This window comes from Rhodanobacter sp. FW106-PBR-R2A-2-24, from assembly GCF_058789615.1.
In genome coordinates this window covers 2,443,034-2,497,007 of the sequence record NZ_JBYTBV010000002.1, presented here as the reverse complement: position 1 = coordinate 2,497,007, position 53,974 = coordinate 2,443,034, and the positions used below count along the sequence as shown (strand labels likewise).

At 67.0% G+C, this 53,974-nt stretch carries 61 protein-coding genes and 1 pseudogene (2 of these 62 cut by a window edge); 17 read left to right on the top strand and 45 right to left on the bottom strand.

Translation table 11 applies throughout. The annotated features are described in order from the left end of the window. The 6 genes from AC3WQA_RS12515 to secB all read right to left on the bottom strand — a co-directional run. Positions 1–1,050, bottom strand: the 5' portion of a protein-coding gene (locus tag AC3WQA_RS12515; RefSeq protein WP_492675369.1) for an efflux RND transporter periplasmic adaptor subunit. 156 nt of this gene lie to the left of the window's left edge; the window shows 1,050 of its 1,206 coding nt (coding positions 1–1,050); it begins with the start codon at positions 1,048–1,050; the stop codon falls past the left edge of the window. Further along, the gene (locus AC3WQA_RS12510) at positions 1,047–2,957 is read right to left on the bottom strand and encodes an HlyD family secretion protein (protein WP_492675368.1); all 1,911 of its coding nucleotides are present in this window, start codon (positions 2,955–2,957) and stop codon (positions 1,047–1,049) included. The genes AC3WQA_RS12515 and AC3WQA_RS12510 overlap by 4 nt, the downstream gene beginning before the upstream one ends. Continuing rightward, on the bottom strand, positions 2,941–3,627 hold the full coding sequence (locus AC3WQA_RS12505) for an ABC transporter ATP-binding protein (RefSeq protein ID WP_492675367.1): 687 nt from the start codon (positions 3,625–3,627) through the stop codon (positions 2,941–2,943). Before AC3WQA_RS12505 ends, AC3WQA_RS12510 begins: the two co-directional genes overlap by 17 nt. Positions 3,628–4,309: 682 nt before the next feature. Next, positions 4,310–7,327 carry a DEAD/DEAH box helicase gene (locus AC3WQA_RS12500; protein WP_492676359.1) on the bottom strand — a complete coding sequence of 1,006 codons (3,018 nt, stop codon included), beginning with the start codon at positions 7,325–7,327 and terminating at the stop codon, positions 4,310–4,312. Positions 7,328–7,507: 180 nt separating this feature from the next. After that, positions 7,508–8,533 carry an NAD(P)H-dependent glycerol-3-phosphate dehydrogenase gene (locus AC3WQA_RS12495; RefSeq protein ID WP_492675366.1) on the bottom strand — a complete coding sequence of 342 codons (1,026 nt, stop codon included), beginning with the start codon at positions 8,531–8,533 and terminating at the stop codon, positions 7,508–7,510. 7 nt (positions 8,534–8,540) lie between these two features. Further along, positions 8,541–9,050, bottom strand: coding sequence for a protein-export chaperone SecB (gene secB, locus AC3WQA_RS12490; RefSeq protein ID WP_492675365.1), 510 nt, complete (start codon positions 9,048–9,050; stop codon positions 8,541–8,543). Between the two features lie 277 nt (positions 9,051–9,327). On the opposite strand from secB, the gene rpmB reads away from it, so the two are divergent. Beyond that, positions 9,328–9,564: a 50S ribosomal protein L28 gene (gene rpmB / locus AC3WQA_RS12485; RefSeq protein WP_492675364.1), complete on the top strand. Its 237-nt coding sequence runs from the start codon at positions 9,328–9,330 to the stop codon at positions 9,562–9,564. Positions 9,565–9,577: 13 nt separating this feature from the next. Further along, positions 9,578–9,745: a 50S ribosomal protein L33 gene (gene rpmG / locus AC3WQA_RS12480; protein ID WP_492675363.1), complete on the top strand. Its 168-nt coding sequence runs from the start codon at positions 9,578–9,580 to the stop codon at positions 9,743–9,745. 42 nt (positions 9,746–9,787) lie between these two features. Here the strand turns inward: rpmG and AC3WQA_RS12475 are convergent, their stop codons facing one another. Further along, a complete protein-coding gene (locus AC3WQA_RS12475) occupies positions 9,788–12,415 on the bottom strand; it encodes an EAL domain-containing protein (RefSeq protein ID WP_492675362.1) in 2,628 nt (875 codons plus the stop codon). Positions 12,416–12,711: 296 nt separating this feature from the next. Here AC3WQA_RS12475 and AC3WQA_RS12470 point away from each other — a divergent pair, with 296 nt between their 5' ends. Genes AC3WQA_RS12470 through AC3WQA_RS12460 form a run of 3 tightly spaced genes read left to right on the top strand, consistent with a single transcriptional unit; the run spans position 12,712 to position 14,247 of the window. Then, positions 12,712–13,236, top strand: coding sequence for a DUF3016 domain-containing protein (locus AC3WQA_RS12470; RefSeq protein ID WP_492675361.1), 525 nt, complete (start codon positions 12,712–12,714; stop codon positions 13,234–13,236). 59 nt (positions 13,237–13,295) lie between these two features. Next, positions 13,296–13,844, top strand: a complete 549-nt coding sequence (locus AC3WQA_RS12465) for a DUF4166 domain-containing protein (RefSeq protein ID WP_492675360.1) — start codon at positions 13,296–13,298, stop codon at positions 13,842–13,844. Beyond that, positions 13,834–14,247 carry a thiol-disulfide oxidoreductase DCC family protein gene (locus AC3WQA_RS12460; RefSeq protein WP_492675359.1) on the top strand — a complete coding sequence of 138 codons (414 nt, stop codon included), beginning with the start codon at positions 13,834–13,836 and terminating at the stop codon, positions 14,245–14,247. Before AC3WQA_RS12465 ends, AC3WQA_RS12460 begins: the two co-directional genes overlap by 11 nt. On the opposite strand, the gene AC3WQA_RS12455 is transcribed toward AC3WQA_RS12460, so the two are convergent. Both AC3WQA_RS12455 and AC3WQA_RS12450 read right to left on the bottom strand, forming a co-directional pair. Next, a complete protein-coding gene (locus tag AC3WQA_RS12455; RefSeq protein WP_492675358.1) occupies positions 14,237–15,355 on the bottom strand; it encodes a saccharopine dehydrogenase family protein in 1,119 nt (372 codons plus the stop codon). The two genes, AC3WQA_RS12460 and AC3WQA_RS12455, sit on opposite strands and share 11 nt — an antisense overlap. A gap of 136 nt (positions 15,356–15,491) precedes the next feature. Further along, positions 15,492–16,682, bottom strand: a complete 1,191-nt coding sequence (locus AC3WQA_RS12450) for a DesA family fatty acid desaturase (protein ID WP_492675357.1) — start codon at positions 16,680–16,682, stop codon at positions 15,492–15,494. Between the two features lie 154 nt (positions 16,683–16,836). Between AC3WQA_RS12450 and AC3WQA_RS12445 the strand changes: the two genes are divergently transcribed. The 6 genes from AC3WQA_RS12445 to AC3WQA_RS12420 all read left to right on the top strand — a co-directional run bounded on the left by AC3WQA_RS12445 (position 16,837) and on the right by AC3WQA_RS12420 (position 21,758). Continuing rightward, entirely contained in the window at positions 16,837–17,589 is a 753-nt protein-coding gene (locus tag AC3WQA_RS12445; protein ID WP_492675356.1) for an ABC transporter ATP-binding protein, read from the top strand. Beyond that, positions 17,586–18,341: an ABC transporter permease gene (locus AC3WQA_RS12440; protein ID WP_492675355.1), complete on the top strand. Its 756-nt coding sequence runs from the start codon at positions 17,586–17,588 to the stop codon at positions 18,339–18,341. The genes AC3WQA_RS12445 and AC3WQA_RS12440 overlap by 4 nt, the downstream gene beginning before the upstream one ends. Continuing rightward, positions 18,338–19,693, top strand: coding sequence for a GldG family protein (locus tag AC3WQA_RS12435; RefSeq protein WP_492676358.1), 1,356 nt, complete (start codon positions 18,338–18,340; stop codon positions 19,691–19,693). The genes AC3WQA_RS12440 and AC3WQA_RS12435 overlap by 4 nt, the downstream gene beginning before the upstream one ends. After that, the gene (locus AC3WQA_RS12430; RefSeq protein WP_492675354.1) at positions 19,690–20,175 is read left to right on the top strand and encodes a hypothetical protein; all 486 of its coding nucleotides are present in this window, start codon (positions 19,690–19,692) and stop codon (positions 20,173–20,175) included. The genes AC3WQA_RS12435 and AC3WQA_RS12430 overlap by 4 nt, the downstream gene beginning before the upstream one ends. After that, on the top strand, positions 20,175–21,002 hold the full coding sequence (mutM, locus tag AC3WQA_RS12425; protein WP_492675353.1) for a bifunctional DNA-formamidopyrimidine glycosylase/DNA-(apurinic or apyrimidinic site) lyase: 828 nt from the start codon (positions 20,175–20,177) through the stop codon (positions 21,000–21,002). Before AC3WQA_RS12430 ends, mutM begins: the two co-directional genes overlap by 1 nt. A 156-nt stretch (positions 21,003–21,158) precedes the next feature. Continuing rightward, complete coding sequence (locus AC3WQA_RS12420; RefSeq protein WP_492675352.1) at positions 21,159–21,758, top strand: nitroreductase family protein; 600 nt, start codon at positions 21,159–21,161, stop codon at positions 21,756–21,758. 103 nt (positions 21,759–21,861) lie between these two features. On the opposite strand, the gene AC3WQA_RS12415 is transcribed toward AC3WQA_RS12420, so the two are convergent. The 3 genes from AC3WQA_RS12415 to AC3WQA_RS12405 all read right to left on the bottom strand — a co-directional run bounded on the left by AC3WQA_RS12415 (position 21,862) and on the right by AC3WQA_RS12405 (position 23,591). Continuing rightward, on the bottom strand, positions 21,862–22,164 hold the full coding sequence (locus AC3WQA_RS12415; protein WP_492675351.1) for a hypothetical protein: 303 nt from the start codon (positions 22,162–22,164) through the stop codon (positions 21,862–21,864). Positions 22,165–22,277: 113 nt separating this feature from the next. Further along, complete coding sequence (locus AC3WQA_RS12410; protein WP_492675350.1) at positions 22,278–22,610, bottom strand: hypothetical protein; 333 nt, start codon at positions 22,608–22,610, stop codon at positions 22,278–22,280. A 237-nt stretch (positions 22,611–22,847) separates the two neighbouring features. Further along, complete coding sequence (locus tag AC3WQA_RS12405; protein WP_492675349.1) at positions 22,848–23,591, bottom strand: TSCPD domain-containing protein; 744 nt, start codon at positions 23,589–23,591, stop codon at positions 22,848–22,850. Between the two features lie 156 nt (positions 23,592–23,747). On the opposite strand from AC3WQA_RS12405, the pseudogene AC3WQA_RS12400 reads away from it, so the two are divergent. Further along, positions 23,748–24,221: pseudogene (locus tag AC3WQA_RS12400) on the top strand (hypothetical protein); the annotation flags it as partial. Positions 24,222–24,441: 220 nt separating this feature from the next. Here the strand turns inward: AC3WQA_RS12400 and AC3WQA_RS12395 are convergent. Beyond that, positions 24,442–26,604 carry an adenosylcobalamin-dependent ribonucleoside-diphosphate reductase gene (locus AC3WQA_RS12395; protein ID WP_492675348.1) on the bottom strand — a complete coding sequence of 721 codons (2,163 nt, stop codon included), beginning with the start codon at positions 26,602–26,604 and terminating at the stop codon, positions 24,442–24,444. A gap of 425 nt (positions 26,605–27,029) precedes the next feature. On the opposite strand from AC3WQA_RS12395, the gene AC3WQA_RS12390 reads away from it, so the two are divergent. The 4 genes from AC3WQA_RS12390 to AC3WQA_RS12375 all read left to right on the top strand — a co-directional run bounded on the left by AC3WQA_RS12390 (position 27,030) and on the right by AC3WQA_RS12375 (position 31,858). Beyond that, on the top strand, positions 27,030–28,334 hold the full coding sequence (locus tag AC3WQA_RS12390) for a Do family serine endopeptidase (protein WP_492676357.1): 1,305 nt from the start codon (positions 27,030–27,032) through the stop codon (positions 28,332–28,334). Positions 28,335–28,516: 182 nt separating this feature from the next. Then, positions 28,517–29,710: a LysM peptidoglycan-binding domain-containing protein gene (locus tag AC3WQA_RS12385; protein ID WP_492675347.1), complete on the top strand. Its 1,194-nt coding sequence runs from the start codon at positions 28,517–28,519 to the stop codon at positions 29,708–29,710. Positions 29,711–29,715: 5 nt separating this feature from the next. Further along, positions 29,716–30,414: an HAD family hydrolase gene (locus tag AC3WQA_RS12380; RefSeq protein ID WP_492675346.1), complete on the top strand. Its 699-nt coding sequence runs from the start codon at positions 29,716–29,718 to the stop codon at positions 30,412–30,414. A gap of 64 nt (positions 30,415–30,478) precedes the next feature. Further along, positions 30,479–31,858: a leucyl aminopeptidase family protein gene (locus tag AC3WQA_RS12375; protein WP_492675345.1), complete on the top strand. Its 1,380-nt coding sequence runs from the start codon at positions 30,479–30,481 to the stop codon at positions 31,856–31,858. A gap of 51 nt (positions 31,859–31,909) precedes the next feature. Here AC3WQA_RS12375 and AC3WQA_RS12370 read toward each other — a convergent pair whose 3' ends face one another. Continuing rightward, positions 31,910–32,587: a c-type cytochrome gene (locus AC3WQA_RS12370; protein WP_492675344.1), complete on the bottom strand. Its 678-nt coding sequence runs from the start codon at positions 32,585–32,587 to the stop codon at positions 31,910–31,912. 179 nt (positions 32,588–32,766) lie between these two features. Between AC3WQA_RS12370 and AC3WQA_RS12365 the strand changes: the two genes are divergently transcribed. Further along, positions 32,767–34,368 (top strand): amidase, encoded by a 1,602-nt coding sequence (locus AC3WQA_RS12365; RefSeq protein WP_492675343.1) that lies wholly within the window; start codon positions 32,767–32,769, stop codon positions 34,366–34,368. A gap of 137 nt (positions 34,369–34,505) precedes the next feature. Here the strand turns inward: AC3WQA_RS12365 and AC3WQA_RS12360 are convergent, their stop codons facing one another. The 31 genes from AC3WQA_RS12360 to fusA all read right to left on the bottom strand — a co-directional run. Further along, complete coding sequence (locus AC3WQA_RS12360) at positions 34,506–35,903, bottom strand: class II 3-deoxy-7-phosphoheptulonate synthase (RefSeq protein ID WP_492675342.1); 1,398 nt, start codon at positions 35,901–35,903, stop codon at positions 34,506–34,508. Then, a complete protein-coding gene (locus AC3WQA_RS12355; RefSeq protein ID WP_492675341.1) occupies positions 35,900–36,418 on the bottom strand; it encodes a disulfide bond formation protein B in 519 nt (172 codons plus the stop codon). Before AC3WQA_RS12355 ends, AC3WQA_RS12360 begins: the two co-directional genes overlap by 4 nt. A gap of 135 nt (positions 36,419–36,553) precedes the next feature. Further along, positions 36,554–36,940, bottom strand: a complete 387-nt coding sequence (gene rplQ, locus AC3WQA_RS12350; protein WP_492675340.1) for a 50S ribosomal protein L17 — start codon at positions 36,938–36,940, stop codon at positions 36,554–36,556. A 189-nt stretch (positions 36,941–37,129) separates the two neighbouring features. After that, a complete protein-coding gene (locus tag AC3WQA_RS12345; RefSeq protein ID WP_492675339.1) occupies positions 37,130–38,128 on the bottom strand; it encodes a DNA-directed RNA polymerase subunit alpha in 999 nt (332 codons plus the stop codon). Positions 38,129–38,143: 15 nt separating this feature from the next. Continuing rightward, positions 38,144–38,770, bottom strand: coding sequence for a 30S ribosomal protein S4 (gene rpsD, locus AC3WQA_RS12340; protein WP_492675338.1), 627 nt, complete (start codon positions 38,768–38,770; stop codon positions 38,144–38,146). Between the two features lie 12 nt (positions 38,771–38,782). After that, on the bottom strand, positions 38,783–39,169 hold the full coding sequence (gene rpsK / locus AC3WQA_RS12335) for a 30S ribosomal protein S11 (RefSeq protein WP_007513384.1): 387 nt from the start codon (positions 39,167–39,169) through the stop codon (positions 38,783–38,785). 11 nt (positions 39,170–39,180) lie between these two features. Continuing rightward, on the bottom strand, positions 39,181–39,537 hold the full coding sequence (gene rpsM / locus AC3WQA_RS12330; RefSeq protein WP_492675337.1) for a 30S ribosomal protein S13: 357 nt from the start codon (positions 39,535–39,537) through the stop codon (positions 39,181–39,183). Positions 39,538–39,672: 135 nt separating this feature from the next. Then, complete coding sequence (gene secY, locus AC3WQA_RS12325; protein ID WP_492675336.1) at positions 39,673–40,995, bottom strand: preprotein translocase subunit SecY; 1,323 nt, start codon at positions 40,993–40,995, stop codon at positions 39,673–39,675. A 5-nt stretch (positions 40,996–41,000) separates the two neighbouring features. After that, entirely contained in the window at positions 41,001–41,438 is a 438-nt protein-coding gene (rplO, locus tag AC3WQA_RS12320; RefSeq protein ID WP_492676356.1) for a 50S ribosomal protein L15, read from the bottom strand. Then, complete coding sequence (gene rpmD / locus AC3WQA_RS12315; RefSeq protein ID WP_492675335.1) at positions 41,435–41,632, bottom strand: 50S ribosomal protein L30; 198 nt, start codon at positions 41,630–41,632, stop codon at positions 41,435–41,437. The genes rplO and rpmD overlap by 4 nt, the downstream gene beginning before the upstream one ends. Beyond that, positions 41,625–42,134: a 30S ribosomal protein S5 gene (gene rpsE / locus AC3WQA_RS12310; protein ID WP_492675334.1), complete on the bottom strand. Its 510-nt coding sequence runs from the start codon at positions 42,132–42,134 to the stop codon at positions 41,625–41,627. Before rpsE ends, rpmD begins: the two co-directional genes overlap by 8 nt. Positions 42,135–42,285: 151 nt before the next feature. Beyond that, positions 42,286–42,639: a 50S ribosomal protein L18 gene (rplR, locus tag AC3WQA_RS12305; RefSeq protein ID WP_492675333.1), complete on the bottom strand. Its 354-nt coding sequence runs from the start codon at positions 42,637–42,639 to the stop codon at positions 42,286–42,288. Positions 42,640–42,741: 102 nt separating this feature from the next. Next, entirely contained in the window at positions 42,742–43,269 is a 528-nt protein-coding gene (gene rplF / locus AC3WQA_RS12300; RefSeq protein WP_492675332.1) for a 50S ribosomal protein L6, read from the bottom strand. Positions 43,270–43,279: 10 nt separating this feature from the next. Next, positions 43,280–43,675 (bottom strand): 30S ribosomal protein S8, encoded by a 396-nt coding sequence (gene rpsH / locus AC3WQA_RS12295; protein ID WP_492675331.1) that lies wholly within the window; start codon positions 43,673–43,675, stop codon positions 43,280–43,282. 196 nt (positions 43,676–43,871) lie between these two features. After that, positions 43,872–44,177: a 30S ribosomal protein S14 gene (gene rpsN, locus AC3WQA_RS12290; protein WP_492675330.1), complete on the bottom strand. Its 306-nt coding sequence runs from the start codon at positions 44,175–44,177 to the stop codon at positions 43,872–43,874. A 10-nt stretch (positions 44,178–44,187) separates the two neighbouring features. Beyond that, on the bottom strand, positions 44,188–44,727 hold the full coding sequence (gene rplE / locus AC3WQA_RS12285) for a 50S ribosomal protein L5 (RefSeq protein WP_492675329.1): 540 nt from the start codon (positions 44,725–44,727) through the stop codon (positions 44,188–44,190). 11 nt (positions 44,728–44,738) lie between these two features. Further along, positions 44,739–45,053 carry a 50S ribosomal protein L24 gene (gene rplX, locus AC3WQA_RS12280; RefSeq protein WP_492675328.1) on the bottom strand — a complete coding sequence of 105 codons (315 nt, stop codon included), beginning with the start codon at positions 45,051–45,053 and terminating at the stop codon, positions 44,739–44,741. Positions 45,054–45,067: 14 nt separating this feature from the next. Continuing rightward, entirely contained in the window at positions 45,068–45,436 is a 369-nt protein-coding gene (gene rplN / locus AC3WQA_RS12275) for a 50S ribosomal protein L14 (protein WP_492675327.1), read from the bottom strand. 15 nt (positions 45,437–45,451) lie between these two features. Continuing rightward, positions 45,452–45,712 carry a 30S ribosomal protein S17 gene (gene rpsQ / locus AC3WQA_RS12270; RefSeq protein WP_492675326.1) on the bottom strand — a complete coding sequence of 87 codons (261 nt, stop codon included), beginning with the start codon at positions 45,710–45,712 and terminating at the stop codon, positions 45,452–45,454. Positions 45,713–45,724: 12 nt separating this feature from the next. Then, positions 45,725–45,910, bottom strand: a complete 186-nt coding sequence (gene rpmC / locus AC3WQA_RS12265; protein WP_492675325.1) for a 50S ribosomal protein L29 — start codon at positions 45,908–45,910, stop codon at positions 45,725–45,727. A 1-nt stretch (position 45,911) separates the two neighbouring features. Then, entirely contained in the window at positions 45,912–46,325 is a 414-nt protein-coding gene (rplP, locus tag AC3WQA_RS12260) for a 50S ribosomal protein L16 (RefSeq protein ID WP_492675324.1), read from the bottom strand. 11 nt (positions 46,326–46,336) lie between these two features. After that, entirely contained in the window at positions 46,337–47,101 is a 765-nt protein-coding gene (gene rpsC / locus AC3WQA_RS12255; RefSeq protein ID WP_492675323.1) for a 30S ribosomal protein S3, read from the bottom strand. A gap of 15 nt (positions 47,102–47,116) precedes the next feature. Beyond that, on the bottom strand, positions 47,117–47,452 hold the full coding sequence (gene rplV / locus AC3WQA_RS12250) for a 50S ribosomal protein L22 (protein WP_492675322.1): 336 nt from the start codon (positions 47,450–47,452) through the stop codon (positions 47,117–47,119). After that, positions 47,452–47,724, bottom strand: a complete 273-nt coding sequence (gene rpsS, locus AC3WQA_RS12245) for a 30S ribosomal protein S19 (protein ID WP_077481308.1) — start codon at positions 47,722–47,724, stop codon at positions 47,452–47,454. Before rpsS ends, rplV begins: the two co-directional genes overlap by 1 nt. 12 nt (positions 47,725–47,736) lie before the next feature. Continuing rightward, entirely contained in the window at positions 47,737–48,558 is an 822-nt protein-coding gene (gene rplB / locus AC3WQA_RS12240; RefSeq protein ID WP_492675321.1) for a 50S ribosomal protein L2, read from the bottom strand. A gap of 17 nt (positions 48,559–48,575) precedes the next feature. Then, positions 48,576–48,869, bottom strand: a complete 294-nt coding sequence (gene rplW / locus AC3WQA_RS12235; RefSeq protein WP_492675320.1) for a 50S ribosomal protein L23 — start codon at positions 48,867–48,869, stop codon at positions 48,576–48,578. After that, positions 48,866–49,468: a 50S ribosomal protein L4 gene (gene rplD / locus AC3WQA_RS12230; RefSeq protein WP_492675319.1), complete on the bottom strand. Its 603-nt coding sequence runs from the start codon at positions 49,466–49,468 to the stop codon at positions 48,866–48,868. The genes rplW and rplD overlap by 4 nt, the downstream gene beginning before the upstream one ends. Before the next feature lie 11 nt (positions 49,469–49,479). Next, a complete protein-coding gene (rplC, locus tag AC3WQA_RS12225; protein WP_492675318.1) occupies positions 49,480–50,121 on the bottom strand; it encodes a 50S ribosomal protein L3 in 642 nt (213 codons plus the stop codon). A gap of 20 nt (positions 50,122–50,141) precedes the next feature. Beyond that, complete coding sequence (gene rpsJ, locus AC3WQA_RS12220) at positions 50,142–50,453, bottom strand: 30S ribosomal protein S10 (protein ID WP_017461875.1); 312 nt, start codon at positions 50,451–50,453, stop codon at positions 50,142–50,144. 410 nt (positions 50,454–50,863) lie between these two features. Further along, positions 50,864–52,054: an elongation factor Tu gene (gene tuf / locus AC3WQA_RS12215; RefSeq protein ID WP_492675317.1), complete on the bottom strand. Its 1,191-nt coding sequence runs from the start codon at positions 52,052–52,054 to the stop codon at positions 50,864–50,866. A gap of 152 nt (positions 52,055–52,206) precedes the next feature. Further along, a protein-coding gene (fusA, locus tag AC3WQA_RS12210; protein ID WP_492675316.1) for an elongation factor G crosses the window boundary here: on the bottom strand, positions 52,207–53,974 show its 3' portion. It continues 362 nt past the right edge of the window; the window shows 1,768 of its 2,130 coding nt (coding positions 363–2,130); its start codon lies off the right edge, out of view — the gene reads right to left on this strand; the stop codon is at positions 52,207–52,209.

Sequence of the window (53,974 nt, the reverse complement as noted above, 5' to 3'; positions counted from 1 at the left end):
GCCATCCTGCTCCAAGGCGAGGTTGGGCACGCTGTAGCCACGGGCGTCGAGCAGCACGATGTCGGCATCGAAACGCTGACCCGGCACCCAGCCGTACTGGCGCGCCGTCGCCGCCGGCACGACGGCCTTGACCGCGAGGTATTTCACCGGGTTGCCCTGGCTGCGCGGCTGCGCAGCGGCGGCCACCCAGGAAACCTTGCTGGCGACTTGCTGCGCGGGCATGCCCCAGCGATGCAGTTCCACCGCGTCGCCGACACGGACGCCTTGCGCCTCGATCTGCGGCACGTACAACTCCACTTCCAGCGCATCCAGGTCGGGCAAGCTGGCGAAATCGTTGCCGGCGTACAGGCTGCTGCCGACCTGCGGCAGCTGCTGATCCCAGTTGCGCGCCAGCGTCAGCACGCCATCGTGCGGCGCGCGCAACTCCAGCGCGTCGAGATCGGCCTGCTTCTCCTTTTCCAACGTGAGGTAGTTGTTGCGCTGGGCATCGAGCACGGCCAGTTCCGCCTTGCCGCGCGCACTCGATTGCCGCGCGCGCCAGGCGAGGATGCGCTGGCGCACCGCGAGATAGCGCGCGTCCTGCACGGCATCGAGGATGTCGTTGCGCGCCATCGCCTCGAGTGGCGCGTTGGCGTAGCGCTCGGCGATGCCATGCTGGGTTTCCACCTGGGTGAGGTCGACGCCCAGTTGGCCACGCTTGTCGTCCAGTTCGGCCTGTTTACCGGCGTGGGCCAGCCCGTTGCGCGCGATGTCGACCTGCGTCTCGGCCAGATCCTGCTTGCTTTGCTCGGCCGAGAAACGCGCCACCTGTTCGCCCTTGCGTACCCGGCTGCCGTCGGGAAGCATCCAGCTCAGCTGGCGCGAGATCCACCCCGTACCGGGCACCACCAACGTCGTGGGGTGGGTGGATTTCAGTTCGCCCTCGCCGTGCACGATGAAGCGCAGCGGCCCCGATTGCGCCTGCTCCAGCACGATGGCGTCGGGCGCGGCATGCTGGCAGCCCGCCAGCAAGGGCAGGAGGCCAAGCAGGCAAGCACGCCAGCGTTTCATCGCACGCCTCCCTTGGCCGCCGGGATGGTGACCTGCACCGCCTGCCCCGGCTTGAGTGCCTTGGCGCCGCCATCCAGCGTCACCACCAGGTCGACCACCGGCACGGCTTCGGCGCGCGAGCGGCTATGCACGGTGTTGCCGATCTCGGCGATGTGCCCATCCAGCGAGCGCTCGCCGCCGCCGGACACGACCACGCGCACGCCCTGGCCGACCCGCACCCGGCCGAGGTCGCGCTCGGGCAGCGTGGCGCGCACGGCCAGCGTCGACAGGTCGGGCATCTGCGCCACCGACTGTCCCATCCAGATTTGCGCGCCCACGTCCACCTTGCCGCCGCCGAAACTGCTCTGGTGCAGCACGATGCCGTCGAGCGGCGCGGGCACGGTGAGCGAGGCCAGCGCGACCTGCAGCTTGGCCACTTCATCGCCAAGCTGCGCCACCATGGCATCGGTCATGTGCTGCTCGGCGGCGCGTTCGGTGGCGGCTACGCGGGCGCGCTGCTGCATGAGCGCGTAGCGGCGCTCGGCCTTGGTGCGCGCGATCACCAGCTTGCGGTAGTCCACCCGCGCGATGTACTCCTTGGGCTGGTTGGCCTTGCGTGCCGCCTTGTCCAGCTCGGCCTTGGCCTGCGCCGTGGCCAGTTCCGCCTCGCGCGCGCGGTCGGCCAGATCCAGCCGCAGCTGCTCTTGCGTGCGCCGCTGTTCGTCGAGTTGGCCCTGCTTGGCGGTGAGATTCTTCACCACCGCAGTGGTGTCGAAGCTCACCACCGGCTCGCCCTTCTTGACCATGGCGCCGTCGCCGGCCATCTGGGTGATGGCGAGCTGCCACAGGCCATCCACGGCCGGCGGCGAAATGGCCAGGCTACGGCGGGCGTAGACCTCGCCATCCACCTGCAACGGCTGGCGATCCGTGGCCGGTATCGCCGCGGTACGGTCGCCCGGGTCGGCAAGGTCGCTGTCCAGGCGCACGCTCATGCCCTGCAGCAATGGCAGTTTGAGGCCGGCCGGCAGGCTCACGCCGATCTCCGTATACAGGCCATCGCCCCAGGCGCTCTTGCTGGACGGCGCCGCCGCGATGGAACGGATCTGACCGACGACAGCATGCCCCGGCAGCGCATCAAAGTGCAGGCGCAGCGGCAGGCCCACGCGCAGGCCCTCGGCATCGGGCGCCAGCACCCAGGCCTCGACGCCAAAGCCGTGGCTGGCGCCCACCAGCTCGCCCACCTGGGAGCCCGGAAAACTGGACGAGCCCTCCTCGTAGCGGCCGCCGGCGCCGAACATTTCGTCGAAGCCATGCACCACGGTGCCATCCCGCTCGGCGCGCACCACTGCCTGGGTGACCTGCCGCTGGTAGAAGCCCAGCGACAACTGCTGTTTGCGCAACGCCAGCGCGGCATCCTCGCGGCGACGAACCACGGCAGCGGCGGCACGCCCGGCTTCCGCCTGCTTCAGCGCCAGCGCCTGTTCGGCGCGGTGCATCTCGCCCTGGTAACGGTCGTAATTGAGTGCGGGCAGCAGCGCCTTGGGAATGGCCGCATCCACCGCCGCGCCATCGCGTTCGGCCTGCGCATCGGCCTGGGCGATCTCGGCGTCGACCTGCTTGAGCTGCAGCTCGGCGACATCCTTGGCGTCCTTCTCCCTGGCTTGTTCGATCTGCGCCTGCAAGTTGCGCAGTTGGCTTGCGGCAGCGCCGGCATCGATGCGCAGCAGCACGTCGCCCTGCCGCACCCGCGTGCCATCGGCCGTGTAGTAGCGCAGCACCACCGGCGAACTCATCGACGGCGGGGTGAGGATGGCCTGCGATCCCAGCACCTGCACTTCGCCGCTGAACACCACGGCGCCGGCACCGGACGGCACCAGCGCGAGCAGCAGCGCCAGCAGCGGCGCGCGGGACTCAGGCCGCCGAGTCATGCTCGATCCTGCCGTCGCGCAAGGCGATCTGGCGCTGCGCGCACGCCGCGATGCCGTGGTCGTGGGTCACCATCACGATGGTCTGGCCCTGCGCATGCACTTCGCCGAGCAGCTCCAGCACGCCAGCGGCGCTCTTGGAGTCCAGGTTGCCGGTGGGCTCGTCGGCAAGCAGCAGCGCCGGCTGCATCAGCAGCGCGCGGGCAATCGCCACGCGTTGCATCTGGCCGCCGGAAAGCTGGCCCGGCCGATGCGCGAGGTGCCGCTCCAGCCCCATGCGGGCGAGCAGCGCACGTGCCCGATCCTCCAGACCCGTGTCCGGCCCGCGCAGGAAGCGGCGCGGCAGCAAGGTGTTTTCCAGCACGCTGAGCCGCGGCAGCAGGTGGAAGGCCTGGAACACGAAGCCGATGCGGCGGTTGCGGAAATCGCTGGCGCGCTCGTCGTCGAAGGTGGAGACGTCGACGCCGTCGAGCAGGTAGCGCCCGTGATCGGGACGATCAAGACAGCCCAGCAGGTTGAGCAGGGTGGACTTGCCCGAGCCGGACGGCCCGACGACGGCGGCGAACTGGCCGGCGGGAATCCCGAAACCCACGCCATCGAGTGCCGCGATGAGCTGCCCGCCCACCCGGTAATGCCGGCTTACCGCCTCCATGCGCACCATCGTCAACGCCATTCCCCGTCACCTTAATTCGTTCAAGTTTGGCGTCAAACCACGCGCAAGGACAAGCCCGGGACACCTGTCACCTCGTGTATTGACAAGCTCCGCGCCACGCATTCAGGATCAACGGCGCAGGGGGAACTGCTCACGTTAGGGAATCAAATGAAAACACTGCTATCCGTAGCGGTCGCGATTGGCGTCGGCCTCGCGTCCATGTCGCCCGCGCCAGCCAGTGCTTCCACACCCACTCCAGCTGGCTATGCGTATGCTTTTTCTAATTGTCCATTGCCGCAGATTGTCCGTTCGAATAAGGGCGTTCCGGTGGCCATGTACTCCACGTACTGCCCGCCGATCAACCCGCCCGGCGGCGGTGGCGGCGGTGGTGGTGGTGGTGGTACCTCCGGTACCGGTGGTACCAGTGGCGGTGGCGGCACCGGTGGTGGCGGCAATCCCACGCCTCCGTCCTGCCATCCCTGGCTGACCCCGCACTGCCCAGCCAATCCCTGATCTTCGCGGCTCACGGGGGTGAAAGCCGTCGCATGATCAACAAACGCCAGTGGCTCAACCGCCACTGGCGTTTCTGCCTCTGGCGACGATCCCAACATTGGCGGCGATGTCTGGTGCCTGCGCGACTGCCGTCGGTCTGGATTTGCGGCGGGTCTGCACTAGTCGACAGAATTCGCCTTGAGGCTCGCCCTCAGCCCGGCGCCAGCAATGCGTCCAGATCGCTCTGGTCGAAACTGAGTTTCTCGCGACTGCCGCCGCCTTCGAGCACGGCCTCGGCCAGCTCCGCCTTGCGCGCCTTCATCTCCTCGATGCGCTCTTCCACCGTGCCGGCGGTGATGAGGCGGAACACGAACACCGGCTTGTCCTGGCCAATGCGGTGGGCGCGATCGGAAGCCTGCGCCTCGGCGGCGGGGTTCCACCACGGGTCGTAGTGGATCACGGTGTCGGCAGCGGTGAGGTTGAGCCCCACGCCGCCAGCCTTCAGCGAGAGCAGGAACAGGGGCACCTCGCCCTGCTGGAACTCGTTGACCGGAGTGGCGCGGTCACGCGTTTCGCCGGTGAGTGTGACGTAACGGATGTGGCGGCGATCCAGCTCGTCGGCGATCAGTTTCAGCATGCCGGTGAACTGCGAGAACAGCAGCACTTTGCGACCCTCGTCGAGCAGCGGCGGCAGCATGTCCATCAGCAGCTCGAACTTGGCCGAGCCTTGCACGCCGCGCGCGGCTTCCAGCTTCACCAGCCGCGGATCGCAGCAGACCTGGCGCAGCTTGAGCAGCGCGTCGAGCACCACGATGCCGGAGTGCGCAATGCCGCGCTGGGCGATCACCTCGCGCAATTCCTCCATCAGCGACAGGCGCAGGCCGTCGTACAACTCGCGCTGGCGGCCTTCGAGCACCACGCGGCGGGTGATCTCGGTCTTGGGCGGCAGCTCCGACGCCACCTGCATCTTGGTTCGGCGCAGGATGAAGGGCGCCAGCCGGCGATTGAGCCGCGCCAGGCATTCCTCGTCGCGCTGCTTTTCGATCGGGATGCGGTAGTAGCGACGGAAGGCGTTTTCGTCGCCCAGCAGGCCAGGCACGGCCAGATCCACCTGCGACCACAACTCACCCAGGTGGTTTTCCAGCGGCGTGCCAGTCAGGCACACGTACCGGCGCGTGCGCAGGCTGAGCAGGGCACGGCGCGCCAGGGTACGCGGATTCTTCACCTGCTGCGCTTCGTCCAGCACGATGAGCGCGAAGGGCTGCTTGCGCAGCAACGCCGCGTCGCGCGGCAAGAGCGCGTAGCTGGTGAGTACGATGTCCTGCTGACCCAGTTGGGCGAAGGCATCGGCACGCTGCGAACCGTGCAGGGTGAGCACCCTGAGCGCGGGTGCGAAACGCGCCACCTCGGCCTGCCAGTTGGGGATCAGGCTGGTGGGCACCACCACCAGCGCGGGCTGGGTGAGCGCGCCAGCCTCCTTCAGCGCCAGCAGGTGGGTGACGAGTTGCAGGGTCTTGCCCAATCCCATGTCATCGGCGAGCACGCCGCCCACGCCGGCCTCGGCCAGGGCGTTCAACCAGCGCAGGCCTTCCCGCTGGTAGGGCCGCAACGCCACCGTGAGCCCGCCGGGGACGGCATCGCTGGCACGCTCGGCAGCGTCGCGCAGCCGCGCGGTGAAGCCGCGCAGCGCCTCGGGCGCCTCGAGTTGATCGCCGCCCGGCAGGGCTTCGGCCAATTCTTCCAGCCGCCCGGCCTGCACGCGCGGCAGGTGGAGTTTCTTGCGCGGCTTCTCCAGGTACTCGGCCAAGGGCGCGAGCAGGCCGCGCAGCACCTTCAGCCGCACCGGCACGCGGCGGCGCTCGTCCACCGGCGCGTACCACACGGCGTCCTCGGGCTCGTTGGGCGCGGGACTCAGGTTCAACTGATGCTCGGCCAGCGCTTGCGCCACGGCAGGCAGCAGGTTGTGACGCTTGCCTTCCAGCTCGATGCCCACTTCCAGGTCGAAGGCGTGGTCGTCGACGTCGTCCAGCGCCTGCCCGTACCAGCGCACCGGGCCATCGAGCACCTCGAACGGAAAGCTCGGCGCGTACTCCAGCGTGAAGCCGTCGGCCTCGAGCTTGGGCCGCAGCGCCAGCCAGCGCGCCGGCGTGTTCACCTCCAACGCGCCGGCGTGGCCGGTGCCGGGAAACAGCCAGGCATCCTCGGGCAGGGTTTCGGTCATGTCCCAGGGCAGGCCTTCGGTATCCACCGCCGAGGTGAGCCCCAGGCGCTCGAGCTGCTCCATGGTGGCCAGTTCTTCAGCGCGGCGGCGGACGATCTCCACCAGCCGTCCATCGCGCACACGGCGCACCAGCGGCTCGCCGCCCCGGCCGGGCAGGCGCTCGCCGGCGTAGTCGAAGGCCAGCCGCGCCCACGCCAGCGGCGGCGTGCCGGCGGCGAGGCGCGCGTGGCGGCTGAGCGCATGCAAGGTGAGCACCGGCCGGGGCGCCAGCTCCGCCCGCTGCAGCTCGGCAAACACCTTAGGCAGCGGGATGCGCACGGCCAGCCGGCTGGTCGGCAGCGCCGCGGCGAAACGCTGGCCGTACTCGTACTTGAGCGGCGGCAGGTCGAGCCAACCGGCTTCTTCGGCGGCGGCTTCGAGGTGGCCCAGCGTGGCGTGTTCGGCATCGAGGTACCACAAGCCGTCGATGCGCAGCAGGCGCTGACTGTGCGGCAGGCTGGGCAGCAGACGCTGGCTGCCATCGGCTTCGAGTTGCCAGTGCCAGTTGAGCGGATGCGCCCTGCCGCGCGACAGCCGCAGGCCGACCAGGCCACCGAGGAAACACGGCGCGGTATCCAGCAGCTCGATCAGCAGGCTGTCGCCCACGTGCCCACCCAGGCGGGCGTAGCTGCGGCCCTTGCGCTGGCTCTGCGGCAGGCCCAGCACGGCGGCGGCCAGACGCTGTTCGGGCGGCGACAGCGGCGAGTGCAGCAGGAGTTGGCTGTCCAGCGGCACGGGCCGCGCGTAGCGCCCGTGCTCGGCCACGGCCAGCAGCACCGGCGCGACCTCCAGGTGCGCCCAGGCGGCGCCCTCTTCCGGCATCACTTCCAGGAAAAAGCCCAGCACCGGGGCCGCGTCGTCCACCGGCGGCCGCGGCGGCGCCATCAATTGCAGCCACGTCGCCGGCAGGGTCGACGCCGCACGGCCGGCAACCGGCACGGCCTGCGATTTCCCCTCCGGTTGCTGCATGCGCATGCGCCCCGTGGCAACGATCAAAAGTTCGAGCTTAGCAGGCATTGCCTGATTCCCGAAAAAACGCCGTCGTGGCGTTTTTTCGGGTCGCCGAGCCCGGTACATGCCCGAACCCGGCCCCACGAATCAGGCCTTTGTGCCCGATCGCGGGCAGCCTATCCGGTACGCCGCAGGCGCTCAGGCGTTGCCGAACAGGCCGTGCGGGTACTCGGGTTTCTGCGCGCGCGCCATCAGCGCCTTCAGCCCCTCGTCGGGCGTGACCTCGCCGTGCAGCACGGCGCGCACGCTGGCACTGATGGGCAGATCCAGCGCGTGCTTGGCGGCCAGCCGTGCCACCTCGTCGGCAGCCAGCACGCTCTCCACCACCTGGCCGATCTGGCGCACGGCCGCGTCGATGGCGATGCCCTGGCCCAGCGCGAGCCCCAGCCGACGGTTGCGCGAGAGGTCGCCGGTGCAGGTGAGCACCAGGTCGCCCAGGCCGGACAGACCGATCAGGGTTTCCGGCCGCGCGCCCAGCGCCACGCCCAGGCGCAGCATCTCGTTCATGCCGCGGGTGATGAGCCCGGCACGGGCATTCAGGCCCAGGTTCATGCCGTCAGCGATGCCAGTGGCCACCGCCAACACGTTCTTCATCGCGCCGCCCAGCTCCGCGCCCAAGAGGTCGGCGCCGGTGTAGGCGCGCAGGTTGGGGGCATGCAGCAGATTGGCCACGCGCTGCGCGCAGGCGGGATCCTCCGAGTGCACGGTCACCGCACTGGGCAGGCCGGCCGCCACTTCCCTGGCAAAGGACGGCCCGGTGATGACCGCCGCCGGATGCCCCGGCAGACGCTGCGCCACCAGTTCGTGCAGGAAGCGGCCGGTGCCCGGCTCGAAGCCCTTGGTCGCCCAGGCCACCGTGGCATCGGCCTCCAGCAGCGGCTCGATCTGCTCCAGCAGCGCGGCGAAAGCATGGCTGGGCACCACCAGCAGCAGCACGCTGGCGCCACGCACGGCAGCGGCGAGATCGGGCTCGAAACCCAGCGTCGCCGGCAACTCGATGCCGGGCAGATAGCGCTGGTTGCAGCGCGCCGCGGCCATCGCCGCGAGCGCCACCGGGTCGCGACCCCACAGGCGTGTGGGCACGCCGTTGCGCGCCGTCAGCGCGGCCAGCGCCGTGCCCCAGGAACCGGCACCGAGTACCGCCAGGGTGGGAGCCTGCGTCATGCGCGGATCAGCTGTTCAGCGTGGCCGGCGCATCGCCGCCCAGCGCCTGCCGGCGCATCTGTTCGGCGTAGAGCGCATCGAAATTGATCGGCTGCAGCAGGAACGGCGGGAAGCCGCCCTCCAGCACCATCGAGGAGATGATCTGGCGGGCATACGGGAACAACAGGTTCGGGCAATAGCTGCCGATCACGCCGGCGCGATCCTCGTCGCTGAAACCGGCGATGCCGAAGATGCCGGCCTGCTCCACCTCGGCGAGGTAGGCGGTGCGCTCGCCCAGCGTGCAGGTGAGCGTGACGCTGAGCACCACTTCGTACAGGTCGTTGCCCAGATCCATGGCCTGGTGGCCGATGTTCAGCTGCACCTGCGGCGCGGTGTGCTCGACCTCGCCGAATTCCTGGAAGATCTGCGGCGCGCCCGGCACCTCGAAGGAAACGTCCTTCACGTAGATCTTCTGCAACACCAGTTGCGGCTGGCCGCCCTGCGCGCTGGACTGGCCGTTGGTGGCGACTTCTGCCATGGGAATTGCCTCGGGTTGAAGGTCAAAAGAGGGCGATTGTTTCATACCCGCCGCGACGGCGCATCCGGGTCGCCCGACAAGATTGCGCCGGGGGCCGTTTTTGCAGGATAATGCGCGGCTTGCCACTGTCGACCTGGCCCAGCCAGGGAGTCCGCCACGCGATGCGGGCCTTGCGCGACGGCAATCGTTCCAGCTCCAGCCTCGCGTAGTGCGCCGCACTGCTGGGCCGCCGCCGCCCTGGCCAACGGGCGGTCAATGTCCAACCACGGAGTCCATCATGGCCCGCATTTGCCAACTTACCGGTAAGGGCGTGCAGACTGGCAACAACGTCTCGCATGCCAACAACAAGACCCGCCGCCGCTGGCTGCCGAACCTGCACGAACGCCGGTTCTGGGTGCCGAGCGAGAAGCGTTGGGTGAAGCTGCGTGTTTCCAACCACGCGCTGCGCACCATCGACAAGAAGGGCATCGAGGCCGTGGTGGCCGAGCTGCGTGCCCGCGGCGAGAAGATCTGATTAGGAGACCGTCATGGCCAAGACCGCAAACGACAAGATCCGCCTGATTTCCTCTGCTGGCACGGGTCATTTCTACACCACGCAGAAGAACAAGAAGAACACCCCGGAAAAGTTCGAGTTCAAGAAGTACGATCCGGTCGTGCGCAAGCACGTGATCTACAAGGAAGGCAAGATCAAGTAAGGCAACGCGCAGCCGTCAAGCGCGGATGCGCCAACGCCGCACTCAGAACCCGCCCTCGTGGCGGGTTTTTGCTGCCTGCCGCGGCCCCACCTCGCTGCGCGCCTGCCATGCCTGCACCCAACCCACCAGCTCGCTGGGCGGCAGGGGACGCGCGTACAGGTAGCCCTGCGCCAGCGCGCAGCCGCCCGCGCGCAGGAAGTCCGCCTCCTGCACGCGCTCCACGCCCTCGGCCAGCGTTTCCAACCCGAGGTTGCGCGCCAGCTCGATCACGCTGCGACAGATCTGCTGGTTGCCGGGGTTGCCGTCGATCTCGCTGACGAAGGCGCGGTCGATCTTCAGCCGCGACATCGGCAGCCGCTGCAGGTAGGCCAGGCTGGAATAGCCGGTGCCGAAATCGTCGATGGCCAGCCGCACGCCCTGCGCGCGCAGCGCACGCAGTACCACGATGGCCTGCTCGGGCTCCTTCATCAGCATGGACTCGGTGATTTCCAGCTCCAGCCGGTGCGCGGCCAGGCCGGTGGCGGCCAACACGTCGGCCACTTGCGCCGGCAGCTTGTCGATGTCGAGTTGCCGCACCGAGCAGTTCACTCCCATCACCGGCACCACCAGGCCGACATCGTCCCAGGCCCGCAGTTGGCGGCAGGCCTCCACCAGCGCCCAGTGCCCGAGTTGTTCGATCAGGCCGGTTTCCTCGGCCAGTGCGATGAACTGCCCCGGCGGCACCAGGCCCCAGGTCGGGTGCTGCCAGCGCAGCAGCGCTTCCACGCCCACCAGCGTGCCGTCGCGCAGATCCAGCTGCGGCTGATAATGCAGGCGCAACTCGTGCTGGGCGACGGCCAGGCGCAGGCCGCTTTCCAGCGCCATGCGCTGGTTGGCATCGGTGGCGAGCTCGCTCATGTAGCGCTGCCAGCGCCCGGCGCCGAGTCGTTTGGCTTCGTACAACGCCAGCTCGGCATGGCGCAGCAGGACATCGGTGTCGTTACCGTCCTGCGGATGCAGCGCGATGCCAAGGCTGGCCGTGACCACCACCGGCTGCGCGGCCATCAGCAAAGGCTGTGAGAAGCTGGCCTGCACGTCGCCCGCATAGGCCTCCATGGCGGCGCCGGTGTCGCCCGGCAACACCACCGCGAACTCGTCACCGCCCGGGCGGGCGAGGAAGCCACGTGGCGGCAAGCGTTCCTGCAGACGCCGCGCCGCAACCCGCAGGGCCTGGTCGCCGATGGCATGTCCCAAGGTATCGTTGATGCCACGCAGGCGATCCATATCCACCCACGCCACGGCCAGCGCCTCGCCAGTCTTGATCGCGTCGTCGAGAAACCGGCGCAGCAACTGGCGATTGGGCAGGCCGGTCAGCGTGTCGTAATGCTCCACGTGCACCAGCTCGGCGGCGTGCGCCTTGGCTTCGGACAAATCGTTCCAGGTGACCAGCAGGCGCGGCGCGGCGGCGGGATCGCCGTCGAGCGCGCGCACGGTTTCATGGAGATGCCGCAACATGCCGAAGCCGTCGTGCAGGCGGTATTCGCGGGTCCGCACCTCGCCCTGGCGCAAAGGCTCCCGCGCTGCATCCAGCAGGGGCAAGTCGTCGGGATGCACGTGCGCACGCCACCCGTCGGGCTCACGCAGCTGTTCCAGCGGGTAGCCATACAGGCGCACCACGTTGGAGCTGGCCCAGTCCGTCACCCGTTTGCCGTTCGCCTCATGGGCGAGGAACAGCACCACCGGACTGGCTTCCAGCACCAGCTCCATTTGCGCGCGCAGACCGTCCGCCGCGCGCCTGGCCAGCCGCACGCGCCAGCGCAACAGCACGCTGAAGGCCAGCAACAGCAGGATCAGCCCGGCCGCGAGCACCAGCACCGGCAACAGCCAGCGCGGCAACACGCGCGCCACCGGCGCCGGCACCTGCGCCCGGCGCAAGGCACGGAAATAGAGCGACCTCGGCTCGCGCTGCCAGCGGCCCAACCAGTCGTCGATGCGCGCCAACTCCCGTGCATGACGCCGCTTGGTGGCGGCGAAGTACAGCGTCGCCGGGTCGAACAGCACCGGCGTCTCCTCCAGCCCGTAGTCGCGCATCGCACGCGTGCCAAAGAAGCTGTTGACCACCGCGACATCCGCCGCCCCGCGCCGCACCGCTGCAAAGGCCGCGGCATAACTGTCCACCGGCACCGGCGTCCAGTCCACGTGCAGCCCGTCGAGAATCCGGCCAAGGTTGGCCTGTTGGACGCTCTCGCGCAGCAAGGCCACGCGCAAGTGGGCCAGGTCGGCCAGGGTGCGCACATGGCGGCCATGCCGCCCGTACACCTGCGACCAGGCATAGGCCACCGGCACGTCGGCAAAATCGAAATGCTGCTCGCGCTGCGGCGTGTAGGCCACGTCCGGCATCAGGTCCAGCTGGCCGGCCTCGAGCCGGCGCAGGCAGTCGTCCCACACGCAGGCCTCGTAGCGCACTCGCCAACCCTCGCGCGCAGCGATGGCATTGAGCAGTTCGACGAACAATCCGGCCGGATGCCCGTCGGCGTCGGTGTAGATCTTGGGCGGGTTCTCGTACAGGCCCACGCGCAGCACTTCCCCGTGCGCGGCGGCCGGCCGTCGCGACCACGCGAGCGCCAGCCAGACGGCGGACACCGCCAGCAGGCTGGTCGCCAACGCTATCCAGTAGACGCGTCGCCGCATGGTTCGGCCCCGAATGGATCTGATTGGCGCCGGGCTGCAGTGGGGCCACCGTTCCGTTCGCCCTGCGCGCAGGCGCGTCGCGCCAGCACGATGGAGTCCCTCGGGCTTCGACGACGCCTGCCAACACCAGCGACGCTCAGCACGAACGGAAACTGGCCACTGCGGATCGACCCTAACCAGTCGAGTGGAAGTTCGTCCAGCATAACCCGGTCACCGCGTGGCGTGGCCATGGCGGTGCACCCATTCAGCCGCCAGGCGTTATCTTGAACCGCCCCTTCCGCTGGAGGAAAGCCGCCATGCATCCGCGCCGCATCCTGCAACTGATCTTCGCCGCCATCGTCCTCGTCGGCATGCCGGCATGGGCTGCCGTGCCGCCAGCGACGGGCCAGGTCACCGTCAGTTACGACCACCCCGACCAGTTCACCGAGGCGAAGAAGCTGCGCACCTTCGCGCCCAGCCGCCTGGACGACGGCTACCTCAAGACGCTCAAGGCCTATCTTGAGGATCGCGCCGGCAAGCGACTGGCGCCGGGCGAACATCTGCAGATCGTGGTGACCGACATCGACCGCGCCGGCAATTTCGAGCCCTGGCACGGCGTGCGCATGCAGGACGTGCGCATCATCAAGGACATCTACCCGCCGCGCATCGACCTGAACTTCAAGCTGACCGGCGCCGACGGCAAGGTGCTGCGCGAAGGCGCGCGCAAGCTGCGCGACCCGGCCTTCCTCACCGACAGCGGCTACGCCAACAACACCGACAACCTGCGCTACGAAAAGGCCCTGCTCGACCGTTGGCTGCGCAAGGGGCCCGACCAGCTCTGAAACGGCGCCCGCGGCGGCCAAGCTTGCCGCCGCAGGCCTGGCCCCGGACAATGGCACGCATGCCCCCGCCTGCCGCCTTGTTCCGCGTCTTGCTGCCACCGGATGACTGGCCGCGCATGGCGTCCGCCGTGCAACGCATGCACGCCGAAGGCCGCGCCATCCAGGCCAGCGGCCAGGCCGATGTCGCCGGCGAGACCCACCTGCCCGCCCGCCTGCTGCGCCGCCTGCTCACGCTGCCCGAACCCGGCGCCGGGCAAGCCATCACGGTCGCCATCGAACGGTACGCCACGCACGAACACTGGACTCGCCAGTTCCGCCGCGGCCGCATGGGCTCGACACTGCGCGCGGGCAAGGATGGCCTGCTGCACGAACGGCTCGGCCCCGTCACCTTGCGCTTCGCCCTGCGCCGCGACGGCGACGCCATCGACTGGCAACTGCAAGGCATGCGCCTGCTCGGCCTGCCGCTGCCGCGCGCCCTCTGCGGCACGGTGCGCTCGCGCAGCGGTATCCGCGACGAGCGCTACACCTTCGATGTCGACGTGCGCCTGCCGCTGCTCGGCCGACTCGTCGGCTACCGCGGCTGGCTGGAGATCGACCATGTCGCCTGACGACGGCCATTCCGTCATTGTCTTCGACGGCGTCTGCGTGCTGTGCAGCCGCTGGGTGGATTTCATCCTGCGCCACGACGGCGCCGGGCGCTTCCGGCTGGCGACAATGCAAGGGCAACACGGACGCGCCCTGCTGCTCGCGCACGGTCTTTCGCCGGACGACCCGGTGTCCTTCCTGCTGGTCGACGCCGGACAGGGCTACGTCGACACGACCGCCATCGCCCGTGTGCTGGGCCAGTTGGGTGGGCGCTGGCGCGCGGCAAGCGTGATGCTGCGCGCGACCCCGCGCGGCTTGCGCGACCCGGCCTACCGCTGGATCGCCCGCCACCGTTACCGCCTGTTCGGGCGCCGCGCACAATGCCGCCTGCCGGAACCGGCGCAGGCGTGGCGCTTCATCGACTGACGGGTATCGCCTCGACGCCGGTACGCAACGCGAACCCCTCGAAGCCCGCGACGATCTGTTCCAGCGTGAGCAGGCCCATGCACGGCATGGCGCCCTTCGCCACCACCAGCCCATCGGCCAGCCGCCGCGCCAGCACGACCGCGGGCGTCACCGGCACCTGCGGGCCATCGCCCGCGGCGGCGTCCAGCCACCAGCACAGGTGCAGCGGCTGACCTTGCCTGTCGCTGCCGCGCAGCTCCACCACCATGCCGCCGACGTCCGAGCCGTAGCGCAGGAACCATTCGCTCATGCGCCGCAGCGTGGGCGCGTGGCGCGCGAGGTCGCGAATCAGGCCCAGCCGCACCAGCACGGCCATGCCCCAGGTGGCCCATTGCAGCAGCGGCAGTTCGAGGCCGGCGCGGAACACCACCGAGCGCAGTTGTCGATAACGCGCGGGAAACAGATCCAGATCCGGCACCTCGCACACGCCCACGCGACGATGGCCGAACGGAAACCACTGCCGCCGGCTATCCATCCAGCCATGCGTCGCGCCCCAGCGACCATCGCGCCAGAGCCGGATCGGCCGCCCGCAGTAGCCGAGGATGGCGGCCACCGTGGCGTCGCCGCGCGGCGTGCGATTGCCAGGACTGATTGCGTGCTCGATGGCAGCTAGCGCACCGAAGCGCGGCAACAGCGCATCCACCACCGCCGAACTCAAGGCCGGCACGCTGGACGCGCCACTGACCAGCAGCCGGCCCGACTGCCGCGCTCGCTCGTCCAGCCGGGAGAAGCCGCCGACGAAATCGCGGCCATCGGCGAGGTCGATGTAATCGCTGCCAGCCTCCATGCACGCCTCGGCCACGCGATAGTCCTGCCGCTGGAACGGGCCGGCGGCATGGATCACCAGTTGCGGCGCAAGCGCGGCCAAGGCGGCGGGAAAATCCGCGCTCGTGGTGTCCAGCGCATGGCAGCACGCGCGCGCATCGCCGATGGTTTCGCGCAAGGCCTGCAGCGGCGCCATGCGACGCCCCGCCAGCAGCAGCTCGAAGCGCGCGTCGTGCGCCAGCCGCGCCGCGATGCGCGAACCGAACACACCGGCCGCGCCCAGCACCATCACCCGCAACGCCATCGCCGCCTTCCCTGCCGAAATTCAGCTCTCGATCTTGCCATGCGTGGCGCCGTCGCGTAAGCCACACCGACACGCCACAAACGCCAAGGCCCGCCATCGCGGCGGGCCTTGGCGTGCATGACGCTGGCAGGGGCGATCAGGCGCTGACGGCGTAACCCTTCAGCCGCGCCGCGAATTCCTGCAGGGCGCGGATGCCGCTCTGCTCGGCATCCATGATCCACTGTTGCAGGCCTTTGAGTGCCTGCTCGGCGCCGCGCTGTTCCATCAGGACGGCCAGGCGGGCGCGGAATTCGCACACGGTCTTGAGCGTGGGGCGACGCGCCAGCATGGCCTGCAACTTGCCGCTGGCGTCGGAGTCCAGCCAGCGGCCGCCGTCGGCCAGCGCGCGGCGCAAGCGACGCGGCACGGCCTTGAGGCTTTCGCCTGCATGCGCCGCTTCCTCGCGCAGGGTGGGCACGATGACATTGCGGTAAAAGTCGGTCATCGCCTGGAACCGTAGCGTGAGCAGCGCCTTCAGCGTGTCGGCGTCGGGCAGCGCCACGTTGGGGCGCACGTCCAGCGTGGGCGCCACGCGCAGCACCTTGGCCAGGCCCAACGCGCGCAGCGCGCGGATGGTCGTCCAGCCGATGTCGAACTCCCACTTGCGCAGCGCGAACTTGGCCGAGCTGGGGAAGGCGTGGTGGTTGTTGTGCAGCTCTTCGCCGCCGATCCAGAAGCCCCACGGCAAGAGGTTGCGCGAGGTGTCCGCACTTTCGAAATTGCGGTAGCCGGCCCAGTGGCCGACGCCGTTGACGAAGCCAGCGGCCCAGAACGGGATCCAGATCATCTGCACCGCCCAGATCGCGCCGCCGATCACGCCGAACAGGGCGAGATTGACGAGCAGCATCACCGCCGGCCCCCAGTAGGGATGCGCGCCGTAGAGCTTGTGCTCGATCCAGTCGTCGGGCGTGCCACGGCCGTACTGCTGCATGTCTTCCTTGGCGGCGCAGGCGTCGCGGTACAGCGACACGCCGTCCCAGAACACCTTGTGGATGCCGTAGATCACCGGGCTGTGCGGGTCTTCCGTGGTCTCCACCTTGGCGTGGTGCTTGCGGTGCACCGCCACCCACTCGCGGGTGACCATGCCGGTGGTGAGCCAGCTCCAGAAGCGGAAAAAGTGCGCCAGCACCGGGTGGAAATCCACGCCGCGGTGGGTCTGGCTGCGATGCAGGTACAGCGTCACCGTGAGGATGGTGAGCTGGGTGGCCACCAGCAGGTAGACCAGCATGCTCCGCCAGCCGGCATGGGCAAGACCGTTGGCGAGGAAGTTCAGCACAGTGTCGGACATCGGGGAGGCACTCGGTGGCGCGTGGGGACGTCGAAGTCGGAATCGACGCGGCTGCGCTCCATGATACGTCGCAACCGCTTGCGCTTTCGTTAAAGCCTGCCGATGTTCAAGCCTGCGGGTTGTATCGGGCCCATGCCCCATCGACAATCAGCCGATGACCGCCACCACGCCACCGCTGCTGCAACTCGCCGACATCGCCCGCCGCCGCGCCGGACGCGTCGCCGTGCAGGCCTTGAATCTCACGCTCGCACGCGGCCAGGTGCTGGGCCTGCTGGGCATGAACGGCGCGGGCAAATCCACCACGCTGGCGATAGTGGCCGGCGCGCTGCGCCCCGATGCCGGCAGCATCCGGCTCGATGGCGAGGATTTTCTCGAACATCCCGAGCTGGCGCGCCGCCTGATCGGCTGGCTGCCCGAGCGCGCGCCGGTGTGGGCGGAGCTGACCGTGGCCGAACACCTGGACGCCCACGGCCGCCTGCGCGGCATCCAGGGCACCGCACTGCGCGAGGCGCGCGACGCCGTGCTGGCGCAGCTGGAACTCATGCCCCTGGCGAAGCGGCTGGCCGGCGTGCTCTCGCAAGGCCAGCGCCAGCGCCTGGGCCTGGCCTGCGCCCTGCTGCATCGCCCGGCCCTCCTGGTGCTGGACGAACCCACCAACGGGCTCGATCCGGTGCAGGTGGCCGCCTTCCGCCGCCTGATCCGCGAGCTCTCCGGCGCCGGCACCGCGGTGATCCTCTCCACCCACCTCCTGGCCGAAGTCACCGCCGTGTGCGACCGCGTGGCGATCCTGCACGAAGGCCAACTGCGCCACGATGCGCCGCTGCACGGCGACGACCACGCCGCGCTGGAGCGCACCTTCTTCGAGATCGCCATGCACGGCAAGTCGACGGCGGCGCGCGCCGCATGAGCCTCATCGCGATGATCCGACTTGAAGTGCGCCGCCTCGCGGTACGCCCGCTGGCCTGGGTGCTGCTGGCGCTGAGCCTCGCCTGGCTGGGCTGGAATTTCACCCTGCTGCTGGGCCAGTTCCTCGCCAGCCAGGTGCAGCGCGCGGCGCTGGCCGACAGCCCCGGCTTCGTCGACCTGGTGGCCGTGCCGCTCCTGGGCCAGCTCGCGCAGTTGGCCTTCCTCGTCGTGCCGCTGCTGGCCATGTCCACGCTCTCCGGCGAGCGCCGCAACGGCACCTTGCCGCTGCTGTTTGCCGCCGGCGTGCCCGCCGCGCACATCGTGCTGGGCAAGTACATCGCCGTGCTGCTGTGGCTCGCCGTGTGGCTCGCGCTGACGCTGGCCATGCCGCTGGCGCTCGCGCACGCCACCTCGCCGGACTGGGGCAAGCTCGCCGCCGCCACGCTGGGCATCGCGCTGATGCTGGCGGCGCTCGCCGCACTGGCGGTGGCAGCCTCCGCGTTCTCACCACATCCGGCCATCGCCGCCGTGCTCGCCCTGCTGCTGGGGCTGGCCCTGTGGACACTGAACCTCGGCGCGCAGATGGCCGGCATCAACGACGGCATCATCAATTGGCTGGCGATGAGCACGCACACGCAAGACCTGCTGCGCGGCCTCGTTTCCAGCGCCGATCTGGAGTGGTTCGTGCTGCTGATTGCGCTGTGCCTGACGCTGGCCACGCGCCGGCTCAGCGCCGACAAGGAGCGTGGCTGATGCGCCTGACCCGCTATCTGGACGGCTGGCTGTTCGCCCTGCTTCTCTTCGTCGGCGCGGGCGCGCTCGGCTACCTCGGCACGCGCTACGCGGCAACCGCCGACTGGACGGCCAATCGCCGCCTCGGCCTCACCTCGCAAAGCCGCGCCATCCTCGCCCAATTGCATGGCCCGGTGAGCGTCACCAGCTACGCCAGCCCGCGCGGCGACCTGCGCGCGCAGGTGGCGGGCTTCCTCGCCCGCTACCAGCAGGCCAAGCCCGACCTCACGCTGCGCTTCGTCGACCCGCAGCAAGACCCGGCGCGCATGCGCGAGCTGGGCATCGGCGTGGACGGCGAGCTGATCGTGCGCTACCAAGGCCACGAGCAGCGGCTCACGGAACTGTCCGAGCGCAGCGTCAGCAACGCACTGGAACACCTGATCCGCGGCGACGACCGCATCGTGGCCTTCGTCACCGGCGACGGCGAGCGCCTGCCCTCGGGCAAGGGCGATGCGGACATGGGCATGCTGATGGGCCAGCTCGCCGGCAGCGGCCTGCGCGCCGTGCCGCTGAACTTCGCGCAGGTGCACGGCGTACCGCAAGGCACCGACCTCGTGGTGCTGGCCAGCCCCACCGTGGCGCTGCCCGCAGGCGCGGCGCAGGCGCTGGTCGCCTACGTGCAGGACGGCGGCAACCTGCTGTGGCTGCGCGACCCGGCCAACGACGACCTCGGCCTCAAACCACTCGCCGACGTGCTGGGCCTGCAGGTGCTGCCCGGCGTGCTGGTGGACGGCGCCGGCAGCACGCTGGGACTGCACGATCCGCGCCTGATCGCCGTGGCGCAGTACCCGGCCAACCCGGTCACGCTGGGCTTCCAGCTCGCCACGCGCTTCCCGCAGGTGGCCGCGCTGGCGCGCACCGGAACGGACGGCTGGACGGCCACGCCACTGCTGCGGTCGAGCGACCAGAGCTGGACCCAATTCCATCCCATCGACAATGCGCACCCTTCCGCCATCCGCTTCGACGCCGCCGCCGGCGAGTTCAAGGGCCCACTGGATTTCGGCTTCACGCTGGCCCGCCTTTCGCCCAGCCCCGACAAGCGCGAACAGCGCGCGGCAGCCATCGGCGACGGCGACTTCCTCTCCAATGCCTACGTCGGCCAGGGCGGCAACCGCGCGCTGGGCGAGCGCATCTTCAACTGGCTGCTGGGCGATGACGCGCTGGTGAACGTGCCGCACGACGGCGTGCCCGACCGCGTGCTGCGCATCGACCAGGGCACGCTGAACGCCGTCAGCCTCGGCTTCATGCTGGTGCTGCCCCTGCTACTGCTCATGCTCGGCGGCCTGCTCGCCTGGCGTCGGCGCCGCCGATGAAACGCGCCGCGCGCGCCCGGCTGGCGCTCTTCGCCGGCGCCGCCGCGCTGCTCGCGCTGGCGCTATGGCAGCGCGAGCACGATGCGCACGCCGCGCCCGGTACCCTGCTCGCACTCGATCCGACGGCGGTTACCCAGGTCACCCTGCAACTGGGCACGGCGCCCGCCGTGCGCTATGCCAAACAAGCCGGCCACTGGTGGCGCACCGACGGCCAGCGCGCCGACGACCGCTACCTCGCCACCCTCACCGCCGCCGCCGGCGCGCCGGTGCTGCAATGGCGCGCCGCGCGCGACTTCGACGCCGCGAAGATCGGCCTCGCCCCGCCGGTCGCCGTGCTCACGCTGGACGGCCAGCGCCTCGCCTTCGGTGCGACGAGCGCCACCGGCCCGCAGTGCTACGTGCAGGCCGGCGCGCGCGTGGCACTGGTGTCGCTGCGCTACCTGCCGCAGGCGCCCGCCGCCCAACACCTCGACCTGCACTGATGCCCGAACTGCCCGAAGTCGAAACCACCCGCCGCGGCATCGCCCCGCATGTGATCGGCCGGCGCGTGACAGCCGTGGTGCTGCGTCGGCCGGATCTGCGTTGGCCGATCCCGCGTGAAGTGTCCGAGCTGCTGCCCGGCCAGCGCATCGAAGCCGTGGAACGCCGCGCGAAATACCTGCTGCTGCACACGCCAGTCGGCAGCGCCCTGCTGCACCTGGGCATGAGCGGCATGCTACGCGTGCTGCCGCCCGACGCGCCCATCGGCCCGCACGACCACGTCGACATCGCGCTCGCGCGCGGCGCGCACGAAGGGGCGCGCGTGCTGCGTTTCACCGACCCGCGCCGCTTCGGCTGCCTGCTGTGGCAGGCGCCCGGCAGCACCCACGAACTGCTCGCCCACCTCGGCCCCGAACCGCTCACCGACGCCTTCGACGGCGACCTGCTGTGGCAGCTGTCGCGCAGTCGCACGGCGGCGGTGAAGCTGTTCCTGATGGACAACACCGTGGTGGTCGGCGTGGGCAACATCTACGCCAGCGAGGCGTTGTTCGCCGCCGGCATCGATCCACGCCGCGAAGCCCGCAAGGTGTCGCGCGAGCGCTATGCACGCCTCGCCGCCGAGGTGAAGCGCATCCTGGCCTACGCCATCGAACGCGGCGGCACCACGCTGCGCGACTTCCTCGCGCCGGACGGCGCGCCCGGCTACTTCTTCCGCGAGCTGATGGTCTACGGGCGCGCGGGCGAACCGTGCAAGAGTTGCGGCACGCCGATCCGGCAGACGGTGCTGGGGCAACGCTCCACGTTCTGGTGCCCGCGCTGCCAGCGCTGATCGAGCAGCGTTTCCCGCAGGAAACAGCGTAGCCACGCATTGCGGTCTACCCGACGCGGCGCCGTGCGCTCAGCATGAGCGCCATCCGAACACGCACACGAAACCGGAACGCCCCGTCGTTCCGCAGGTTCGGCCTTTTTTTGCGGAGGAATCCCCATGAGCTACGCCGTGATCGAACGCCTCAAGAAGCGCCGCACCCAGTACGTGCTGGGCCGCAACGTAGGCATGGACAAGGATGCCCTGAACAGCCTCATCCAGCAGGCCATCAAGCACACGCCGACGCCGTTCAACTCGCAGAGCTCGCGCGCCGTGATCCTGTTCGGCGAGCAGAGCGTGAAGTTCTGGACGCTGGCCAAGCAGGCGCTCGCCAGGATCGTGCCGGCCGAAGCCTTTGCGCAGACCGCCGCCAAGCTGGAGAGCTTCGCCGCCGGCGCCGGCACCGTGCTGTTCTACGAGGATCAGGACGTGGTGAAGGGCCTGCAGGAAAAGTTCGCGCTGTATGCGGACAACTTCCCGGTGTGGTCCGAGCAGTCGGGCGGCATGGCGCAGTTCGCGGTCTGGATGGCGCTGACCGATGCCGGCCTCGGCGCCAGCCTGCAGCACTACAACCCGCTGGTGGACGAAGCCGCGCGCGCGAGCTGGAACGTGCCGGCGTCGTGGCAGCTGCGTGCGCAGATGCCGTTCGGCTCGCACGAAGGCGGCTTCGGCGAGAAGGCCTTCATGGACGACAGCCAGCGCTTCATCGTCGCGGGTTGAGCCTTGCCCAGCGCGCATGCGAAACGGGCGGCCAAGGCCGCCCGTTTCCGTTCGTGCACGCACGCCTTGTCCCCCGGCACCTTTTCCTTTCGTCCCCGCGCAGCTACGGCCGCCGGCACAACGCCCGCACGTAGACCACGTACAACAGCGCACCCACCAGCGGCATCGCATACCACGCGTATGACACGCCGCCGCCACCCAGCCAGTGCAGGCAGATCACGATGCCCGCGCTCAGCACGCACAGCGCCGGCAACAGATACATCGACAGATCCAGCACCCTCAGCACGGATTTACTTTGTGAGGTCGTGGAAGCCAGACCTCCACCGGCGAAAACCGCCAGCATGAACATGCAGTTCGCCAACGCCAGTTGGCCGATCGTGCCGAGCAGGGTCCATCCGAGTGACATCACGCGTGTCTCCTTGTCGGGTCGGGCTTGCCTCATGACATACGAAGAAAGCGAACTTGACCCCGTTATCGGCCTCGGACCGGATTAAGTGAATCTGACCCCGTTATCGAGGCTCAATATTCCTCATCTACCGCGAGCGCTTGAAGAACAAGCGCAACGAGCAAGCAATAGCCATTCTGTTCTACGGCAAGTTTCCGACGCTCACGTCCCTGCATGCTTTCGCCGACCGCTTGCAAGGTGCGCACCGCTGCATCTGTCCACTCGCGGGTTTCCGGCATTAGCTGGATCGACATGTCGGCGCCTTGCCCGCTCAACCATTGGATGATGGTTCCACGCTGCAATTCCGAATGCACTGTCTCGAACGTGACTACTTTCCCGTCATCAGCGAATGAGTTCGCCCACAACGCGATCCAGCCGAGCTGTCCTTTGACGTCTTCCCGAATCATTGGCGTGATGCCTGCTCTAGAGTGAGCCTTGAGCATAACCGCGCCGCTGCCCGCGCCGCGAATTGAGCGATCACCACTACGGACGACGCGGCGCCCCCAAGGTGACCCCGACCCCTAGAAACACAAATCCCGGCGTGGGGCCGAGATCGTGTAAAGCCACGATTACATTGAAGGAGATGATGGGATTCGAATCCACGGTACGCTTACGCGTACGCCTGATTTCGAGTCAGACGCATTTCACCCGCACTTCGAATACCCGCAATTCAGACAAGTCTGGCAGTTGTCCATCAACACCAGCGCCTTGGTGTTGCACTTGTCGCACATCATCGAGCCGGCGGGGAAGGTGAGCGTCTCGGAAGATGCGGCGTCGGCCGGCGCGGCGGCCGCAGTGCTCATCTCAGCGTTTTTTTTTGCACCGAGCGCCTCGTAGGCAGCGCGCTTCTCGGCAATCAGCGCGCGCTGGCTGTCGCTCATCTCCGGGTCGTGGATCAGCCCGATGTTCTTCATGTGCTGTTCGATCACGCCGCCGATCTCGGCGACGATGCTGGGCATGTAGATGCCGCCGGCCTTGAAGTAGCCGCCGCGCGGGTCGAACACGGCTTTCAGCTCTTCCACGATGAAGGCGACGTCGCCGCCCTTGCGGAACACGGCGGAGAGGATGCGGGTGAGCGCCACGATCCACTGGAAGTGATCCATGTTCTTCGAGTTGATGAAGATCTCGAAGGGGCGGCGCTGTTCGTATTTGGTGCCGGCGTTGAGCACGATGTCGTTGATGGTGACGTACAGCGCGTGCTCGAACAGCGGCGACTTGATCTTGAAGGTGGAGCCGATCAGCGTCTCGGGACGCTCCAGGCTCTCGTGCATCTGGATGACTTCGGCCTTGGGCGCCTCCTGCTGCGGGGCGGCGACGGCCGGCGCGGCCTTGTCCTCGGGCTTGACAACGTTGTAGCCCATGATCTTTTTTTCGATCTTGATCGCCATGGTTGACTTGTTCCTGATGGGATGGCGGCGCGCGGCGCGGAGAAAAACGCCCGGCCCGGCACACGCCGGGCCGGGCGCGGTGACACTCACTTCTTGCGGGCAGCCTTCCTGACGGCGGATTTCTTCGCCGACTTGACGGGTGCCTTCTTGCTGGCAGTGGACCTCTGGGCCGGCTTGGCGGCCTTTTTCACGGCAGCCTTCTTGGCTGTCTTCTTGGGTGCGGCCTTGGCGGCCGTCTTCTTGCTGCTGACTTTCCTTGCCACCTTCTTGGGCGCGGCCTTCTTGACGACCTTCTTGACCGCCTTCCTGGGGGCCGTCTTTTTGGCCACCTTCTTGCCGCTGGCCTTCTTCACCACCCGCTTGGGCGCGGCCTTCTTGACGGCCTTCTTGACGGCCTTCTTGACGGCCTTCTTGGCGACCTTCTTCGCCGCCTTCTTCGGCGCAATCTTCTTGGCGACCTTCTTTGGCGCGGCCTTCTTGACCGCCTTCTTGGCGGCCTTCTTCACAGCTTTCTTGGCAGTGGCCTTTTTCGGCGCAGCCTTCTTCGCGGCAGCCTTCTTCGCGGCAGCCTTCTTCGCGACCGCTTTCTTGGGCGAGGCTTTTTTCGCTGCGGCTTTCTTCGGCGCCGCCTTCTTGGCGACGGCCTTCTTCGCCGCCGGCTTGCGCGGGGCGGCGGGCATGGCCGGCGGCGCGATGGCGGCTACCGGCTCGGCCGGTGCGGGCGCGATGACGGCGGGTGCTTCGGCCGCCGCCGGGATGGCGGGTGTGGCGCTGTCATTCACTTCGACTTCGTTATCGATGGACATGCGGTGGTTCCCCTCGGGCGATGTGCTTGGCGTCGTGGCTACGGTCAGAATTTGCCGTAATACCCTTCCTTCAAGGCATCGAACAAGTTGGCGGCCGTGTGCATCTCGCCGTCGTATTCCACTTCCTCGTTGCCGCGAAGTTCGATAACGCTACCGTCTTCCAGTTCGAAGTGGTAGAGGGTGTTGGCAAGGTCGGCATCTTTCACCAGCACGCCCTGGAAGGCGGCGGGGTTGAAACGGAAGGTGGTGCAGCCCTTCAGCCCCTGCTTGTAGGCGTAGAAGTAGATGTCCTTGAAGTCTTCGTAGGGGTAGTCCGTGGGTACGTTCGCGGTCTTGGAGATCGAGGAATCGATCCACAACTGCGAGGCGGCCTGGATATCCACGTGCTGCTTGGGGCCGATGTCGTCGGCGGAAACGAAGTAGTCGGGCAGCTTGGCCTGCGCGTCGTCCGCGAACGGCATCGCGGCGGCGTTGATGAGGGCGCGGTAGGCCAGCAGCTCGTAGCTGTACACCTCGACCTTTTCCTTGGATTTCTTGCCCTCGCGGATCACGTTGCGCGAGTAATGGTGGGCGAAGCTGGGCTCGATGCCGTTGGATGCGTTGTTGGCCAGGCTGAGCGAGATGGTGCCGGTAGGCGCGATCGAGGTGTGGTGGGTGAAACGCGCGCCGGTCTCGGCCAGCTGCTCGACCAGCTCCGGCGCCACCGTGGCGATGCGCTGCATGTAGCGGCTGTACTTCGCGTGCAGCACGCGGCCGGGTATGCGGTCGCCCACCTTGTAGCCGTCCTTCGCCATTTCCGGGCGCTTGCGCAGCATGTCGCCGGTGACGGTGTATTCGGTCGCCAGCACCGGCGCCGGGCCTTTTTCCTTGGCGAGGTCGAGCGCCACTTCCCAGCCGGCCACTGCCATTTCGCGCGAGACGTCCTCGGTGAAGGCCACCGCCTCGGCGCTGCCATAGCGGTGCTTGAGCATGGTGAGCGTGCTGCCCAGGCCGAGGAAGCCCATGCCGTGGCGGCGCTTGGAGGTGATCTCGTCGCGCTGCTGCTGCAACGGCAGGCCGTTGATCTCCACCACGTTGTCGAGCATGCGGGTGAACACCTTGACCACTTCGCGGTACTCGTCCCAGTCGAAGCGCGCCTTCGGGCCGAACGGATCGCGCACGAAGGTGGTCAGGTTGATCGAGCCGAGCAGGCAGGAGCCGTAGGGCGGCAGTGGCTGTTCGCCGCAGGGGTTGGTGGCGCGGATGTGCTCGCACCACCAGTTGTTGTTCATCTCGTTGACCTTGTCGATCAGGATGAAACCGGGCTCGGCGTAGTCATACGTCGAGACCATGATCATGTCCCACAGGTGCCGCGCGCGGATGTGGCCGTAGATCTTGCAGGCGACCAGGCCGTCATCGCGGTCGACGTAGTTCTCGTGGGTCGGCCATTCGCGCCAGACCACCTTGGCCGGGTCGTTGAGGTCGAGTTCGTCCTGTTCCTTGACGTGCACCGGGAACACCAGCGGCCAGTCCTGGTCGTGCTCCACCGCCTGCATGAAGCCTTCGGTGACCAGCAGGCTCAGGTTGAACTGGCGCAGCCGGCCGTCCTCGCGCTTGGCCTTGATGAACTCCTTCACGTCGGGATGGCTGACGTCGAAGGTGCCCATCTGCGCGCCGCGGCGGCCGCCGGCGGAGGACACGGTGAAGCACATCTTGTCGTAGATGTCCATGAAGGACAGCGGGCCGGAGGTGTACGCACCGGCGCCCGAGACGTACGCGCCGCGCGGGCGCAGGGTGCTGAATTCGTAGCCGATGCCGCAACCGGCCTTGAGGGTGAGTCCGGCCTCGTGCACCTTCTCCAGGATGTTGTCCATGGAGTCGCGGATGGTGCCCGACACGGTGCAGTTGATCGTGCTGGTGGCGGGCTTGTGCTCCAGCGCGCCGGCGTTGGAGGTGATGCGGCCGGCGGGGATCGCGCCGCGGCGCAGCGCCCACAGGAAACGCTCGTTCCAGTGCTCGCGCAGCTCGGGCGTGATCTCCACGTCGGACAAGGCGCGCGCCACGCGCTGCCAGGTGCCGTCCACGTCGGCATCCACCGGCTCGCCGGTCTTGCTGCGCAGGCGGTATTTCTTGTCCCAGATGTCCTGCGAGGCCGGCTGCAGCGGAATCGCCACCGCGACATCGCGCTTGATGTCCGTACCCTTCGCTGGTGCCTGCGCAGTGCTCATCGGCTGGTTGCCTCCCGGTGCGGCCTCGCGGCCTTTGTTGTGGTGGTGATCCGGCGATCCGAGGGCGCCGAAGCGCCGCGCCGGCTCCACCGGAAACGGCTGCCGCGCGGCGTTTTCCCGGCTGTCGAACGCCCCTTGGAACCGCTGCTTCGCCACCAGTGCTTGTTTGTTTCCCGCAAAGCAAGCACAAGATGTTGTGGTTGCAGACGAAGGGGGAAGGTAACCCCGGCGCCACCCGATGTAAAGTGCCGAGGCAACATCCGCGCCCGGGAACCCCCACCAGCCGTGCGCGGTCGAAGGCGCGCTGCTTCCGTCATCGCAAGGAGTCGATCATGACCGTCCGCCACCCGCCCCGCCCGCGCTGGTTCGCCGCCGTCTTCGCCCTGCTGCTGGGCGCCGGGGTGCCCACCGCGAGCCACGCCGCGATGCCGCCTGCCGTGGATGGCCAGGCCATGCCTTCGCTGGCGCCGATGCTTGCGAAGGTGACGCCGGCAGTGGTGAACATCTCCAGCAAGACCCGCGTGCAGATGCGCAATCCGTACTTCGACGATCCGGTGTTCCGCCAGTTCTTCGGCCTGCCGGCCACGCCGCGCGAACGGGTGGAACAGAGCCTGGGCTCGGGCGTCATCGTGGATGCCGCCAAGGGCTACATCCTCACCAACAACCACGTGGTGGGCGGTGCCGACGACATCACGGTCACCCTGCAGGATGGCCGCAGCTTCAAGGCCCGCCTGGTGGGCACCGACCCCGACACCGACGTGGCGGTGATCCAGATCCACGCCAGCGGACTCACCGCGCTGCCGGTGGCCGACTCGGGCAAGCTGCGCGTGGGCGACTACGTGGTGGCGGTGGGCGAGCCGTTCGGGCTCAGCGAAACGGTGACCTCGGGCATCGTCTCCGCGCTGGGCCGCTCCGGCCTCGGCCCGGAATCGTCGGGCTCGGGCCGCTACCAGAACTTCATCCAGACCGACGCTTCGATCAACCCCGGCAACTCCGGCGGCGCGCTGGTCGACCTGCGCGGCCAGCTGGTGGGCATCAACACCATGATCTTCTCGCCCTCGGGCGGCAACGTGGGCATCGGCTTCGCCATCCCCTCCAACCTCGCCAGCGAGGTGATGCGGCAGCTCGTCGCCCACGGCAAGGTGGCGCGCGGCACGCTGGGCCTGCAGTCGCAGGAGATCACGCCGCGCATCGCGCGCCTGCTTGGCCTCGCGCAGGACAAGGGCGTGGTGGTGACCGGCGTCGACCCCGGCTCGCCCGCCGAACAGGCCGGCCTTGTGCCCGGCGACGTCATCACCGCCATCGACGGCAAACCGCTGCACAACGTGGACGAACTGCGCAACGCCGAAGGCCTGGTACCGGTAGGCAGCACGATACGGCTGGACGTGCTGCACCAGGGCAAATCGCGCCAGGTGAGCGCCGTGCTGCGTCCCGAACAGATCGCCAGCCTCGCCGGCGCCAGCCTCGATCCACGCCTGACCGGCGTCACCTTCACCGAGCTCGGTCAGCGCGCGCGCAGCCAGGGCATGTACGGCGTGCTGGTAGGCGCCGTGCAAACGGGCAGCCACGCCGCCGCCGCGGGCCTGCGCCAGGGCGACCTGGTGATCGGCGTAGGCAACATGCGCCTCACCAGCCTGCGCATGCTGCGCGAGCTGGCCGGCGTGCGTCCGCGCCAGCTCGCGCTGGTGGTGGCCGACGACGAGGGCTCGCATTACGTGGTGATTCCCTGAACACGCCGCGCGCAAGGCGCGCAGCGTGAACGAGGGCACGCTTGCAGCGGCGCCGGCATCGCACAATCCGGCTTGCGCGCTTGAACTTTTGCGGCCGGGCCGATGAAATAGCCGGTTGTGCCAGCACACGCGGGTCTTCCCCGCCGCGCACTTTCCCTTTCTCCGCAGGATTCACCCTCATCATGTCCCTTCGTGTTGTCCGCCTGTTGCCCGCCCTCCTGCTCGGCGCCTGCCTCGTCGCGCCAGCCGCCGCCAAGACCACCCACCATCCCGTCCGGCATGCGGCAGCGACCAGCAAGGGCGCCAGCCTCGTCTGGCGCGGCGACGTCACCACCGCGCGCGCGGTGATGGACGACATCGCAAAGGAATGGCAGCGCAGTGGCCACGGCCGCATCGAGCTGCAGCCGTTCAACACCGCCTCGGGGATCGACGCGGTGGCCAGCGGCAGCGCCGACCTCGCCGGCAGCGCGCGTGCCAGCGACGGCAGCGCAGAGAACACCCGCCTCAGCTTCACCCCGGTGGCCTGGGACGCCCTGGTGATGGTCGCCAACCCGGCCAACCCGGTGCGCAGCATCACCCTGCGCCAGCTGCACGAGATCTACCTCGGCCACATCACCAACTGGAAGGAGCTCGGCGGCAACGACGCGCCGATCGACCTGTACGCGGTCATCAGCCCGAACGACGGCCTGGAATACAGCCTGCGCAGCCTGCTGTTCGGCCGCGGCGAGCAGGCCATCGCCGCGCCGCGCCTGTACCTCAACACCAAGGCGCTGGAAGACGGCATCGCGCTGAACCCGAACGGTCTGGGCCTGTCCTCGCTGGCCGATGTGCGCGGCAATGCGAAGCTGCGCGCCATCCCGGTCGACGGCGTGGCGCCCTCGGTCGCCAACATCGCCGATGGCAGCTACCCGCTGTACACGCCGCTGTACCTGGTGAGCAACCCGAACGGCAGCAAGGCCGCAGCGGTCAAGGCCTTCCTCGACTTCCTCGCCAGCGACAAGGCCAAGGCCGTGCTGCGCAACCACTCGGTGCTGCCCTACGCCGATGGCAACGCGCTGCTCGCCAAGGAAGCGGCCCGCCGCGACCAGGTCTACGCCGAAGCCACCGCCTCGCATGCCAAGCCTCCGCTGGCCGCACCCGGCGCCAGCTACGCCGCCGCCGCCGCCGAGTCGCCGACCTCCGAGCGTACGGCCGCCGCTCGCGCCGCGATGGAAAAGCGCAACGCCGCCGCGAACAGCTACACGGTGGCCACCGGCGACACGCTGGAAAGCATCGCGCTCGATCACCACGTGAGCCAGGCCAACCTGCGCCGCTGGAACCAGCTCAAGAACGACCAGCTCAGCCCCGGTCAGACGCTCAAGCTCAGCGCCCACTGACCCGCGTGCCGATCCGCGCGATCACGCTCGACCTCGACGACACCTTGTGGCCGGTGCGGCCGGCGCTGGAGCGGGCCGACCAGGCGGTGGACGCCTACCTGCGCGCGCACTGGCCCGAGGTGGCCCGCGCCTGGCCGATCCCGGCCATGCGCGAGCTGCGCGCGCAAGTGTCGCGGGATCGCCCTGACCTCGCGCACGACTTCACCGCGCAGCGCCGCATCGCCCAGCGCCGCGCCTTCGAAAGCTGCGGCGTGGCCGACGCCCCACTGGACGCCGTGTGGGAGGTCTACTTCGCCGCGCGCAACGGCGTCGAACCCTGGCCCGACAGCCTGCCCGCGCTCGTGCGGCTGGCCGCGCGCTGGCCGCTGGCCAGCCTCACCAACGGCAACGCCGACCCCGCGCGCACCGGCATCGCCGCGCACTTCTCCGTCCACATCGCCTCGCGCGACGTCGGCGTGGCCAAGCCCGACCCGCGCATCTTCCACGCCGCCGCCACGCGTTTCGGCGTAGCGGCGCAAGACGTGCTGCACGTGGGCGACGATCCCGCGCTCGACGTGCTGGGTGCGCGCCGCGCCGGACTACGCTCGGCGTGGATCAACCGCCACGGCGACGCCTGGCCCGCGGAACTCGGCGCAGCGCCGGAGCTGACCTTCACCCACCTCGGCGCGCTCGCCGACTGGCTGGAATCCCACTCGGCGGCGTGACCCTGCGGCGGCATCGGCGCATCATGGGCGCTTGCGCAAACCGCATGCACGCCCGAGGAAACCCATGTCCGCCCTGATCGACCGTTCGTCCGCCCGCCATCCCGTTGCCATCGAAGCCGTCGATGCCCGTCGCCTGCCCGCTGCGAAGAAGCGCCTGGACGCCGCGCAGCGCCGCTGGCTGGACGCAAACGGCTTCGACGCCGCCCCCGGCAGCCACCTGCGGCTGGCCGACGCGCAGGGCAAGCTCGTGCGCGTGCTGGTGGGTGTGGACGCCGCCGAACCGCTGGCCGCACTGGCCGCACTGCCGATGAGCCTGCCCGAAGGCACGTATGCGCTCGCTACCGAAGGCGTGGCGCTGGACGCCGCGCAGGCCGCGCTGGGCTGGGCGCTGGGTGCCTACCGGTTCACCCGCTACCGCAAGGCCAAGCGCGCACCGGCCAGGTTGGCACTGGACGCCGCCACGCTCGCCGCCGTGCAGCCGCTGGCGGAAGCCACCGCCCTGGTGCGCGACCTGGTCAACACGCCCACCGAGGACATGGGCCCCGAGCAGCTCGCCGACGCGGTGAAGGCGCTGGCCAAGCCGCACAAGGCCAAGGTGCACGAATGGGTGGGCGATGCCCTGCTCAAGGCCAACTTCCCCACCATCCACGCCGTGGGCCGCGCCAGCCATCGCGCGCCGCGACTGGTGGAGCTGTCCTGGGGCAAGGTCGGCGATCCGAAGCTGGTGTTCGTGGGCAAAGGCGTGTGTTTCGACACCGGCGGACTGGATCTCAAGTCCAGCGACGGCATGCGCTGGATGAAGAAGGACATGGGCGGCGCCGCGCACGCCATCGCGCTGGCGCAGTTGGTGATGAGCGCGCAACTGCCGGTGCGGCTCACCCTGCTGGTGCCGACCGTGGAGAACGCCGTCGCCGGCAACGCCATGCGCCCGGGCGAGGTCATCACCACTCGCGCCGGCCACACGGTGGAGGTGGACAACACCGACGCCGAGGGCCGCCTGATCCTGTGCGACGCGCTGGCCTACGGCGCCGAGCAGCAGCCCGAGCTCATCATCGACTTCGCCACGCTCACCGGCGCCGCCCGTGTGGCGCTGGGCCCGGATCTGCCCGCGCTGTTCGGCAACCACGACGCGCTCGCCGAAGCCGCGCTCGCCGCCGGCCGCGCGGTGGACGATCCGCTGTGGCGCCTGCCGCTGTGGCGCCCCTACCGCAAGCTGCTGGACTCCTACCTCGCTGACTTCGCCAACGCCGGCCCCTCGCGCCACGCCGGCGCGATCACCGCCGCGCTGTACCTGGAACGTTTCGTGCCCGACGGCCAGCCCTGGCTGCACCTGGACACCTACGCCTGGAACGACGCCGATCGCCCCGGCCGGCCGCGCGGCGGCGAGGCAATGGGCCTGCGCGCGCTGTTCGCCCTGCTGCAGCAGCGCTACGCGCGCCGCTGACGCGCCCTGCCACACTCAATGTGCGGCGGCGCTCCCAGCACGCCGCAACACTCAACGCGCGGCGGCGCTTTCCAGCACGCCGCAACGCAGCGGTGGGTCGATATCGTCCGCCGGTGACATCCGCACCTCGGCGGGCGGTTCGCGGCTGGCCAGCCAGGCGGCCACGGCGGTGATGTCGGCTTCGCTCAGGTGGCCCACCACCTTCGCCATGCAATCCGGCGCCGCGCTGGCGCGCGTATGCGTGCGCCAGGCACCGAGCTGCGCGCTGAGATAGTCGTACGGCAGGCCCACCAGGCCAGGCACGCCGGACACCACTCCGGTAAACGCCCTGCCATGGCAACTCGCGCAAGCGGGAATGCCGCGCGCGGCATCGCCCGTCGTCGCCAATTGCGCGCCGCGCTGCAGGGCCGCCGCCGGCAGGGCGGGCACCGCCGCGCGCGCATACGGCACCTGCTGCATGGCGAAGTAGTCGGCGATCTTGCGCAGATAAGCCGGATCAAGCCCGCGCACGGTGTATTCCATCGGCGCGTACTTGCGCAGGCCGCGCTGGAAATCCATCAGCTGCCGCTCGAGATACGCCGCCGGCTTGCCGGCCAGTCGCGGAAAGAAGCGGCTGTCCGGCTGCCCTTCGCCATGTTCACCATGGCAAGCCGTGCAGGCGGCGATGCGCTGTTGCAGCGTGTCGGGCGGCGCCGGCACGGCGGACAAGTCGTGTGCGGCAGCAAACACCGACGCACACGACACCAACAGTGACAGCACAAGGCAAGCGCGAAGGAAACGGCCGGCGCGTTGCGGCCGGGTAGGCAGGCATGGACTCATGCCCCGAGTATAGACAGCCTGCCACACGGCAGGTACGCAGCTATGCTCTGTCGATCGCGACTGCTGCGTCGCGTCCGCCGGGGAACGTCATGCCGCATCGCCTGCTCGTCCGTTCGTTGCTCGTCTTCGCCCTGCTCGCCAGCGCGCCACTGCTCGCGCAGGAAACCGGCGTGGACTACGCCAACCTCGCCCAACTGCAGCAGCGCATGGATGCCGGAACACTGAGCAGCAAGACGCTGACCGCGGAGGCGCTCGCCCGCATCCAGCGCATCGACCGCAGCGGCCCCACACTGAAGGCCGTGCTGGAAACCAATCCCGATGCGCGCTCCATCGCCGCCGTACTGGACGCGAAACGCGGCAAGACACATGGGTTGCTGTACGGCATCCCGGTGCTGCTGAAGGACAACATCGACACCGGCGATCGCGAACGCACCACCGCCGGCTCCCTGGCACTGGTTGCGGTGCCCGCGTCAGGCGACGCCACCATCGCGGCGAAGCTGCGCAAGGCTGGCGCGGTAATCCTGGGCAAGGCCAACCTCAGCGAATGGGCCAACTACCGCTCCACCCACGCCAGCAGCGGCTGGAGCGGCGTGGGTGGGCAGACCAAGAACCCCTATGCGCTGGATCGCAACCCCTGCGGCTCCAGTGCCGGTTCGGCCGCCGCGGTGGCGGCAGGCCTCGTACCGGTCGCCGTCGGCACCGAGACCGACGGCTCCATCATCTGCCCCGCGGCGATGAACGGCATCGTCGGCATCAAGCCCACGCTGGGGCTGGTGAGCCGCACTGGCATCGTGCCGATCAGCCACAATCAGGACACCGCCGGCCCGATGGCGCGTGACGTGGCCGATGCCGCCGCCCTGCTCAGCGTGATCGCCGGCAGCGATCCGCGCGACCCGGCCACCGCCGATGCCGACCAGCACGCCACCGACTACACGAAGCTCCTCGACCCGCATGGGCTGCGCGGCAAGCGCATCGGCGTGGTGCGCGCGCTGGCCGGCAACGAGCCCAATGCCGACCGCGTGCTCGACGCAACCATCGCCACGATGAAGGCGCAGGGCGCAATCATCGTCGACCCGGTAACCCTGCCGCACCTGCAGGAGCTGAGCGCGCAGGAATCAACCGTGCTGCTGTACGACTTCAAGCACGACATCAATGCCTACCTCGCCACGCGCGAGGGGCTGCCGGTGCACACGCTGGCCGACCTGATTGCATTCAACAGCGCGCACGCGGCGCAGGAGATGCCGTGGTTCGGGCAGGAGTTGTTCGAGCAGGCACAGGCGAAAGGCCAGCTCACCGACAAGGCATACCTCGATGCACTGGCCGCGGCGAAGCGGCTGGCCGGGCCGGAAGGTATCGACGCGGCGCTCGCCGCGCAACACCTCGACGCCCTGCTGGCGCCATCGTGGGGGCCGGCCTTCACCACCGACCCGGTGCTGGGCGATCACGTGGTGAGCGGCGACCCCACCATCGGTGGTCCCTCGCAGCCCGCCGCCGTGGCGGGCTATCCGTCCATCACCGTGCCCGCCGGCTGGGCACACGGCCTGCCGGTGGGCATTGTGCTGTTCGGTGCCAAGTGGAGCGAACCCACGCTCATTGCCATCGCCTACGGCTTCGAGCAACACACGCATGCGTGGCAGCCGCCGAAGTTCCTCGACACGGTGAACGGCAAGCCGGTGTCGGCATCACGCTGAGTTCGCGAAGCTCACATGATAAGCGAGAGACCTATTCCAAGAAGCAAGGGAGCGTACGTGGCTGTGGCGCTCATTATGAACAAAACTACTTCAACGAATCGCACTCTCTTCGATGTCATCACGACAACCATGCCCCCTTAAGCGTTCGGTTCCGAGTTGAACTCACCAACGGCCTGCCCACCCGCCGACTTGCGCACGATCAGCATGGCCAGCTCCAGCGACTGCTCGTAGTTGAGGCGCGGGTCGACCATCGACTTGTAGGCGCGCTCAAGATCAGCCTCGGCCAGGCCACGCGCACCGCCGGTGCATTCGGTAACGTCCTCGCCGGTGAGTTCCAGATGCACACCGCCCAGCCGCGTGCCGGCGACGGCATGCAGCTCGAACGCCTGCTCCAGCTCGCCGCGGATGTTGTCGAAGCGGCGCGTCTTGTAGCCATTGGAAGTGCTCTCGGTGTTGCCGTGCATGGGGTCGGCCACCCACAGCACGCGGCGACCTTCGCGCCGTACCGCATCGAGCAGCAGCGGCAGTGCCTGCGCAATCCTGTCGTTGCCCATGCGGTGGATCAAGGTGAGGCGGCCGGGCTCGTCGTGCGGGTTCAGCGCATCGATCAGCGGCAGCAACTGCGCCGGCGTCACCGACGGGCCCACCTTCACCGCGATGGGGTTGCGGATGCCGCGGAAATATTCCACGTGCGCGCCATCCAGCGCCGCCGTGCGCATGCCGATCCACGGAAAGTGCGTGGAGAGATTGAACCAGCCGGGGTTGCGCGGCACCTGGCGGGTGAGTGCCTGCTCGTAGTGCAGCAGCAGCGCCTCATGCGAGGTGAAAAAGTCCACCTTGGAGAAGCCGGCGATGGGGCCGGCCAGGGTTTCCATGAAGCGCAGCGAGTCGCCGATGGAGGCCACCATGCGGCGGTACTCGGCGGCCAGCGGCGAGTGCTCCACCCAGGCCAGATCCCAGTATTCGGGGTGGCGCAGGTCGGCGAAGCCGCCGTCGATCAGGGCGCGCACGAAGTTCATGGTGAGCGCGGAGTGCGAATGCGCGCGAATCAACCGCTGTGGGTCGGGCCGGCGCGCCTCGGCGGTGAACGCCGCGCCGTTGACCACATCGCCGCGAAAACTGGGCAGGGTCACGCCGTCGCGGGTTTCGGTATCGACCGAGCGCGGTTTGGCGTACTGCCCGGCGAAACGGCCCACGCGCAACACCGGCTGCTTGAGCCCGTGCACCAGCACCAGGCTCATCTGCAGCAGCACCTTGAGCCGGTTGGAGATCACCGGACTGCTGCAATCGGCAAAGCTCTCCGCGCAATCCCCGCCCTGCAGCAGGAAGCGCTTGCCCTCCTGCGCCTCAGCCAGCGCCTGCTTGAGCGCCAGCACTTCCCATGAGGTCACCAGCGGTGGCAGCTGCGCCAGCCGTGCGGTGGCTTGCGCCAGCTCGGCGGCATCCTCGTACTGCGGCTGCTGCAAGGCCTCGCGCCGTTGCCACGACGACGGCGCCCAGCCGGGCGCGAGATGGTCGACCGCCGCGCTGCTCATCGCCGCACCGTCCGCGCGCGCGCTCCCGCGAGTGCCGCCCAGGCCCCCAGCAACCCGAACCAGATCAGCGACCACCACGGCATCGACAAGCCAAGGATGGGTTGCACGCGCGCGCACTCGCCCGAGCCCGAGAGCACCTTGAGCAAGACGCCGATCAAACCCCCGTTGCCGGCGCGGGTTTCCAGCAGATACCCCAGCGGCGCGCCGCAGCTCGGCACCGTGCCCGGCGGCAGCGACTGTATCCACAGGTGCCGCACCGCGATGCCCGCACCCACCAGGGCGATGAGCAGCAGCAGGCCGACGTAGCCCCAGCGACCAGCGCCGCGCGGCGCATGCAGCCCGCCGGCAAGAAAGGCCACGCCCAGCACGATGAAGGCCACGCGCTGCAGGATGCACAGCGGACAGGGGTCCATGTCGAGTGCGTACTGCGCATACAGCGCGAAGCCAATCAGTCCGGCGCAAACGAGGAAACCGGCGAGCAAACTGACGCGGAACGACCAACGCAAGGGATTCATGGCGGTGCGGGTGATGAAGGAAATGTCGACATTACCTGCTTGCCGGCGCCCTGTCAGCCACACGCGGCCACATAAACGAAACCCCGGCGGGTCGCCCTGCCGGGGTTTCGTTTGGATGGCCAAATGGCTTGAGGATCACTCCTCGCCGGCAGCCTCGGCGGACTGCGGGCGGCCGACCAGCTCGACGTAGGCCATCGGCGCGTTGTCACCGTCGCGGAAGCCGCACTTCAGGATGCGCAGGTAGCCACCGGCGCGTTCGCGGTAGCGCGGCCCCAGCTCCACGAACAGCTTGCCCACCGCCTCCTTGTCGCGCATGCGCGCGAAGGCCAGACGGCGGTTGGCGACGCTGTCGGTCTTGGCCAGCGTGATCAGCGGCTCGGCGACGCGACGCAGTTCCTTGGCCTTCGGCAAGGTGGTGCGGATCAACTCGTGCTTGAACAGCGACGACGCCATGTTCTTGAACATCGCTTCGCGATGGGCGGTGGTGCGGTTGAGCTTGCGGCCCGAATACTGGTGGCGCATGACGAAACTCTCTCTGTAGGTCTGTTGTTATGAAGCATCGACTCTTGTGTTCGATGCCCCGCGGTTACCCGCTTATGTTTGTCTCTATCGGGATTCAGGATACGGGATTGGGGATTCGTAAAAGCCGCACTCTTGCGAGAACCTGCTCTGCCGAATCCCGGATCCCTGCTATCGAATCCCGGCTTCCAATCAACCCAACTGCATGCCGTGCGAGATACCCGCCGGCGGCCAGTTCTCCAGCTTCATGCCCAAGGCAAGACCGCGCGAACCAAGCACGTCCTTGATTTCGGTGAGCGACTTCTTGCCCAGGTTCGGCGTCTTCAGCAGCTCGACCTCGGTCTTCTGCACCAAGTCGCCGATGTAGTAGATGCTCTCGGCCTTCAGGCAGTTCGCCGAACGCACGGTGAGCTCCAGATCGTCGATCGGACGCAGCAACAGCGGATCGAAACCGCTCTTTTCGGCCTTGTCGCCGGCGCTCTCGCGACGCGAGAAATCACCGAACACCGACAGCTGGTCGTTGATGATCTCGGCCGCCTTGCGCACGGCATCTTCCGCGCCGATGGTGCCGTTGGTCTCGATGTCGAGCACCAGCTTGTCGAGGTTGGTGCGCTGTTCCACACGGGCAGCGTCCACTTCGTAGGCCACGCGCAGGATAGGTGCGAACGACGCGTCCAACTGCAAGCGACCGATCGGGCGCGCTTCGTCGTCCGGATGGACGCGGGCGCTGGCCGGCTGGTAACCCACGCCGCGACGCACCTTGAGGCGCATGTTGAGCGCGATGTCCTTGGTCAGGTGGCAGATCACGTGCTCGGGGTTGATGATTTCCACCGAGTGATCGACGACGATGTCGCCGGCCGTGACCACGCCCTTGCCCTTCTTGGACAGGGTGAGGGTGACCTCGTCGCCGGTATGCTGGCGGATCGCCACGTCCTTGAGGTTCAGCAGGACTTCGATCACGTCCTCCTGCAGGCCCTCGAGCGTGGTGTATTCGTGCAGCACGCCGTCGATTTCGACCTCGACGATGGCGCTGCCGGGGATCGAGGAGAGCAGCACGCGACGCAGCGCGTTGCCCAGGGTGTGGCCAAAGCCACGCTCGAGCGGCTCGACCACCACCTTGGCGCGGTTGGCCCCGAGCTGTTCGACGCTGAGGCCACGCGGCCGCAGCACACTAGTTGACGAAACTGCCATGCAGAGCTCCGATGATTACTTCGAGTAAAGCTCGACGATCAACGCCTCGTTGATGTCGGTCGGCAGATCGCCGCGATCAGGCAAGGCCTTGAAGGTGCCTTCGAATTTCTTGCTGTCGACCTCGACCCAACCCGGACGCAGATCCATGGTGTCGAACACGGTCGCCGCTTCCTGCACGCGCAGCTGGCTGCGCGCCTTCTCGGTCAACGCGACGGCATCGCCCGGCTTGACCTGGTAGGAAGGGATGTTGACCTTCTTGCCGTTCACCAGCACCGCCTTGTGGGCGACCATCTGGCGAGCCTGGGCGCGGGTGACCGCGAAACCCATGCGATAAACGACGTTGTCCAGGCGGCTTTCGAGCAGGCGCAGCAGGTTCTCGCCGGTGTTGCCCTTCAGGGTCGACGCCTTGGAGTAGTAGTTGCTGAACTGGCGCTCGAGCACGCCATAGATACGCTTGACCTTCTGCTTTTCGCGCAGCTGGACGGCATAGTCGGACATGCGCATGCGCTTGTTGGCGCCATGCTGGCCGGGCTTGTTCTCCAGCTTGCACTTGGAATCGATTGCGCGGGCCGGGCTCTTGAGGCTCAGGTCAGCGCCTTCGCGGCGGGCGAGCTTGCAGGTAGCTCCACGATAACGGGCCATGGTGACTACTCCTTACACTCGACGCTTTTTGGGGGGACGGCAGCCGTTGTGCGGAATCGGCGTGACGTCAATGATGTTGAGCACCTTGTAGCCCAGCGCGTTCAGCGAACGCACGGCCGACTCGCGGCCCGGGCCCGGGCCCTTGATGCGCACTTCCACGGTCTTCACACCGTAGTCGCCGGCGGCGCGGCCAGCCTTCTCGGCGGCGACCTGGGCGGCGAACGGGGTGGACTTGCGCGAACCACGGAAACCCGCGCCGCCGGCCGTCGCCCACGACAACGCATTGCCCTGGCGATCGGTGATGGTGACGATGGTGTTATTGAAGGAGGCCTGCACGTGGGCCACGGCATCCGTGACAACGCGCTTGATCTTCTTCTTGGTCTTGACTGGCTTGGCCATGATCTATCCCATTACTTCTTGATGGCGCGACGCGGGCCCTTGCGGGTGCGTGCATTGGTGCGCGTGCGCTGACCGCGCACCGGCAGGCCGCGACGATGGCGCAGGCCGCGATAGCAACCCAGATCCATCAGGCGCTTGATCGACATGCCGACTTCGCGGCGCAGGTCGCCTTCGACGACGTACTTGGCGATTTCGGCGCGAAGCTTTTCCACTTCGCCTTCACTCAGGGACTTGATCTGGGTGGTGGGAACCACGCCAGCGTCCGCGCAGACCTTCCTGGCCCGGCTGCGGCCGATACCGAAAATGCTCTGCAGGCCAACCCAGACGTGTTTCTGGATCGGCAAATTGACACCTGCGATGCGCGCCATGATGTACTTTCTCCGATGCTTTTCGTGCGCGGTAAACGCGCAATTCTAAACTTGTTTGTCTTGACAGGGAAGCCCTGCGGTGATCCACCGCCGGCCTTCCGGTTTGTCGACCTGTCCCTTGCGCCCCAGCAGCCACTAGTTGCGACGGAGATTGGCCTTCTTCAGCAGGCTTTCGTACTGGTGACTGACCAGATGCGCCTGAATCTGGGCAGTGAAATCCATCACCACGACCACCACGATCAGCAGCGAAGTGCCGCCGAAGTAGAACGGCACGTGCCAGAACTTCTGCATGAACGACGGCACCAGACACACCAGCACCAAGTACAGGGCGCCGACGCCAGTCAGGCGGGTCATCACGCCGTCGATGTAACTCGAGGTGGCGCGACCCGGGCGAATACCAGGAATCAGCGCACCGGAGCGCTTGAGGTTATCGGCCGTCTCGTCCGCGTTGAACACGATCGCGGTGTAGAAGAACGCGAACGCAATCACCATCACGGAATAGACGATGTCGTACAGCGGCTCGCCCGGGTTCAGCGCCTGGGTGAGATCCTGCAGCCAGCGCGCTTGGTGCCCGGTGCCGAACCAGCTCACCGCGGTGGCCGGGAACATCAGCAGGCTGGACGCGAAGATCGGCGGGATCACGCCCGACATGTTGATCTTCAGCGGCAGGTTGGAACTCTGGTTCTGGTAGGCCCGCTGGCCGCCGGAACGCCGCGCGTAGTTCACAGTGATGCGCCGCTGGGCGCGCTCCATGAACACGCAGAAGGCGGTCACCAGGAGCACGATGCCGAACACCAAGAGCAGCGACAGCACCGACAGCTCGCCATTGCTGGACATGCCCAAGGTGTGCACGGTCGCGCCCGGCAGGCCCGCCACGATGCCGGCGAAGATCAGCAACGAAATGCCGTTGCCGATGCCGCGCTCGGTCATCTGCTCACCCAGCCACATCAGGAACATGGTGCCGGCAGTGAGGCCGACCACCGAGGCGAACACGAAGCCGAAGCCCGGCATGTACACCACCGGCGCGCCGCCGGCGGCCACCTGCTTCTGCAGCGCCACCGCGATGCCGAAAGACTGGAACAAGGCCAGGCCCACGGTGCCGATGCGGGTGTACATCGTCATCTTGCGCTTGCCGGACTCGCCCTCCTTGCGCAGCGCCTGCAGGCTCGGCAGCACCGAGCCCATCATCTGCACCACGATGGAGGCCGAGATGTACGGAATCACGCCGAGCGCGAACACCGAGAAGCGCTCCAGCGCACCGCCCGAGAACATGTTGAACATGTCCATCAGGCCATTGCCCTGAACCAGGTTGCTCATCGCATCCGGGTTGACGCCCGGCACGGGAATGAACGAGCCCAGGCGGAACACCACCAGCGCGCCGATCACGAAGAAGATGCGCTGGCGTAGCTCGGTCAATTTACCGAGCTTGCCGAGTGCGTTGCCCTTGGCTTCTGCCACGGTGCCTACTCCACGCTGCCGCCGGCCGCCTCGATGGCGGCCTTGGCGCCAGCCGTGGCCAGCAGGCCCGACAGTTTCACCGCGCGACCAATCTCGCCCTTCAGCACGACCTTGACCTTCTTCGCGCGACTGTCGATCAGACCAGCCTTGTGCAGGGCGATCACGTCGATCACGTCGCCTTCGAGGGCGGCGAGCTGGTACAGGAACACCTGCTGGCTCTGCGCTTTCAGCTTGGAACTGAAGCCGACCTTGGGCAGGCGACGCTGCAGCGGCATCTGGCCGCCTTCGAAACCGTACTTGTGCGTGCCGCCCGCGCGGGCGTGCTGACCCTTGTGGCCACGGCCAGCGGTCTTGCCCAGGCCAGAACCGATACCGCGACCCACGCGCAGCTTGGACTTGCGCGAACCTTCGGCGGGCTTGATGTTGTTCAGACGCATGGTTATTCCTCCACCTGAACCAGGTAGTAGACCGTGTTGATCAGGCCGCGCACCTGCGGGCTGTCCTTCAGCTCGCGCACGTCGTTGAGCTTGCCCAGACCCAGCGCCTTGACGCTGAGGCGGTGACGGGCCTGCACGCCGCGCAGACCCTTGACCAGGCGCACGCGCACGGTGGCAGCGGATTCGTTCTTCTTAGCCATTGCCCAGCACCTCGTCCACGGTCTTGCCACGCTTGGCGGCGATCTGCTTCGGCGAAGCCACCGCCTGCAGTCCCTTGATGGTGGCGCGCACCAGATTGATCGGGTTGCGCGAACCGACGGCCTTGGCCAGCACGTTCTTCACGCCGACCACTTCCAGCACGGCACGCATGGCACCACCAGCAATCACGCCGGTACCTTCGGAGGCCGGCTGCATGTAGACGCGGGCCGCGCCGTGGTTGGCCTTGATGGCGTACCACAGGGTGCCGTTATTCAGGTCGATGTTCACCATCTGGCGGCGCGCGCGCTCCATGGCCTTGGAGATGGCCACCGGCACTTCACGTGCCTTGCCATAACCAAAACCCACCTTGCCCTCGCCATCGCCGACGACGGTCAGCGCGGTGAAGCTCATCTGGCGGCCACCCTTGACGGTCTTGGCCACGCGGTTGACGGCGATCAGCTTTTCAAGCAGGCCGTCGGAATTTTCGCGATCGTTGGAAGACATTTCTCGATTCCATGTGCCCGGACCATCCGGGACTTTTGCTTGCGGCTTGGCCGCTTGTTGTTGTTTGCTACAGGAAACGGGGCATCGCGACGAGGAATGGCAGCTTGCCGAAAACCGGGCTTCCCTATTCCCTACTCGCCATGCCCTGAAATCAGAACTTCAGGCCAGCCTCACGCGCAGCCTCGGCCAGCGCCTTGATGCGACCGTGATAGCGGAAACCGGAGCGATCGAACGCCACCGACTCCACGCCAGCGGCCAATGCGCGCTCGGCGACAGCCTTGCCAACGGCAGCCGCGGCAACAAGGTTCTTGGTGCCCTTCAAACCTTCGGCCACCGATTTCTGCACGGTGGAAGCCGCCGCCACCACCTTCTCGCCGGAGGCGTCGAACACCTGCGCGTAAAGATGCTGGCCGGTGCGATGCACCGACAGGCGAGCCACCGCAAGCTTGCGGATGTGGGAGCGCGTGGACTTGGCACGACGCAGGCGGGATTCGTTCTTGTTCATCTGTTTGTTCCTCGAAAGCGGATTGGCTTGAAATGTCTGTTACCTGCTCTTGGTGAAGCGTGCGGCCAAAGATGGCCACTTCTTCGCGCAGGGACAGCGCATTTACGCCTTCTTGGCTTCCTTCAGGGTGATCTTCTCGCCGGAGTAACGCACGCCCTTGCCCTTGTAGGGCTCCGGCGGACGGAAACCGCGAATCTTGGCGGCCACCTGGCCCACGACCTGCTTATCCGAACCCTTGATGAGGATCTCGGTCTGCGTCGGGGTTTCCAGGGTGATACCGACCGGCGCTTCGAACACCACCGGATGGGAGAAACCCAGGCTGAGGTTCAGAGCCTTGCCGGCCATGGAGGCGCGATAACCCACGCCGACCAGCTCCAGCTTGCGCTCGTAACCCTCGGATACGCCCTTGACCATATTCGCCAGCAGCGCACGCGCAGTACCGCCGAACTTGTCCTCGGCGCCTGCGGCCAGCTGAATGTTGACGGCAGCGCCGTCAATCGCCAGCGACACGCCCGGCAGGACGTGCGTGGACAGGGTGCCCTTGGGGCCCTTCACGGTGAAACTCTCGGCGGTAACCGCAAGCTCCACGCCCTTGGGCAGGTTGATCGTCTTCTTGGCAACACGAGACATCGTCGGCTCCTTAGGCGACCTGACCGATGACTTCGCCGCCCAGACCCTTGGCACGGGCCTGCGCGTCGGTCATGAGGCCGGCGGACGTCGAAATGATGGAGACGCCCAGACCACCGAGCACCTTCGGCAAGACATCTTTGCCGCGATAGATGCGCAGGCCGGAGCGGCTGACGCGAGCGATCGACTCAATGGCCGGGCGACCCTCGAAATACTTCAGTTTGATCTCAAGCGTCGGCTTGCCTTCCACCTGGGTGGATTGCGCGTCGAGGATATAGCCTTCGCTCTTGAGGAGGTTGGCGATCGCCAACTTCAGCTTGGACGACGGCATGCTTACCGTCGGCTTGCCCACCAGCTGGGCGTTGCGGACACGCGTAAACATGTCGGCGATGGGATCAGTCATGCTCATGAAAACATCCTTCAGAGTGCACCGATATCCGAGTAACCGGAAATCAACCAGATTGTGAGGCCGACAGATGGCCATTCTGCCTTGCGCAGACCGCCTACTATATCAGCACTTCCGGCATTTGGCGAATACCGGTGCATTTCGTGGGTCGGCGGCACCGCCGCCAGCCATTCCGGCCCGTGAGGGCCGGCGGGTGGAATTACCAGCTGGCCTTGTGCAGGCCCGGCACATCACCACGCATGGTGGCTTCGCGCAGCTTGTTGCGACCGAGGCCGAACTTCGCATACACGGCGCGCGGGCGGCCGGTCAGCGCGCAACGGGTGCGCTGGCGTACCGGGCTGGCGTCACGCGGAAGCTTCTGCAGCTTGGCCTGGGCCGCCATCTTCTCGTCATACGAGGCAGCGGGGCTCAGCACGATCGCCTTCAGCTCGGCACGCTTGGCAGCATGCTTCTTGGCCAGCTTGGTCCGCTTGATGTCGCGGTTGACCATCGAGGTCTTTGCCATGAAGTTTCTCTCAATTCCTGAAGGGGAAGCTGAAGGCTTCCAGCAGTGCCTTGGCCTCGGCGTCGGTCTTCGCCGTGGTGGTGATGGCGATGTCCATGCCGCGCATCGCATCAACGGCATCAAAATCGATTTCCGGGAAAATGATCTGTTCCCTGATGCCGAAGTTGAAATTGCCACGGCCATCGAAGGCGCGACCCGACACACCACGGAAATCGCGGGTACGGGGCAGCGAGATGTTGATCAGGCGATCCAGGAACTCGAACATCTGGGCGCGGCGCAGGGTGACCTTGCAACCGATCGGCCAGCCGTCGCGGATCTTGAACGAGGCCACGGAAACGCGCGCCTTGGTCGTGATCGGCTTCTGGCCGGAGATCTTGGCCATGTCGGCCACGGCATTTTCAAGAATCTTCTTGTTGCCGGCAGCTTCGCCCACGCCCATGTTCAGCGTGATCTTGGTGATGCGCGGAACCTGCATCACGTTCTGGTAGCCGAACTTCTCGGTGAGCTTCGGCACTACCTGCTCTTTGTAAAACGTCTCAAGGCGCGTCATGTCATTGATCCTTACGCGTCCACGACCTCGCCAGTCGAACGGAACACGCGGACCTTGCGCCCATCAGCGAGCGTCTTGGCGCCAACGCGTTCACCCTTGTTCGAGGCGGGGTTGAACAGTTGCACATTGGAGAGATGGATCGAGGCCTCACGCTCGACGATGCCGCCGGCCTGCTGGGCCTGCGGATTCGGCTTGGTGTGGCGCTTGACCAGGTTCACGTTGGCGACGAACACGCGCTCGCCGTCCACACGCAGCACTTCGCCGCGCTGACCCTTGTTTTTGCCGGCGATCACGAGGATCTGATCGCCCTTGCGGATACGGTTCATATTCAGGACCTCGCTCAGAGCACTTCGGGCGCGAGCGAGACGATCTTCATGAACTTCTCGCTGCGCAGCTCGCGGGTAACCGGCCCGAAGATACGGGTACCGATCGGCTCGAGCTTGTTGTTGAGGAGCACCGCTGCATTGCCGTCGAAACGGATCAGCGAGCCATCGGGACGACGCACGCCCTTGGCGGTACGCACCACCACGGCGTTGTACACCTCGCCCTTCTTCACCTTGCCGCGCGGGATGGCATCCTTGATGGCGACCTTGATGACGTCGCCGATCGCGGCGTAGCGGCGATGCGAGCCGCCGAGCACCTTGATGCACATCAGTTCTTTGGCGCCGCTGTTGTCCGCTGCGGAAAGCGTGCTTTGCATCTGGATCATGGCTGCACCCTCCCCTTAGACGTTGGCACGCGTGATGATTTCAACCACGCGATGATGTTTGGTCTTGGACAGCGGGCGGCACTCGGCGATACGCACGAGGTCTCCCTCGTTCGCACCCAGGTCGTCCTGCGCGTGCAGTTTGGTCGACCGGCGCAGGATCTTGCCCAGCAGGCCGTGCTGCACCTGGCGCTCGATCAGGACGGTGACCGTTTTGTCCATCTTGTTGCTGATGACGCGGCCCTCAAGGGTGCGTGCCTGCTTGTTCTCATCGCTCATCTCGGCGCTCCCTTACTTCTTCGCGCCGAGCACGAACTTCGTGCGGGCGATGTCGCGCCGGACGCGGCGCAGCTGATGCGGCTGGCTGAGCTGGCCGGCGCCCTTCTGCATGCGCAGATTGAACTGTTCCTTGCGCAGGTCGAGCAGGTGCTGGTTGAGCTCGTCGGCCGACTTGGTGGTCAGATCTTTGATGGCCATATCACATCACCGCCCGGGTCACGAACTGGGTCTGCACCGAGAGCTTGGCAGCCGCCAGGCGGAATGCCTCGCGCGCCGAGATCTCGTCGATGCCTTCGATTTCATACAACATACGACCAGGCTGGATCGGGGCGACCCAGAACTCGACGCTGCCCTTGCCGGCGCCCATACGCACTTCGATGGGCTTCTTGGTGATCGGCTTGTCCGGGAACACGCGGATCCACAACTTGCCGCCACGCTTGACGAAACGGGTGATGCAACGACGGCCGGCCTCGATCTGGCGCGCGGTGAGCGCACCGTGGGTGGTCGCCTTCAGGCCGAATTCGCCGAAGCTGACGAGGTTGGCACACTGTGCCAGGCCCCCGTTGCGGCCCTTGAACTGCTTGCGGTATTTGGTTCGCTTGGGTTGCAACATGGCAACTCTCCTTACTTCGCCGAACGCTCGCGACGGCCTTCGCCATCACGGTCACGGCGCGGTTCGCGGTCACGACGGCCTTCGCCACCCTCGCGGCGCGACGACGGCGCCGGGGACTCGTCCTTCGGCTCCTGGCCGATCTGGGTCACGTCGAAGATCTCGCCCTTGTAGACCCACACCTTGATGCCGATGATGCCGTACTGCGTCTTGGCTTCGGCCGTGCCGTAGTCGATGTCGGCACGCAGGGTGTGCAGCGGCACGCGACCTTCGCGGGCCCACTCGGAGCGGGCGATCTCGGCGCCATTCAGACGCCCGGACACGTTGATCTTGATGCCCAGGGCACCCAGGCGCATCGCGTTGCCCACCGAGCGCTTCATCGCGCGGCGGAACATGATGCGGCGCTCAAGCTGCTGCGCGATCGACTCGGCCACCAGCTGGGCGTCCAGTTCGGGCTTGCGCACTTCGTTGACGTTGATGTGCGTCGGGACGCCCATCAGGTCGGAAACTTCCTTGCGCAGCTTCTCGATGTCCTCGCCCTTCTTGCCGATCACCACGCCCGGACGGGCAGTGTGGATCGTCACGCGCGCGGTCTTGGCCGGGCGCTCGATCAGGATCTTCGAGATGCCGGCGGCGGCCAGCTTCTTCTTGAGCACCTCGCGAACCTTGATGTCCGCCACGAGATACTTTGCGTAATCGCCCTTGTTGGCGTACCACTTGGCATTCCAGTCCTTGGCGATGCCGAGGCGGATGCCGGTGGGATGAACTTTATGACCCATCGTCTTGTGTCCCCGTCAGTTGCCAACGACCACGGTGATGTGGCTGGTGCGCTTCAGGATGCGCGAACCGCGGCCTTTGGCGCGGGCGAACATGCGCTTCATCGCCGGACCTTCGTCGACGAAAATACGCGCCACTTTCAACTCGTCGACGTCGGCACCGAGGTTGTTCTCGGCGTTGGCGACGGCCGAGAGCAGCACCTTGCGCACAAGGTGGGCGGCCTTCTTGTTGGTAAAGGCGAGCACGTCGCTGGCCCGGCCCACGGGCATGCCGCGGACCAGGTCGGCCACCAGGCGTGCCTTCTGCGCCGAAATGCGGGCGCTGCGCAGGATCGCTTTGGCTTCAGTGCTCATCACTTGCCCTTCTTGTCGCCGACGTGGCCCTTGAAGGTGCGTGTCACCGCGAACTCGCCGAGCTTGTGCCCGACCATGTTCTCGTTGACGAGCACCGGCACGTGCTGGCGGCCGTTGTGGATGGCGATGGTCAAGCCCACCATTTCGGGCAGGATCATCGAGCGGCGCGACCAGGTCTTGATCGGGCGCTTGTTGTTGGCGGAAACCGCGGCTTCCACCTTCTTGGCGAGGTGAAGGTCGACAAACGGACCTTTCTTCAGAGAGCGTGGCATGTCGGGTTCCTGTTACTTGCGACGACGCACGATGAGGTGCTGCGTGCGCTTGTTGTTGCGGGTCTTGTAACCCTTGGTCGGCGTGCCCCAGGGACTGACCGGGTGGCGACCACCGGAGGTGCGGCCTTCGCCGCCGCCGTGCGGGTGGTCGACCGGGTTCATCACCACGCCGCGCACGGTCGGGCGAATGCCCATCCAACGCTTGACGCCGGCCTTGCCGAGCTTCTTGAGGCTGTGCTCGCCGTTGCCCACTTCGCCGATGGTGGCGCGGCACTCGACCGGCACGCGGCGCATTTCGCCGGAGCGCAGGCGCAACGTGGCATAACCGGATTCGCGGGCTACCAGCTGCACCGAGGCGCCGGCGCTGCGGGCGATCTGCGCGCCCTTGCCAGGCTTCATCTCGATGCAGTGGATGGTGGAGCCCACCGGGATCGAACGCAGCTGCAGGCAGTTGCCCACCTTGATCGGCGCATCGTGCCCGGACAACAGGCGATCGCCCACCTGCACGCCCTTGGGCGCGATGATGTAGCGGCGCTCGCCATCGGCGTAGCACAGCAGCGCGATGTGCGCGGTACGGTTCGGATCGTATTCGATGCGCTCGACCTTGGCGGCAATGCCTTCCTTGTCGCGCTTGAAGTCGATGATGCGGTAATGCTGCTTGTGACCACCGCCGCGATGACGCGTGGTGATACGACCAAAGTGATTGCGACCACCGGTCTTGGACTGCGCCTCGGTCAACGGCGCGTAGGGCGCGCCCTTGTGCAGGCCTTCCGTCTTGACGCTGACAGCGTCACGACGGCCGGGCGAGGTCGGCTTATGGTTGATTAGTGCCATCTCACGAAACTCCTGGCTCAGGCCTTGGCCGACACGTCGATGGACTGACCATCAGCGAGGCGCACATAAGCCTTGCGCTTGCCCTGGCGGCTGCCCGCGCGGGAACGAAAGGACTTGACCTTGCCCTTGGTGTTGACGAGGTTCACCTGTTCGACTTTGACATCGAACATCTTCTCCACCGCCGCACGGACATCGGCCTTGGTCGCCGCGGGGGCTACCACGAAAACGTACTGGTTGTGCTCGCTGACACGGGCCGATTTCTCGGAGATGTGCGGCGCACGCAGCGTGTCGAGAATGCGTTCGTTGCTCATGCCAGCCACTCCTCGATCTTCTTCACGGCGTCGACCGTCAGCACCACATGGTCGGAACCGACCAGGCTGACCGGGTTCAGCGCCATCACGTCGACGACGTGCAGGTAGGGAATATTGCGCGCAGCCAAGTACAAGGCCTCGTTGGCGTCCTCAGACACCAGCAGCACGCGACCAGCGATTTCCAGCTCCTTGAGCCGGGCGATCATCGCCTTGGTCTTGGGCTGCTCGACGCCGAAGCCCTCGACCACCTTGATGCGGCCCTGACGGTTCAGCTCGGCCAGGATCGAACGGATCGCGACGCGATAGGCCTTGCGATTGACCTTCTGCTCGAAGCTGCGCGGCTTCGCGGCAAAGGTCACGCCGCCACCCACGAAGATCGGCGCGCGGTAGTCGCCGTGACGGGCGCCGCCGCCCTTCTGCTTCTTGAACTTCTTGGTGGTGCCCGACATCTCGCCACGCGAGAGCTGCGCCTTGGTGCCGGCGCGAGCGCCAGCCTGGTACGCAACCACCACCTGGTGGATCAGGGCCTGCTTGAACTCGCCGCCGAACACTTCGTCGGATACGGCAAGCGGCTTGGCGCCAATGACATTCAGTTCCATGGCGTCTCTCCTCAACCCTTGGTGGTCGGACGGATGACGACGTCGCCGCCGGCCGCGCCGGGGACGGCGCCCTTCACCGCGATCAGGTGACGCTCGGCGTCAACCTTGACCACTTCCAGGCCTTGCTGGGTGCGGTTCACGTTGCCCATCTGGCCCGCCATCTTCTTGCCGGGGAACACACGCCCCGGCGTCTGGCGCTGACCGATCGAACCCGGCGCGCGGTGCGACAGCGAGTTGCCGTGCGTGGCATCGCCCATCTTGAAGTTCCAGCGCTTGATGGTGCCCTGGAAGCCCTTGCCCTTGGAAACGCCGGCCACGTCGACGATCTGACCCGCCGAGAACACGTCCTCGGCCTTGATCTCGGCGCCCACGCTGTACTTGCCGAGATCCTCGGCAGCGACGCGGAATTCCCACAAGCCGCGGCCCGGCTCGACCTTGGCCTTGGCGTAATGGCCCTTCAGCGGCGCCGTCAGCAGACTGGCGCGCTTCACGCCCGCCGCGACCTGCACCGCGCTGTAACCGTCATTGTCTTCCGTCTTCAACTGAGTGACGCGATTCGGGGTGGCCTCGATCAAGGTCACCGGAATCGAGCGCCCATCCTCAGTGAAGAGTCGGCTCATGCCGCACTTGCGGCCTACCAGTCCGATACTCATGTTCGTATCCTGTCTATCGCTCAACCGAGCTTGATCTGAACATCGACGCCAGCGGCGAGATCAAGCTTCATGAGCGCGTCCACGGTCTTGTCGTTGGGATCGACGATGTCGAGCACGCGCTTGTGGGTACGGGTTTCGTACTGGTCGCGTGCATCTTTGTCGACGTGCGGCGACACCAGGATGGTGTAGCGCTCGATCTTGGTCGGGAGCGGGATGGGGCCCAGCACCGTGGCGCCGGTACGCTTGGCCGTCTCGACGATCTCACTGGCCGAGCGGTCGATCAGACGATGATCGTACGCCTTGAGCCGAATGCGAATCTTCTGGTTCGCCATAAACCGTGTCCTGTTATCAAAAGAACTTGGAATGTGCAACGAGGCGGCTTCTCACTGCCCCGCAACTGCTTTTGAAACCACCGGACTCCGCCTGCGCGGAATTCCGACTCGAAAACGCCAAGCGAGCATGCACTGCTCGCCTGGCGCAAATCCTGCCGCGCAATCTGACCAGACTACGGAACGCATCCGGATCCGGTCAGCGCGATGGCCGTCCACGGCCGGCGAACTCGAAGCACATCCTGCGCCTCATTTCGCGGTGAGCCGACCAAAACCAGTTTGGCCAGCAAGGGAGCTGCGAAGTATAACGGAAAATCCGGCGCGTGGGAAGAACCCGCGCAAAAGACTCAAACCGAGCGACTCAGCCAAAGCGGAAGAGTTCGCACTCTTCCGCTTCACCATGCCTCACGCGATTACTTGATGACCTTGGCCACCACGCCGGCGCCGACGGTGCGGCCGCCTTCGCGGATGGCGAAGCGCAGGCCGTCGTCCATCGCGATCGGGTGAATCAGGCTCACCACCATCTTCACGTTGTCGCCAGGCATCACCATTTCCACGCCTTCCGGCAGCTGCACCGCGCCGGTCACGTCGGTGGTACGGAAGTAGAACTGCGGACGGTAGCCCTTGAAGAACGGCGTGTGACGACCGCCCTCTTCCTTCGACAACACATACACCTCGGCCTCGAAGTCCGTGTGCGGCGTGATCGTGCCCGGCTTCGCCAGCACCTGACCGCGCTCCACGTCGTCGCGCTTCAGACCGCGCAGCAACAGGCCCACGTTGTCGCCCGCCTGGCCTTGATCCAGCAGCTTGCGGAACATTTCCACGCCGGTCACCGTGGTCTTCTGCGTCGGGCGAATGCCCACGACCTCGATTTCCTCACCGACCTTGACGATGCCGCGCTCCACACGCCCGGTCACCACCGTGCCACGGCCGGAGATCGAGAACACGTCTTCCACCGGCATCAGAAACGGCCGATCCAGCGCACGCACCGGCTCCGGAATGTAGCTGTCCAGTGCATCGACCAGCTTGATGATCGACGGCACGCCGATCTCGCTCTGGTCGCCTTCCAGCGCCAGCTTGGCCGAACCGTGGATCATCGGCGTGTCGTCGCCCGGGAAGTCGTACTTCGACAGCAGCTCGCGCACTTCCATCTCGACCAACTCGAGCAGCTCGGCGTCGTCCACCATGTCCGCCTTGTTCAGGTAGACCACGATGTACGGCACGCCCACCTGGCGCGACAGCAGGATGTGTTCGCGCGTCTGCGGCATCGGGCCGTCCGCGGCCGAGCACACCAGGATCGCGCCGTCCATCTGCGCCGCACCCGTGATCATGTTCTTCACGTAGTCGGCATGGCCCGGGCAGTCCACGTGCGCGTAGTGGCGCAGCGGCGACTCGTATTCCACGTGCGCCGTCGAGATCGTGATGCCGCGCGCCTTTTCTTCCGGCGCCGCGTCGATCGCGTCATAGGCCTTGAACTCGCCACCGAAACGCTCCGCGCCAACCTTCGTCAGCGCCGCCGTCAGCGTCGTCTTGCCGTGGTCCACGTGACCGATCGTGCCCACGTTCACGTGGGGCTTGGTGCGCTCGAACTTGCCCTTTGCCATGATGATGACCTCTAGATAGTGCTTGCTGTCAGTGCGGCTGGCGCCGCGTCGTTTGATTTACGCGACCAGAGGGCCGCACTGCTTTCTTGAAAAGTGCGGCCATGGATGACCGCTTTTTGATTTGCCTTTGCGCTCATGGATGAGCGCAAAAGTCACGCTTTCTTTACGACCTGCTCGGCGATGTTGTTCGGCGCCTCGGCGTAGTGGTCGAACTCCATCGTGAAGGTGGCGCGCCCCTGGGTCAGCGAACGGATCGTGGTCGCGTAGCCGAACATCTCGCCCAGCGGCACGAACGCATCGATGGTCTTGCCCGACGGCGTGTCTTCCTGGCCACGCAGGATGCCGCGACGACGGCTCATGTCGCCCATCACATCGCCCACGTAATCTTCCGGCGTCACCACTTCGACCTTCATGATCGGCTCAAGCAGCACCGGCGACGCCTTGGCGAAGCCTTGTTTGAAGGCCATCGAAGCGGCCAGTTTGAACGCCATTTCGGACGAGTCGACGTCGTGGTAGGAGCCGAACACCAGCTTCACCTTGACGCCCACCACCGGGAAGCCAGCCATCGGGCCGCTGGTGATGGTTTCGCGCAGACCCTTTTCGACCGAGGGAATGAACTCCTTCGGAATCACGCCGCCACTGATCTCGTTCAGGAACAGGAAGTCGTCCTTGATCTGCGCGGAGAGCTTCTGATCGGCACGATCGGCGTCGCTGATGGGCGACATCTCGATCACCACGTGGCCGTACTGACCCTTGCCGCCGGACTGCTTGGCGTGCTTGTAGTCGCTCTTGACGTCGCTGGAGCGGATTGTTTCGCGGTAAGCCACCTGCGGCTTGCCGACGTTGGCCTCGACGTTGAACTCGCGGCGCATGCGATCGACGATGATGTCCAGGTGCAGCTCGCCCATGCCCGAAATAATGGTCTGGCCGGATTCCTCGTCGGTACGCACGCGGAAGGACGGGTCTTCGGCAGCCAGACGGCCCAGCGCGATACCCATTTTCTCCTGGTCGGATTTGGTCTTCGGCTCCACCGCCATCGAAATCACCGGCTCCGGGAACGTCATGCGCTCCAGGGTAATGACATGATCCTGCGAGCACAGCGTATCGCCGGTCGTCACGTCCTTCAGGCCGACCGCAGCGGCGATGTCGCCGGCACGGACTTCCTTCAATTCATGGCGATCATTGGCGTGCATCTGCAGGATGCGACCGATGCGCTCCTTCTTGGACTTCACCGGGTTGTAGACGGCATCGCCGGCATTCAGCACGCCCGAGTAGACGCGGAAGAAGGTCAGCGAGCCCACGAACGGGTCGGTCATGATCTTGAACGCGAGCGCGGAGAACGGCGCCGTGTCCGTGGCCTCGCGGTGCGCTTCCTTCTCGTTTTCGTCCATGCCAGCCACCGGCGGACGATCGGTCGGCGACGGCAGCAGGTGCACCACGGCATCCAGCATCGCCTGCACACCCTTGTTCTTGAAGGCGGTGCCGCAATAGACCGGAATGATTTCGCTGGCCAGCGTGCGCTGACGCAGGCCGGCATAAATCTCGTCCTCGGAAAGGTCGCCCCCTTCGAGGTACTTGTTCATCAACTCCTCGCTGGCCTCGGCGGCGGACTCGACCATGAAGCCACGTGCCTCGACGGCCTTGTCCATCAGGTTGGCGGGAATGTCGGTGTACTCGAACTTCATGCCTTGCGAAGGCATGTCCCAGACGATGGCCTTCATCTTGATGAGGTCGACCACGCCGTCGAAGTTGTCCTCGGCGCCGATCGGCACCACCATCGGCACCGGGTGTGCACCCAGACGCGCTTTCAGCTGGCTCACGACCTTGTCGAAGTTGGCGCCGGTGCGATCCATCTTGTTGACGAACGCGAGGCGCGGCACCTTGTACTTGTTGGCCTGGCGCCACACGGTTTCGGACTGC

Coding starts and splice junctions, on each gene's coding strand:
- AC3WQA_RS12510 (WP_492675368.1), bottom strand. CDS start 2,957: ATGACTCGGCGGCCTGAGTCCCGCGCGCCGCTGCTGGCGCTGCTGCTC.
- AC3WQA_RS12505 (WP_492675367.1), bottom strand. CDS start 3,627: ATGGCGTTGACGATGGTGCGCATGGAGGCGGTAAGCCGGCATTACCGG.
- AC3WQA_RS12500 (WP_492676359.1), bottom strand. CDS start 7,327: ATGCAGCAACCGGAGGGGAAATCGCAGGCCGTGCCGGTTGCCGGCCGT.
- AC3WQA_RS12495 (WP_492675366.1), bottom strand. CDS start 8,533: ATGACGCAGGCTCCCACCCTGGCGGTACTCGGTGCCGGTTCCTGGGGC.
- secB (WP_492675365.1), bottom strand. CDS start 9,050: ATGGCAGAAGTCGCCACCAACGGCCAGTCCAGCGCGCAGGGCGGCCAG.
- rpmB (WP_492675364.1), top strand. CDS start 9,328: ATGGCCCGCATTTGCCAACTTACCGGTAAGGGCGTGCAGACTGGCAAC.
- rpmG (WP_492675363.1), top strand. CDS start 9,578: ATGGCCAAGACCGCAAACGACAAGATCCGCCTGATTTCCTCTGCTGGC.
- AC3WQA_RS12475 (WP_492675362.1), bottom strand. CDS start 12,415: ATGCGGCGACGCGTCTACTGGATAGCGTTGGCGACCAGCCTGCTGGCG.
- AC3WQA_RS12470 (WP_492675361.1), top strand. CDS start 12,712: ATGCATCCGCGCCGCATCCTGCAACTGATCTTCGCCGCCATCGTCCTC.
- AC3WQA_RS12465 (WP_492675360.1), top strand. CDS start 13,296: ATGCCCCCGCCTGCCGCCTTGTTCCGCGTCTTGCTGCCACCGGATGAC.
- AC3WQA_RS12460 (WP_492675359.1), top strand. CDS start 13,834: ATGTCGCCTGACGACGGCCATTCCGTCATTGTCTTCGACGGCGTCTGC.
- AC3WQA_RS12455 (WP_492675358.1), bottom strand. CDS start 15,355: ATGGCGTTGCGGGTGATGGTGCTGGGCGCGGCCGGTGTGTTCGGTTCG.
- AC3WQA_RS12450 (WP_492675357.1), bottom strand. CDS start 16,682: ATGTCCGACACTGTGCTGAACTTCCTCGCCAACGGTCTTGCCCATGCC.
- AC3WQA_RS12445 (WP_492675356.1), top strand. CDS start 16,837: ATGACCGCCACCACGCCACCGCTGCTGCAACTCGCCGACATCGCCCGC.
- AC3WQA_RS12440 (WP_492675355.1), top strand. CDS start 17,586: ATGAGCCTCATCGCGATGATCCGACTTGAAGTGCGCCGCCTCGCGGTA.
- AC3WQA_RS12430 (WP_492675354.1), top strand. CDS start 19,690: ATGAAACGCGCCGCGCGCGCCCGGCTGGCGCTCTTCGCCGGCGCCGCC.
- mutM (WP_492675353.1), top strand. CDS start 20,175: ATGCCCGAACTGCCCGAAGTCGAAACCACCCGCCGCGGCATCGCCCCG.
- AC3WQA_RS12420 (WP_492675352.1), top strand. CDS start 21,159: ATGAGCTACGCCGTGATCGAACGCCTCAAGAAGCGCCGCACCCAGTAC.
- AC3WQA_RS12415 (WP_492675351.1), bottom strand. CDS start 22,164: ATGTCACTCGGATGGACCCTGCTCGGCACGATCGGCCAACTGGCGTTG.
- AC3WQA_RS12410 (WP_492675350.1), bottom strand. CDS start 22,610: ATGATTCGGGAAGACGTCAAAGGACAGCTCGGCTGGATCGCGTTGTGG.
- AC3WQA_RS12405 (WP_492675349.1), bottom strand. CDS start 23,591: ATGGCGATCAAGATCGAAAAAAAGATCATGGGCTACAACGTTGTCAAG.
- AC3WQA_RS12395 (WP_492675348.1), bottom strand. CDS start 26,604: ATGAGCACTGCGCAGGCACCAGCGAAGGGTACGGACATCAAGCGCGAT.
- AC3WQA_RS12390 (WP_492676357.1), top strand. CDS start 27,030: ATGCCGCCTGCCGTGGATGGCCAGGCCATGCCTTCGCTGGCGCCGATG.
- AC3WQA_RS12385 (WP_492675347.1), top strand. CDS start 28,517: ATGTCCCTTCGTGTTGTCCGCCTGTTGCCCGCCCTCCTGCTCGGCGCC.
- AC3WQA_RS12375 (WP_492675345.1), top strand. CDS start 30,479: ATGTCCGCCCTGATCGACCGTTCGTCCGCCCGCCATCCCGTTGCCATC.
- AC3WQA_RS12365 (WP_492675343.1), top strand. CDS start 32,767: ATGCCGCATCGCCTGCTCGTCCGTTCGTTGCTCGTCTTCGCCCTGCTC.
- AC3WQA_RS12360 (WP_492675342.1), bottom strand. CDS start 35,903: ATGAGCAGCGCGGCGGTCGACCATCTCGCGCCCGGCTGGGCGCCGTCG.
- AC3WQA_RS12355 (WP_492675341.1), bottom strand. CDS start 36,418: ATGAATCCCTTGCGTTGGTCGTTCCGCGTCAGTTTGCTCGCCGGTTTC.
- rplQ (WP_492675340.1), bottom strand. CDS start 36,940: ATGCGCCACCAGTATTCGGGCCGCAAGCTCAACCGCACCACCGCCCAT.
- AC3WQA_RS12345 (WP_492675339.1), bottom strand. CDS start 38,128: ATGGCAGTTTCGTCAACTAGTGTGCTGCGGCCGCGTGGCCTCAGCGTC.
- rpsD (WP_492675338.1), bottom strand. CDS start 38,770: ATGGCCCGTTATCGTGGAGCTACCTGCAAGCTCGCCCGCCGCGAAGGC.
- rpsK (WP_007513384.1), bottom strand. CDS start 39,169: ATGGCCAAGCCAGTCAAGACCAAGAAGAAGATCAAGCGCGTTGTCACG.
- rpsM (WP_492675337.1), bottom strand. CDS start 39,537: ATGGCGCGCATCGCAGGTGTCAATTTGCCGATCCAGAAACACGTCTGG.
- rpmD (WP_492675335.1), bottom strand. CDS start 41,632: ATGGCTAAGAAGAACGAATCCGCTGCCACCGTGCGCGTGCGCCTGGTC.
- rpsE (WP_492675334.1), bottom strand. CDS start 42,134: ATGTCTTCCAACGATCGCGAAAATTCCGACGGCCTGCTTGAAAAGCTG.
- rplR (WP_492675333.1), bottom strand. CDS start 42,639: ATGAACAAGAACGAATCCCGCCTGCGTCGTGCCAAGTCCACGCGCTCC.
- rplF (WP_492675332.1), bottom strand. CDS start 43,269: ATGTCTCGTGTTGCCAAGAAGACGATCAACCTGCCCAAGGGCGTGGAG.
- rpsH (WP_492675331.1), bottom strand. CDS start 43,675: ATGAGCATGACTGATCCCATCGCCGACATGTTTACGCGTGTCCGCAAC.
- rpsN (WP_492675330.1), bottom strand. CDS start 44,177: ATGGCAAAGACCTCGATGGTCAACCGCGACATCAAGCGGACCAAGCTG.
- rplE (WP_492675329.1), bottom strand. CDS start 44,727: ATGACGCGCCTTGAGACGTTTTACAAAGAGCAGGTAGTGCCGAAGCTC.
- rplX (WP_492675328.1), bottom strand. CDS start 45,053: ATGAACCGTATCCGCAAGGGCGATCAGATCCTCGTGATCGCCGGCAAA.
- rplN (WP_492675327.1), bottom strand. CDS start 45,436: ATGATCCAGATGCAAAGCACGCTTTCCGCAGCGGACAACAGCGGCGCC.
- rpsQ (WP_492675326.1), bottom strand. CDS start 45,712: ATGAGCGATGAGAACAAGCAGGCACGCACCCTTGAGGGCCGCGTCATC.
- rpmC (WP_492675325.1), bottom strand. CDS start 45,910: ATGGCCATCAAAGATCTGACCACCAAGTCGGCCGACGAGCTCAACCAG.
- rplP (WP_492675324.1), bottom strand. CDS start 46,325: ATGTTGCAACCCAAGCGAACCAAATACCGCAAGCAGTTCAAGGGCCGC.
- rpsC (WP_492675323.1), bottom strand. CDS start 47,101: ATGGGTCATAAAGTTCATCCCACCGGCATCCGCCTCGGCATCGCCAAG.
- rplV (WP_492675322.1), bottom strand. CDS start 47,452: ATGAGCACTGAAGCCAAAGCGATCCTGCGCAGCGCCCGCATTTCGGCG.
- rpsS (WP_077481308.1), bottom strand. CDS start 47,724: ATGCCACGCTCTCTGAAGAAAGGTCCGTTTGTCGACCTTCACCTCGCC.
- rplB (WP_492675321.1), bottom strand. CDS start 48,558: ATGGCACTAATCAACCATAAGCCGACCTCGCCCGGCCGTCGTGACGCT.
- rplW (WP_492675320.1), bottom strand. CDS start 48,869: ATGAGCAACGAACGCATTCTCGACACGCTGCGTGCGCCGCACATCTCC.
- rplD (WP_492675319.1), bottom strand. CDS start 49,468: ATGGAACTGAATGTCATTGGCGCCAAGCCGCTTGCCGTATCCGACGAA.
- rplC (WP_492675318.1), bottom strand. CDS start 50,121: ATGAGTATCGGACTGGTAGGCCGCAAGTGCGGCATGAGCCGACTCTTC.
- rpsJ (WP_017461875.1), bottom strand. CDS start 50,453: ATGGCGAACCAGAAGATTCGCATTCGGCTCAAGGCGTACGATCATCGT.
- tuf (WP_492675317.1), bottom strand. CDS start 52,054: ATGGCAAAGGGCAAGTTCGAGCGCACCAAGCCCCACGTGAACGTGGGC.